Raw genomic sequence first — 54,766 nt, forward strand, 5'->3', positions numbered from 1 at the left:
GGTCGCCAACTCGTTCACCGAGTTCGTCCCCGGCCACACCCACCTGCAGCCGGTCGGCCGGATCGTCTCCGAGGCGATCAAGCAGGCGGGCGGCATCTCGCGCGAGTTCAACACCATCGCGGTCGACGACGGCATCGCGATGGGCCACAACGGCATGCTCTACTCGCTGCCCTCGCGCGACCTGATCGCCGACTCGGTCGAGTACATGGTGAACGCGCACTGCGCGGACGCGCTGATCTGCATCTCCAACTGCGACAAGATCACCCCCGGCATGCTGATGGCCGCGCTGCGCCTGAACATCCCGACGGTCTTCGTCTCCGGCGGCCCGATGGAGGCCGGCAAGGCCACCCTGGTGGACGGCACCGTCCGCAAGCTGGACCTGGTCGACGCGATCTCCCAGGCGGTGAACGAGAACGTCTCCGACGCGGACATCTCGATCATCGAGGAGAACGCCTGCCCGACCTGCGGCTCCTGTTCCGGCATGTTCACCGCCAACTCGATGAACTGCCTGACCGAGGCGATCGGCCTGTCGCTGCCCGGCAACGGCTCGGTGCTGGCCACCCACACCGCCCGCAAGGCGCTGTACGAGCAGGCCGGCCGCACCGTCGTGGACATCACCAAGCGGTACTACCACGGGGACGACGACTCGGTGCTGCCCCGCAACATCGCCACCTACGCCGCGTTCGAGAACGCCATGGCGCTGGACATCGCGATGGGCGGCTCCACCAACACGATCCTGCACCTGCTCGCCGCCGCCCAGGAGGCCGGCGTCGAGTTCGACATGCGGGCCATCGACGCGATCTCCCGCAAGGTGCCGTGCCTGTCCAAGGTCGCCCCGAACGGCAACTACTACATGGAGGACGTGCACCGGGCCGGCGGCATCCCCGCCATCCTCGGCGAGCTGTACCGCGGCGGGTTGCTCAACGAGGAGGTGCACACCGTGCACTCCGACTCGATCGCCGAGTGGCTCAAGACCTGGGACGTGCGCGGCGGTTCGCCCTCCGAGGAAGCCGTCGAGCTGTGGCACGCCGCGCCCGGCTGCGTCCGCTCCGCCGAGGCGTTCAGCCAGTCCGAGCGCTGGGAGACGCTGGACACCGACGACGCCAAGGGCTGCATCCGCAGCGTCGAGCACGCCTACTCGGTCGAGGGCGGCCTGGCCGTGCTGTACGGCAACATCGCCGAGGACGGCTGCGTGGTGAAGACCGCGGGCGTCGACGAGTCGATCTGGCGCTTCCAGGGCACCGCCGTGGTCTGCGAGTCCCAGGACGAGGCGGTGGAGAAGATCCTCGCCAAGCAGGTCAAGGAGGGCGACGTGGTGGTCATCCGCTACGAGGGCCCCAAGGGCGGCCCCGGCATGCAGGAGATGCTCTACCCGACCTCCTTCCTCAAGGGCCGCGGCCTGGGCAAGGCCTGCGCGCTGATCACCGACGGCCGGTTCTCCGGCGGCACCTCGGGCCTGTCGATCGGCCACGTCTCCCCGGAGGCGGCCTCCGGCGGCGCGATCGCCCTGGTCGAGGACGGCGACTCGATCACCATCGACATCCCCGCCCGCACCATCAGCCTGGACGTCTCCTTCGAGGAGCTGCACGAGCGCCGGCTCAAGCTGGAGGCCGCGGGCGGCTACCGGCCGAAGAACCGCGACCGCCAGGTCAGCGCCGCGCTCAAGGCGTACGCGGCGATGGCCACCTCGGCGGACAAGGGCGCCGTCCGGGACGTCTCCAAGCTCGGCTGAGGCGCGTCGCTCCGGGGCAGGCCGCCGGCCGCGGTGATAATCGGACCGTGACCGCGCCCAGTACCGCCCCCGCCCCGGAGCCGATCCGCTTCTTCGGCACCACCTGGGTCGACCGCGGCGCCGCCTACTGGCTGCGCCGCGTCCTGGTGTCGCTCGGCGCGCTGGCCGCCACCCTCACCGGGGCCCTGCTGCTGCGCCTGAGCGTCTCCGGCGTCCGGCTCTCCGACGCCCGGGCCGTCACCCTGCTGCTGATCCTCGCCCTCGGCGTGTGCACCGCGCTGGCCGCCATGCGCACCTGGAAGATCCTCACCGAGGGCCGCGGCGCGCTCAGCGGCTGGATGGCCGAGGAGAAGTCGCTGGGCGGCGTCTGGCTGGTCGGCTTCACCGGCGCCCTCGCCGCCTACTTCTGCCGCAGCCTGGTCGAAGCCCCCGGCGAGGGCCTCAAGCGTGCCGTCTACGACCAGGAGAGCGCCGTCTGGCACCGCCGCCGCGCCGCCCGCGAAGCCCGCGGGGCGACCCGGCGACGGGCCTGACGCTCCGTCAACTGCGGCTGATCGAGCCGCACTCGCCGCTCTCGGTGAGCGGCCGGCTCCAGTCGTACGGGTCGGTGGTCGGCCCGGCGGAGGGCCCGTCGCTCGGCCGGGCGCTCACGGTGGCCCAGTCGGCGTCGAAGGACGGCCGCAGGTAGCCGCCGTGGAAGCCGCACAGGTTGTTGCCGAGATCGCTGTAGGAGTGCGCCACCGAGAGCTTGCCCTTCTTCACCTGGAAGCGGGCCGGGTCGGCGAACCGGAAGTCGAACTTGCGCCGGACGATCTCCCGCTCGACGTCGACCGCGCCCGGCGTGTCCTGCACCCAGCCCACCGGCTTGGCCGCGCCCGTACCGCCGCCGGTCGGCGCCGGCTGCGAGGGCTGCGAGGGCTGCTTCGACGGCGCGGCCTTGCCGACCTCCGGACCCGGCCGCGCCGCGTACACGAAGGTGACGTCGGTGTGCACCAGCAGGCCCTGCTCGCCGTCGCCCTCGAAGCTGATCAGCCCCTGCACCTTGACCTGGTCGGTCACCGGTACCGCCCACGCGGGGTCGAAGCGGCTCAGCCAGTTCGACGGGTCGTGCTCCTCGCTCGGGTGGGCCAGGTCCTCCGCCAGCGCGTCGGCGGTCGAACGGTTCGTCAGATCCAGTGCCGCCTGCGGGTACCCGCCCGCGAGCACCTTCGGATCCATGTTGGCCGCGACCAGGAACTGCTTCACCACGTCCAGGTCCGCGGCGACCTGCTCCGGACCGAACACCCCCACCGCGGTGGCCGCCGGCAGCGCCAGCCCGTCCGGGCCGGACGGCCACGCCTCGGCCGGCGAACCCGCCCACGGGTGCTCCACCGTGGCGGTCTGGGGCGCGACGCTCGGCGGCGCACTGCTCGGTGTCGCCGTCGCCGCGCCGAGGGTCGGCAGCGCGGACGACTTCACGGCGTCGGACTTCGCGAAGTCCGACTTCACCGTCCGCGCGTACGCCACCGCGACCAGCAGCAGCGCCGGTATCAGCAGGAGCAGCAGCGCGTTGCGCAGGCCCCTGCGCCACCTGCGGCCGCCATCCACCCGGCGGGCCCGCCGGCCGAACCACGACCGCCGGATCTCGGCCACCGGCAGGTTCGGCCCGCTGTCCGGCGGCGGCTCGTTCTGCCACCGCGCACTCAACATCCGGGCCCGCCCGGACGCCTCCTTCACCCGCGCGGCCCGGACGAACTCGTCGTCCAACACCAGCCCGGCGAACGGATCGTCGGACTCCCGCCCAGGTCCCGGTTCAGGATCATCAATCGTTGGCACGAGCCGGAAGTATGCCGACCGTCGCCGACACGCCCGACACCGGGGGGCGAAATGCCGGGGGCCGGACCGGCACCGTGCCGACCCGGCCCCCGAACGGCCCGCTCAGCTCCGGCGCGCCGCCTTCACCGAGCCGACCACGCCCGCCACCACCAGCAGCAGCCCGGCCGGCAGCAGGGAGAAGAACAGCGCCCCGAACAGGCCCCAGCTGCCCAGCAGCCACAACGCGACCGTGTTCAGCACCAGCAGCGCCCCGGCGGCCGGCAGCACCGACTGCCACGGGTGCGCGTCGGACCACCGCCGCAGCCGCCGGTCGCCGTCCTTGCGCAGCCGGCCGCCCACCGTGCCGACCAGGAAGAAGAAGAACAGGGCCAGCCCGACCGGGCCCGCCAGGATGTCCATCGACCAGTGCCCGGTCACCACATCCACCACCAGCGCGGCCCCGCCGACCACCGCGCCCACCGCCGTGGCCGTCCGCCACGGCCCGAGGGTCGAGGCCGCGACGGCGACCTGGCGGCTCTCACGTCCAGTCAAGTCTCCGTGTCCCATGTCTCCACGGTGCTCCTCGCGGACGGGCAAATCCAGAGGGCCCGGCCCTGACTTTCCCCCTACGGGCCCCTACTCCCAGACGACGACGTCCAGGGTCAGCACCCCGCCGCTGCCGCCCGGGGTGGCGGTGTTCGACACCACGGTCACCAGCGCGTCGAAGCCGCCCGGGAAGACGCAGAACCGCTTGCCCGCGCCCAGCCCGCCGGCGGAGGGGTCACCGTTGGCGCGCGGCGAGTTCCGGCACGCCTGGTGGCTGGAGTCCGCCCCCGGCGCGAGCAGGGTCACCGAATCGGGGAAGCCCTTGATGCCGAGGTAGTCCTCGCCGTTCGCGTCCTTGCCGCTCCAGGCGAAGTTCTGGGTGGTCCACTCCCCGGTGGTGCGCTGGTGGTCGGGGTCGTGCGCACCCAGGTTGATCGCGTAGCCCTCGGCCAGCGCGTACGTGTAGCGGTAGCCGCCGTCCGCCGCGGTGGCGGTCGGGCTGGGCGGGAGGCCGCCGGCGGCCTGTCCGCCGGTGCCGGTGGTTCCGCCGGTCACGGCTCCGGTGGCTCCGCCCGCCGTGCCGCCGGTCGTGCCTCCCGTGGTCCCGCCGCCCGTGGTGCGCCCGGTGGTGCCGCCGGTGGTGCCCCCCGTAGTGCCTCCGGTCGTGCCTCCCGTGGAACGACGATCTTGGTGAGCTGGACGGCTGCGGTCTGGTTCGTCTGGTTCTTCTCCTCGGACGGGTCGTGCTTCGCCATGTCCACCCCCCCAGGCGGACAGCGCGCGGTGGCCGATTTTCGTCGGGAGTGTTCCAGCCGGGTGCCGCCCCAACCCCCGGGCGGGAGACGGATACCGGGATGTGACGGTTCGTCGGGGAACCGCCGACCGCAGGGTGGACACCTGCGGCGTCGGCGGGGGGATCGGGTGCAAGATGGCGGGCAGGAAACCGCAGCAAGGAGGGCCCGATGGGCAGCATCGCTACCGGACAGAAGATCGCCTTCCTGGGCACCGGCAAGATCGGTGAGGCGCTGCTCTCCGGACTGCTGCGGGCCGGGACGGATCCGGCGGACGTGCTGGTGACCGCGCGGCGAGCGGATCGCGCCACCGAACTCGCCGACCGCTACGGCGTGTTCGCCGTCACCAACGCGGAGGCGGCCAAGCTCGCCGACACCCTGATCCTGGCCGTCAAGCCGCAGGACATGGGCAGCCTGCTGGACGAGCTCGCCCCGCACGTGGCCGCCGACAAGCTGGTGGTCTCCGCCGCGGCGGGCATCCCGACCGGCTGGTTCGAGGAGCGGCTCGCCCCGGGCACCCCGGTGGTCCGGGTGATGCCCAACACGCCGGTGCTGGTGGACGAGGGCATGAGCGTGCTCTCCGGCGGCTCGCACGCCACCGAGGCGCACCTGGCCCGCGCCGAGGCGATCTTCCGCTCGGTCGGCAAGGCGCTGCGCGTCCCGGAGAGCCAGCAGGACGCCGCCACCGCGCTGTCCGGCTCCGGACCGGCGTACTTCTACTTCCTGGTCGAGGCGATGATCGACGCGGGCATCCTGCTCGGCCTGCCCCGGCAGGTCGCGCACGAGCTGATCGTGCAGTCCGCGATCGGCGCCTCGGTGATGCTGCGGGACTCCGGCGAGCACCCGGTCAAGCTCCGCGAGGCGGTCACCTCCCCGGCGGGCACCACCATCGCCGCCATCCGCGAACTGGAGAACCACGGCGTGCGGGCCGCCCTGCTGGGCGCCCTGGAGGCCGCCCGGGACCGCTCCCGCGAGCTCGCCAGCGGCGGCAAGTAGGCTCGGACCGGTGAGCTACGACCTGCTGATCCTGGACAACGACGGCGTGCTGGTGGACAGCGAGCCGATCTCCAACCGGGTGCTCGCCGAGTACCTGACCGAACTCGGCTACCCCACCACCGTCGAGGACTCCTACCGCGACTTCATGGGCTGCGCCGCGCACACCGTCCACGACGTGATCGGCGAACGGTACGGCGCGACGCTGCCCGAGGGCTTCGACGACCTGTTCCACGACCGGGTCTTCGCCGCCTTCGCGACCGAACTCACCCCCGTCCGGGGCGCCGAGCAGCTCCTCAAGCACCTCCAGCAGCACGGCATCCGCTACTGCGTGGCGTCCTCCGCCCACCACTCCTGGATCCGCACCGCGCACCGGCTCACCGGCCTGGACGGCTACTTCACCGACGAACTGCTGTTCAGCGCCCAGGACGTCGGCGTCGGCAAGCCCGCCCCGGACCTGTTCCTGCACGCCGCCCGCACCATGGGCGCCGACCCCGCCCGCTGCCTGGTGCTGGAGGACAGCCGCAACGGCGTCCTGGCCGCCCGCGCCGCGGGCATGGACGTGTACGGCTACGCCGCGCTCACCGACCCGGCCAAGCTGACCGGCGCCGGCGCCACCGGACTGCTCGCCGGACTCGAATCCGCGATCGCACTGCTGCCGAACTGATCCCGTCGCCCCCCTCCCGCCGACGCCGCCGACCGCCTACGCTCTGCCCAACATCTCCGTACCGGCCGGTAGCGTCGGTGGTCAGCGAGGTCCCGATGCAGGTCACGGCAGAGGCCGAACCCAGCCCCCGGCTCCGACAGGCCCGGGCCGCGCTGGCCGTCTCCTTCCTGCTGCAGGGCACCACCTTCGCCCTGCTGGTCACCTGCATCCCCGAACTCCAGCACCGCTACGGCCTCAGCGACTCGCTGCTGCCGCTGTTCCTCGCCGCGGTGCCGATCCTGGCCGGCGTCGGCTCTATCACCTCCGAGAGCCTGGTCAAGCGGACCACCGCCCGCGGCGTGCTGCGGATCGTCCAGCCCGCCGTCTGCGTCTCCCTGGCACTGGCCGGCCTCGGCAGCCAACTGTGGCAACTCGCCATCGCTCTCGGCCTGTTCGGCCTCCTGGTCGGCGCTCTCGACGCCTCGATGAACATGCTCGGCGTCGGCCTGCAGCACCGCTACGGCCGCAGCATCATGATCGGCTTCCACGCCGCGTTCAGCCTCGGCGGCATCGCCGGCGCCGCGATCGCCGGCCTCGGCGCCCACTACGACACCGGCCTGCCGGTGCTGTTCGGCGTCTCCGCGGCGGTGTTGATCCCCGCCGCGATCATCACCGGCCGCTGGTTCGCCGGACCGGCCGAACTCGGCGACGCCGTCCGGGAGGCCGCCGCACTGGCCGCCCGTCGCATCCCCTGGAAGCCGCTGCTCCCGCTGTGCGCCGCGATGGCCTTCGCCTACATCGCCGACGCCTCGGTCTCCAACTACAGCGTCAAGTACCTCACCGACGGGCTCGGCAGCCGCGAGGACCTCGCCAAGCTCTCCTACCTCGGCTACATGGTCGCCATGCTGCTCGGCCGTACCGTCGGCGACCGCGCCGTCCAGCGCTTCGGCGCGATCCCGGTGGTCCGCACCGGCGCGACCGTGGCCGGCGCCGGCTTCCTGGTCGCCGCGCTGGCCCCCGCCCCGTGGGCCGCGATCCTCGGCTTCACCGTCCTCGGCTTCGGCATCTGCGCGATCATCCCGCAGGTCTTCGCCGCCGGCGGCCGGCTCTTCCCCGCCGCGAGCGACGCCGCGGTCGCCCGCCTCAACCTCTTCAACTACGTCGGCTTCCTGGTCGGCTCCCCCCTGGTCGGCACCCTCGCCGACCTCTCCTCCTACCGGCTGGCCTTCTGCGCCCCGATGCTGCTGATCCTCGCGATCCTCCCGCTCGCCCCGCAATTCGCTCCGCGATCGGTGGAGCTGACGAAGGAGGAACGCGAACCCGTGCCCAGCTAGGGGCGCGAGGAACTGCGCGAGCAACCGATCACGCACGGCAAGATCGCGCCGCGGTCCAAGCCGCCGCCCTCGGCGCGATCCCGGCGGTGCCGCTCTCCGCTCCGCGCGGTTCCCCGCACCGCACCCGATAGCGTGTGACCCATGTCGGAAACCACCTGTGGGCTGCACCTGTTCTGGGACGAGGCCGCGACCAGCTACGACTTCGGGCCGGGCCACCCCATGGACCCGACCCGGCTGGCACTGACCATGCGCCTGGTCGAAGCCCTCGGCCTGACCGAGCTGCCCACCGTACGGCTGCGCTCCGCGCCGCCGGCCGGCGACTCCACGCTGCGCCTCGTCCACACCGCCGACTACCTGGCCGCGGTCAAGCAGGCCGCCGCCGACCCGGCCGCCGCCGACCCGGCGTACGGCCTCGGCACCGACGACAACTGGGCCTTCCCCGGCCTGCACTCGGCGTCCGCGCTGATCGCCGGGCAGTCGGTCGCCGCTGCCGAGGCGGTCTGGCGCGGCGAGAGCCCGCACGCAGTCAACTTCGCCGGCGGCCTGCACCACGCGATGCCCGGCCAGGCGTCCGGGTTCTGCGTCTACAACGACCCGGCGCTGGCCATCGCCCGCCTGCTGGAGCTCGGCGCCGAACGGGTCGCCTACCTGGACGTCGACGTCCACCACGGCGACGGCGTCCAGCAGGTGTTCTGGAACGACCCCCGGGTGCTCACCGTCTCCCTGCACGAGAGCCCCAGCACGCTCTTCCCGCAGACCGGCTGGCCCACCGAGACCGGCGGCCCCGACGCCGAGGGCACCGCCGCCAACCTGGCCCTCCCGGCCGGCACCGGCGACGCCGGCTGGCTGCGCGCCTTCCACGCGGTGGTCCCCGAGCTGCTGGCCGCGTTCCGCCCGCAGGTGATCGTCAGCCAGCACGGCGCCGACACCCACGTCGAGGACCCGCTGGCCCACCTCGCGGTCACCGTCGACGCCCAGCGGCTGATCGCCGAGGCGGTCCACGACCTCGCGCACCGGCACGCCGAGGGCCGCTGGGTGGCCACCGGCGGCGGCGGGTACGCGGTGGTCGACGTGGTCCCGCGCAGCTGGACCCACCTGGTGGCCACCGCCGCCGGACACCCCGTCGACCCGCTCACCGAGACGCCCGAGGCGTGGCGCGCCGAGGTCTACCGGCTCACCCGCAGGCCCGCGCCGCCCCGGATGACCGACGGCGCCACCCCGCGCTGGCAGGACTTCGACGGCGGCTACGACCCGGCCGACCGCCTCGACCAGGCCGTGCTGGCCACCCGCCGCGCCGTCCTCCCGCACCACGGACTGATCCCGTGACCGCCCGCGACCGCCTGCGCGCCCACCTGCTGCGCCACCGGCTGGCCGGCCCCGAGGTGCCGACGCCCCGTCAGAACAACCTGCGCCACTACCGGTTGTTCGCCCAGGGCGACCCCAAGGCGCTGATGGGACTCGACCCGGAACACCGCTACGACCAGGACCAGGTGCTGGCGCTGATGGTCGAACGGGTCGGCGTCGACCCCGACCCCGGCTACACCGACGGCCCCGACGGCATCGACCCCGAGCGCACCCTCGACGCCCTCGACCGGCTCGCCGCCCTGCTGCGCCGCACCGCCGACCGCCGCGGCAGTGTGCTGGCCGGCACCGGCCACCCCACCAAGCTGCCCGGCTTCCACGGGGCGCTCACCCGGGCGCTCGCGGCGGCCGGCTGCCCCGTGCTCACCCCCGCGCGGGGAACGCGCTTCCGCGAGCCCACCCCCGACGGCGACCGCGGCCGGGTGCTCGACCTGGTCGGACACGTCCTGGTGGTCCGGGCCCTTGACGGCACCGGGCGGACCGGAAACCCTGGCACCGGCGAACTGGCGCACACCCACTCGCCGTTGCCCGTCCGGCTGGCCCTCACCGCCCTCGCCGACGCCGGCCACCGCCCGCCCGACCTGGTACTGGGCGACCACGGCTGGATCTGCGGAGCAGGCCGGCTCGGCATCCCGGCCGGCGGCCTGGCCGACTGCAACGACGTCGCCCCGTTCGCCGCCGAGGCGGCCGGCACGGTCGAGGTGGTCGTCCCGCTCGACGACGGCTCTGCGCCCGCCTGCTACAGACCACTGAGCGACTACGTACTGCAACAGGCGGATCTCGCACCGTACAACAGCTGAGGGCCCCCCTCTTCCCACCCGTACCACCCATAACTACTCTGGGGATACACGTGTGCCGGTGGAGTCACCGGAGGGGAAGCCGGTGCCTTGCACACGGGTAAGGGTCGGTGAGGGTCATGAGTTCCGGCGAGCGTCCCCTGCAGGATGTCGTCTTCCTGACCGTGGCCGAGGTCGCCTCGGTCATGCGGGTGTCGAAGATGACGGTCTACCGCTTGGTGCACAGCGGCGAGCTTCCGGCCATCAGGGTCGGACGCTCGTTCCGGGTGCCCGAGCAGAAGGTCCACGAGTACCTCCAGGAGTCCTACGTGCGGCTGCAGAGCGCGTAGGCGAAAGCATCAAGGGGCACCGATTACGGCAAACGCGACGTGGACGGTAGGCTAGGCCCTCCGTCAGTCGTATGGACTCCCGTCTCTCACGGGCGCGGGTCCGAGTGAGCGAGGAATGTTCCGTGGGCTCTGTCATCAAGAAGCGTCGCAAGCGTATGGCCAAGAAGAAGCACCGCAAGCTTCTGAAGCGCACTCGCGTGCAGCGTCGCAACAAGAAGTAACACCGCCTGCGGTCGCCTCGCGTCGCCAGGTTTCCGTCCTGCCCGTCCCGGATTGATTTCCCGGGGCGGGCAGTGGCGTTTCCGTCACCGTGACGTCGGCGCGGTACGGTGCATGGCAGGAGCGCAGGGAGCCAGGGAGGTCGCGGCAACGTGGGCAAGGTCGTGCTCGTCACCGGCGTGGCGCGCCGACTCGGCGCGCGGTTCGCCGGACAGATCGCCGAACAGCCCGACGTGGAGCGGGTGGTCGGAGTGGACATCGGCCTGCCGTCGCGGGAACTGCCGCTCGGCGTGCACTTCGCGCCGGTCGACCTGCGCCGCCCCGCGATCGCCCGGGTGATCGCCGAGCACGAGGTCGACACCGTCGTGCACCTGAACGTCACCGCGCTCGGCCAGGGCGGCCGCGCCACGGTGAAGGAGACCAACGTCATCGGCACCATGCAACTGCTCGGGGCCTGCCAGAAGGCACCCGGCCTGCGCCGACTGGTCGTCAAGTCCACCACCGCCGTCTACGGGTCCGCGCCCCGCGACCCCGCCGTCTTCGGTGAGCGGATGCAGCCCAAGGCGCTACCCGACGGCGGCTTCGCCCGGGACGCCGCCGAGGTCGAGGGCTACGTGCGCGGCTTCGCCCGCCGCCGCCCCGACGTCGCGGTCACCGTGCTGCGCTTCGCCAACATCCTCGGCCAGGGCGGCGACACCCCGCTGGCCGCGTACTTCCGCCTGCCGCTGCTGCCCACCGCGCTCGGCCACGACCCGCGGCTCCAGTTCGTCCACGAGGACGACGCCGTCGAGGTCCTGTGCCGGGCCGCGCTCACCGCCACCCCCGGCACCTACAACGTGGCCGGCGAGGGCGTGCTGCTGCTCTCCCAGTGCGCCCGCCGGCTCGGCCGGCCGACCGTCCCGCTGCTGAAGCCCGCGCTCGGCGCGGTCGCCCAGCTGGCCCGCCGGCTGACCGCCCCCGCGGACCGCGCCTTCTCCCCGGAGCAGCTCCAACTGCTCACCCACGGACGGGTGGTGGACACCACCCAGCTGCGCGAGACGTTCGGCTACACCCCCCGGTACACCACCTCCGAGACCTTCGCCGACTTCGCCGCCCACCAGTCACCCGGCCTGCTGCCGCCCGACCGGCTGGCCGCCGCCACCGACCGGCTCGCCGCGTTGCTCGACGACCGCCCCACCGACACCGAGGAGTTGAGGCCGCGATGACAGCCGTCCGGGAGCCCGCCGACCCGGCGGCCAAGGTCATCCCGATCGAGTCCGCGCCCAGCTGGACCGGTCCCGACCCCCGCCCGGCCCTCGCCGACCAACTCGCCGACGCCGTCGGCCACGCCCTCTCCGGCCAACTCGGCGCCACCGCCACCCGGCTGCTCGGCAAGGGCTGGGAACAGCGCGCCGCACACGGCCTCGGCTTCCTGCGCCGCCGCCTCACCGGCGACTACGAGGTCGACGACTTCGGCTTCGACAAGGAGCTCACCGAGGAGGTCTTCCTCTCCCTGCTGCGCCCGCTCGCCGAGAAGTACTTCCGGGTCGAGGTCCGCGGCACCGAGCACATCCCCGCCGAGGGCGGCGTGCTGATCGTCGCCAACCACTCCGGCACCGTCCCGCTCGACGCCCTGATGACCCAGGTCGCCGTGCACGACCACCACCCGGCCCGCCGCCACCTGCGGATGCTCGCCGCCGACCTGGTCTTCGTCCTCCCCGTGGTCAACGAACTGGCCCGCAAGGCCGGGCACACCCTCGCCTGCAACGAGGACGCCCAGGCCCTGCTGGAACGCGGCGAGGTGGTCGGGGTCTGGCCCGAGGGCTTCAAGGGCATCGGCAAGCCCTTCGCCGACCGGTACAAGCTGCAGCGCTTCGGCCGCGGCGGCTTCGTCGCCTCCGCGCTGCGGGCCGGCGTCCCGATCGTCCCCTGCTCCATCGTCGGAGCCGAGGAGACCTACCCCATGATCGGCAACTTCAAGACGCTGGCCCGCCTGCTCGGCCTGCCCTACGTCCCGATCACGCCCACCTTCCCCTGGCTCGGTCCGCTCGGCGCGATCCCCCTCCCCACCAAGTGGACCATCCAGTTCGGCGAGCCCATCCCCACCGACAGCTACCCGAAGGACGCGGCGGACGACCCGATGCTGGTCTTCAACCTGACCGACCAGGTCCGGGAGACCATCCAGCACACGCTGTACAAGCTGCTGGTCCAGCGCCGCTCGGTCTTCTTCTGACCGGACGACAACAGGGGCGCCGGGCGGTGACCCAGCGCCCCTGCCGCGGATGTCAGCCCAGGGTGATCCCCGGCAGCAGCCCCGGAATGAGCGGCGGAATGGTGATCCCCTGCCCGTCCGGCGCGGCCGGCGAGCCCGAGGGGGCCGGGCTGCCCGCCGGGCTGGTGGAGGGCGCGGGCGTGTTGCCGGTCAGCGTCCCGAGGAGGTCGCCGAGGCCGGACTGGGTGGACGTGCTGGGCGACGGCGTGGACCGGGCGGACGGCGCGGTGCCCGGGTTGCGGCCGCTGGTGCCGCCGCTCGCCGGAGCGTTGCCCACCCCCGGGACCTGCTGGCCGGTGCCGGTGCCGCCGGTGCTGGTGCCACCGGTCGAGGACGGTCCGCCGCTGCCCGGCCCGGAGGGCTGCTCCAGGCGCAGGGGCGCGACGTCTTCGCTTATGTCGCTGAAGAGTTGGTCCACCTTGTCGGCCTGGGTGGTGAGCCCGGACGGCAGCTTGGACTGCAGCGCGGACCAGCGCTGGTCCTCCCCGGCGAAGTCGGCGAGCTGCCGCATCGGGGTCAGCGAGCCGTTGGACCGGTAGACGGCCCGCAGCAGGTCGCGCCCGCGCAGCGCCTCGGCGTGCATGTCGTCCAGGGCGCGGCGGACCTGGTCCACCGTGGCGGGGCTGAGCGCGCCGGGCGAGTCGGAGCGGCCGAGCAGGGACTGGGCCTCGTCCAGCCGGGTGGACGCCTGCTGGAGCAGCAGGGCGCCGCGCTCGCTGTCCGAGTCCGCCCAGTCGAGCTGGAGGCCTTCGAGTCCGCGCTTCATGCCGTACAGGGCGTCGCCCGGCAGAGCGTCGGTGGAGGCGGCGGCGGCTCCCGCGAAGGAGCCGACCGCGACGCCGGCGACCAGCCCGCCGATCGCCAGCCGGCGGCCCCAGCGGGTGCGGCGGGCCCGCCGGCCCGGCTGGGCGGGGATCACCGCCGTGGGGGCGCCGCCGGCCCACTGCTGCTCGAACGCGGCCATCAGCTGGGCGCGTTGGACCGTCCGCGTCTCGGCGGCGAGCTCGGGGGCGGGGAGCGCACCGAGCGTGTCGGCCATGGCGAGCAACTCGGTCATGGCGGCGGAGCCGGCCCGGTGCGAGCCGCTGCTCCGGTGATCACTCTGGTGGGCCTCCAGCGCCTCGGCGAAGGACTTCGCCCGCCGGTGCTCCAGCACGTTTGCCGTCACGGGCCACACCTCCCTTCGTCGTTTTCGACACCGTGGCCCGCCGGTTGGTTGTCTCCGCAGGCCGAAACCACACCATCGGGTGACAGTTCCAAGCCCCACTTGACTGCGGGCCCGATGGCGGACTTCACGCTGGCCAACGAGCGGCGTCGGGAGTCGGTTACGCACGACCCCCCTGGCGTATTAAGCAGAGCAGATGACCGGCCCGTCACCCGGACGTGGCAACGCCCGGGCGGGACTGACGGTCCAGGGTCTATCGGATCCACGAGGCGCGGGTCACCGGGCGTCCGGCGGCAGCAGGCGGGCCAGCGTGCGCACCGCCCGGTACTGCAGGGTCTTGATGGCGCCCTCGTTCTTGCCCATGATCCGGGCCGTCTCGGCGACCGAGAGCCCCTGTAGGAACCGGAGCGTGACGCACTCCTGCTGCTGCGGGTTGAGTCGGTGCACCGCGTCCAGCAGGGCGGCGTTGGAGAGCGACTCCAGCACCGACTCCTCCGGGCTGCGCTCGCACTCGTTGGAGTCGAGCATCTCGCCGGTGGTGACCTCCAGCCGGAAGCGGCTGGACTTGAAGTGGTCGGCGACCAGGTTGCGGGCGATGGTGACCAGCCAGGCGCCGAAGTCGCGGCCCTGCCAGGTGAAGGTGCCGATCCGGCGCAGCGCGCGCAGGAAGGTCTCGCTGGTGAGGTCCTCGGCCGTGGCCCGGCTGCCGACCCGGTAGTAGATGTACCGGTAGACGGTGTCCGCGTAGTGGTCGTAGAGCCGGCCGAAGGCCTCGCTCTCGCCGTTCTGGGCCCGCTCGACCAGTTCCACGACCGGGTTCTGCTCGGTGTCGTAGCCGGGTCCGGCGGGCGCGCTGCGGGAGCGGCCGCGGGTGCCGGGGGATGGGACGGTCCGGCTGCGCGGGGTGGCGGCGGTGTTGCCCGCCGCGGTGGAGCGCAGCAGCGGCGCGGGGAAGGCCGGGGCGGTGAACGCGGCGCCGGCCACCGCGGGCTGGGGGACGAGCAGGTCGAAATCGCGGATCGCGGCCCACAGCAGGTCCAGGCGCACACCGCGGCGCAGAGTGGCGGTCGACGGGCGGGAGGTGGCTGGCGCGTCGTTCCGGACGGGTGGGTACACGGGACTCCCAGAGGCAGAACTGTGGACGGATCACCTCCGCCTGTGCGGAGAGCACGCCGCACTGACCACCCGTCACGGGACGCTCGGGTGGCGTGCATCCAGGAGAGAATAACGCTTTGTGCAATGACAGCTACACCGCGTGGTCGAAGTGGTCGGATGAGGTCCACTTCTTGCGCATATTCACCTGTCGCTGACCGGAGTTGTCGCCATCCATCCGGCCCAATGTGACCGATTGTGCACCGGGGGTGACCGGTTGTCCGGCCGGCACCCCGGTTTCCCCGGTACCGGCGCTTCCAACCCCCGACTTTGCCGGGCTGCCGAACGATCAGTTCCAGTCACCACCGGACGGAAGCGAAGTACCGTGCTCCGTACCGCCGTTCGCTCGTTGGTGTGAGCCGGAACCACCCCTGGGGTGGGCGGGCGAACACCGAGTTGACGTCGGGTCAGGACGCCCGGCCGGGCGGGGCGTCAGGCGCGGTGCCGGCGGCGCAGCGAGACGGCCGCGGCGGTGGCGCCGGCCAGCACACCGAGGCCGGCCGCGGCGGGCAGGCCGATCCGAGCGGCCTTGCGTCCGGTGCGGAAGTCGCGCACCCGCCAGCCCATCGCCCGGGCGTGCCGGCGCAGCGCGCCGTCCGGGTTGATCACGTACGGGTGGCCGACCAGGGTGAGCATCGGGATGTCGTTGGCGGAGTCGCTGAACGCGGCGCAGCGGGCCAGGTCCAGCTGCTCGCGGCGGGCCAGCGCCTGGACGGCGGCGGCCTTGGCCGGGCCGTGCAGCATCCCGCCGACCAGCTTGCCGGTGTACTCGCCGTGCCGGATCTCCGAGACGGTGCCCAGCGCGCCGGTCATGCCGAGCCGGCGGGCGATGATCCGGGCCACCTCCTGCGGGGCGGCGGTGACCAGCCAGACCCGCTGGCCGGCGTCCAGGTGCATCTGCACCAGGGCGCGGGTGCCGGGCCAGATCTTCTCGGCCAGCACCGGTTCGAAGATCTCCTCGCAGATCTTCTCCAGGTCGGCGGTGCGCTTGCCGGCGACCAGGCCGAGCGCGCTGTCCCGGGCGTCGGCGATGTGCTCGGGGTTCTCCGAGCCGCGCAGCCGGAACACGGCCTGCTGCCAGGCGAACCGGGCCACGTCGCGGCGGGAGAGGAAGCGGCGGCGGTACAGGCCGACGCCGAGGTAGAAGATCGCGGCGCCGCGCAGGATGGTGTTGTCGCAGTCGAAGAAGGCGGCGGCGCGGGCGTCCCCGGGCACCGGCGTGTGGTCGCCCTCGGGGGCCTTGGGCTTCCCGCCGGCCGGCGGCTCGGACGCGGCGTCGGCGGGCGCGGATCCGGCGTCGGTCCCGGACTCGGCGGCGAGCGCGGACTCGGCGGCGTCGGCCGCGGCCTCGCCCGCCAGGGCGGTCCGTTCGTCGGGGGAACGCCTTGCCTGGGTGAGCCTTCTCAGCGCGGCCATGCAACGAGCATAGTCAGCCGGGCCCCCCGGCCCCGTGACGTCGGGATGCCGCACCGGTGAACGCGGGGCGACCGGCCCACCCCGTACGGGCGGAGCGGGCCGCGGCGGGCGGCACAATGAACCGGTGAGCCTGCTGCGACGTGACACCAAGAAGAAGAACCCCGCCGACTCCACCGTCACCCTGATCGGCAAGCCCGGCTGCCACCTGTGCGACGAGGCCCGGGCCGTGATCGTCAGGGTGACCGGGGAGCTCGGCGCCGCCTTCGAGGAGAAGGACATCCTGCAGGATGCCGAGCTGTACGAGAAGTACTGGGAGCAGATCCCGGTCACCTTGATCGACGGCCGCCAGCACGACTTCTGGCGGGTCGACGAGACCCGGCTGCGCACCGCACTGGGCTGACCCGCCCGGGCCCGTTCTCCGCCCTTGCGTTATCCTCCCGCCCCGCCCCCGGGCCCGGCCCCGAACGCGCAGATCAGCCGCATGATCGCGGGCAGCCCGGCATTCCTTCGTGAGCGTCCGATGAAGATCGGCCTAGGAATTCATCAACTGATCGGCTTACGATCGAGCGCGTTTCCGAGTCCGCCGGGGGCTGATGCAGAGGAGGGCGCGATGGACGGCTACGCCGTCGTCGACGTCGAGGCCACCGGCCGTAGTCCTTGGCGCCATCGGATGGTGGAGGTCGCGGTGGTGCTGCTGGACGACGGGCTGCGGACCGAGGGCGAGTTCGCGACCCTGCTCGACCCCGTGGGCCCGGTCGGGCCGACCCACGTGCACCGGATCACCCAGGACGAGGTGGCCGGCGCGCCGCGGTTCCGGGAGATCGCGCCCAGGCTGCTGGAACTGCTCGCCGGACGGGTGCTGGTCGGCCACCACGTGGCCTGTGACCGGGCCTTCCTGGAGCGGGAGTTCGCCCGGATCGGGGTGGTGCTGCCGACCGTCCCGCAGCTGTGCACCATGCGCCTGGCCCGGCACCGGCTGTCGGACGCCGGGAGCTACGGCCTGGCCGCGTGCGCGGCGGCGGCCGGGCTCGGCTGGTTCCCCGCGCACACCGCGCTCGGCGACGCCCGGGCCACCGCCGGACTGCTGCGGCACTGCCTGCGCGACGAGCCCGCGCCCCGGCGCCCGGAGCAGCCGTCCGCGGCGGAGGTGCCCTGGCCCCGGCTGGCCCCCGCGCGGTCGGGCCGGGCCGCCGGCGGGGTGGCGCTGCGCCGCCGGTCGCTGCCGCACGGGCCGCGTCCGGCGGGGGCCGAGGGCCCGTGGCAGCTCATCGGCGCGCCGGGGGGCGAGTGATGCGTGTCACTGTGCAGGGACAAATCGGACACCATCTTTGTGCACACGTTCACAAACGCATAGCCTGGCGTTCCAAGCCCAGCTTCACCCACAGGAGCACCGTGGCAATCGGCCGACCCTCACCCAGCAGTTCGCAGACGCCCGACCAGGGCGCCGGGCGCCGCCCGTCGCGTGCCCGGGGCATCCCGGAGGCGACGGTGGCCCGCCTCCCGCTCTACCTGCGGGCGCTCACCGCGCTGTCCGAGCGGTCCGTGCCGACCGTCTCCTCCGAGGAGCTCGCGGCCGCGGCCGGCGTCAACTCGGCCAAGCTGCGCAAGGACTTCTCCTACCTCGGCTCCTACGGGACCCGCGGCGTCGGCTACGACGTCGAGTACCTCGTCTACCAGATCTCCCGCGAGCTGGGCCTCACCCAGGACTGGCCGGTCGTCATCGTCGGCATCGGAAACCTCGGGCACGCCCTCGCCAACTACGGCGGCTTCGCCTCCCGCGGGTTCCGGGTGGCCGCGCTGCTGGACGCCGACCCCAACGTGGTCGGCAGCACCGCGGCCGGACTGCCGGTGCGGCACATGGACGAGCTCGAGGAGATCGTGGCCGGCCAGCAGGTCTCGATCGGCGTGATCACCACCCCGCCCGGCGCCGCCCAGCAGGTCTGCGACCGCCTGGTCGAGGCCGGTGTGACCAGCATCCTGAACTTCGCCCCCACCGTGCTGACCGTCCCGGACGGCGTGGACGTGCGCAAGGTCGACCTGTCGATAGAGCTGCAGATCCTCGCCTTCCACGAGCAGCGCAAGGCCGGCGACGAGCCCTCCGCCGGGGACTCGGTGCTCGACCGCGCCCCCGGGCCGGTCCGCGCCGCCGCCGCCAAGCTCCGCCGCGCGGCCGGCGGCGCCAAGTCCGAGCAGGCCAAGGCCACGCCGGCGGCCACCGGAACCGACGGTGAGATGTCCGCGGTGATGCCGGCGTGAGCGCACACATCCGTCACAACGAGGTGGGGGCATGAGTCTTCTGGTAGTCGGCCTGAGCCACCGGACGGCACCGGTCGGGGTCCTGGAGCGCGCCGCGCTCACCGGCGAGACCCCGACCCGGCTGCTGCACGACGCCGCGGCCTCCGCGACCGTCGCCGAGGCGGCACTGGTCAACACCTGCAACCGGATCGAGCTCTACGCCGACGTCGACAAGTTCCACGCGGGCGTCGCCGAACTCTCCCAGCTGCTCGCCGCGCACAGCGGCGTCGACCTGGACGAACTCACCGCCCACCTGTACGTGCACTACGAGGACCGCGCCGTCCACCACCTCTTCTCGGTCGCCTGCGGCCTGGACTCGATGGTGGTCGGCGAGGGCCAGATCCTCGGCCAGCTGCGCGACGCGCTGGCCACCGCGCAGGACGAGCACACCGCCGGACGCGGCCTCAACGAGCTGTTCCAGCAGGCCCTGCGGGTCGGCAAGCGGGCGCACAGCGAGACCGGCATCGACAAGGCCGGCCAGTCGCTGGTCACCTTCGGCCTGGAGCAGGTCGCGGCCGGCGCCGGGCCGATCGCCGGCAAGCGCGCCCTGGTGGTCGGCGCCGGCTCGATGAGCTCGCTGGCCGCCGCCACGCTGGTCCGCTCCGGCGTCACCGACCTGCTGATCGCCAACCGCACCGCGGCCCGCGCCGAGCGGCTGGTGGAGATCCTCGGCGGTGCCGCCCGCACCCTGGACCTCGCCAAGGTCCCGCAGGCGCTCGCCGACGTCGACCTGGTGATCTCCTGCACCGGCGCGGCCGGCACCGTGATCGGCGCCGCCGAGGTGGCCGCCGCCCTGGCCCTGCGCACCGCCGCCGCCCCGCTCGCCTTCCTCGACCTCGCCATGCCCCGCGACGTCGACCACGCCGTGCACGAGCTGCCCGGCGCCCTGCTGGTCGACCTGGAGAGCCTCTCGCACGCGCACGCCGCCACCCCCGGCGCCGGCGACGTGCAGGCGGTCTCCACCATCGTCGCCGACGAGGTCACCGCCTTCGGCCAGGCGCAGCGCGCCGCCCGGATCGCCCCCACCGTGGTCGCCCTGCGCGCCATGGCCTCCGAGGTGGTCAGCGGCGAACTGGCCCGACTCACCTCCCGGCTGCCCGACCTGGACGAGCGCTCCCGCGCGGAGATCTCGCAGACCGTGCGCCGGGTGGTCGACAAGCTGCTGCACGCGCCGACCGTCAAGGTCAAGCAGCTCGCCGCCGAACCCGGCGGCGCCTCCTACGCGGAGGCGCTGCGCGAACTGTTCGACCTCGACCCGGCCGCCGTGCACGCCGTCTCCGGAACCCCCATCGGTGCGCAGGCCGGCTCGTCGATCCCGGCCGGCGGCATCCCCGCCGCCCAGACAGCCCTAGCCCCGCCCGCCGGAGCCTCCAGATGAACACCCCGTCACCCCACCAGCACGACCAGGACGGTCACCTCATGAACGGTCAGGAGACAGTGCCGGCGCTCCGCCTCGGCACCCGTCGCAGCGCCCTCGCCATGGCCCAGTCGGGCATGGTCGCCGAGGAGGTCGCCAAGGTCACCGGCCGCCGGGTCGAACTGGTCGAGATCACCACCTTCGGGGACGTCTCCCGGGAGTCGCTGGCGCAGATCGGCGGCACCGGCGTGTTCGTCTCCGCGCTGCGCGACGCCCTGCTGGACGGCCGGATCGACCTGGCCGTCCACTCGCTGAAGGACCTGCCGACCACCGCCCCCGCCGGGCTGCTGCTGGCCGCCGTCCCCGAGCGCGAGGACGTCCGCGACGCCCTGATCGCCCGCGACGGCCTCTCGCTCGCCGAGCTGGTCGCCAGGAGCGACGGCCGCACCGTGCGGATCGGCACCGGCTCCCCGCGCCGGATGGCCCAGCTCAACGCCTGGGCCCGGGCCCGCGGCGCCGACCTGGAGACCGTCGCGATCCGCGGCAACGTGGACACCCGGATCGGCTACGTCACCGACGGCCGGCTGGACGCCGTGGTGCTCGCCACCGCCGGCCTCAACCGCCTCGGCCGCTCCGCCGAGATCACCGACCACCTCGACACCGTGCTGATGCTGCCCGCCCCCGGGCAGGGCGCGCTGGCCGTCGAGTGCATCGACCCGACCCTCGCCGCCGCCCTCGGCGCGCTCGACCACACCCCCACCCGGGCCGCCGTGGTCGCCGAGCGCGCCCTGCTGGCGACCCTGGAGGCCGGCTGCTCCGCGCCGGTCGCCGCGCTGGCCGCCTGGCACGGCGCGGAACTGCGCCTCGACGCCGTGGTCGGCACCCCCGACGGCGTCGAACTGCTCAAGATGTCCGCAAACGGCCCGCTCGTCCCCGACGACGCCGCCGAGGAGCAGGCCGCGGCCCTGGGCCGCGCCCTCGCCGCCCGGCTGCTCGAAACCGGCGCGGCCGACCTGATGGGGGAGCGCGCCCGATGACCGCCGCCGGATTCCACCCGCCCGCAGGGCGCTGCACCTTCCTCGGCGCCGGACCCGGCGACCCGGGGCTGCTCACCCTGCGCGCCGTCGACGTGCTCGGCACCGCCGACGTCCTGATCGCCGACCCGGTGACCGCCGCCGCGGTGCGCACCCACTGTCCGGCCGCCGTGCAGGTCCTCGACCCGTGCGAGGCCGGCGCACAGATCGCCGCGCTCGCCGCCGACGCGGTGAAGGCCGGCCGCCACCTGGTCCGCACCGTCGACGGCGACCCCGGCCTGGACGGCGCCGCCGCCGACGAGATGCTGCGCTGCGCCCACGCCGGCGTGCCGTTCGAGGTCGTCCCCGGCGTCGCCCAGTCGGTCGGCGTGCCCGCCTACGCGGGCGTGCCGCTGCGCGCCGGCCAGGGCGCGGACGTGCGCTTCGTGGACGGCGACGCGCTGCTGGCCGGCCAGCTGGTCGACCTCGGCGTGCCGGACACCACCCTGGTGGTGCGCACCACCCTGGGCCAGCTGCCGGTGACCGCCAACGCGCTGGTCGCGCACGGCCGCAAGCCGGACGCGGCGCTCTCCGCGACGCTCTCCGGCACCACCACCCGGCAGCGCACCTTCACCTCCACCCTCGCCGCCATCGCCGCCGACCTGAAGGCCGCCCGGGTGCTGCCCTCGCCGGTCTCCGCCCCGGTGGACCCGGCGACGCCGGTGATAGCCGTGGTGGGCGAGCAGGTCGCCCACCGGGCCTCGCACTCGTGGTTCGAGACCAAGCCGCTGTTCGGCTGGAACGTGCTCGTCCCGCGCACCAAGGAGCAGGCGCACGGCCTGTCCGAGCAGCTGCGCTCGTACGGCGCGGTGCCGCAGGAGGTGCCGACCATCGCGGTCGAGCCGCCGCGCACCCCGCAGCAGATGGAGCGGGCGATCAAGGGCCTGGTCACCGGCCGCTACGAGTGGATCGCCTTCACCTCGGTGAACGCGGTCAAAGCGGTCCGGGAGAAGTTCGAGGAGTACGGGCTGGATGCCCGGGCGTTCGCCGGGATCAAGGTCGCCGCGGTCGGCGAGACCACCGCGCAGGCGCTGGTCGACTTCGGCGTGAAGCCCGACCTGGTGCCGTCCGGCGAGCAGTCCGCCGCCGGGCTGCTGGAGGACTGGCCGCCCTACGACCCGGTCTTCGACCCGATCGACCGGGTGCTGCTGCCGCGCGCCGACATCGCCACCGAGACCCTGGTGGCCGGCCTGGTCGAGCTCGGCTGGGAGGTCGACGACGTGACGGCGTACCGGACCGTGCGCGCCTCGCCGCCGCCGGCCGAGACCCGCGAGGCGATCAAGGGCGGCGGCTTCGACGCGGTGCTCTTCACCTCGTCCTCGACCGTCCGCAACCTGGTCGGCATCGCCGGCAAGCCGCACAACGTGACCGTCATCGCCTGCATCGGCCCGGCCACCGCCAAGACGGCGGAGGAGCACGGCCTGCGGGTCGACGTGATGGCCCCGGCCCCCTCGGCCTCCGCGCTGGCCCAGGCGCTCGCCGACTTCGGGGCCGTCCGCCGGGACACCGCCACCGCGGCGGGCGAGCCGGTCTACCGGCCGAGCGAGCGACGCCCCGGCTCGCGCCGCAAGGCGCGCTGACCCTTCGTCAGGGGGAGCCCGCCAGGCTTCCCCTGACGCCTTCGCGACCACAGGGAGCCTTCGAAGTGTCCGCCGAATTCCCCTCCGTCCGACCCCGCCGCCTCCGGGCGACGCCCGCCATGCGCCGGCTGGTCGCCGAGACCCGGCTGCACCCGGCGGAGCTGATCCTGCCGGCGTTCGTCCGGGAGGGGATCACCGAGCCGCGGCCGATCGGCTCGATGCCGGGCGTGGTCCAGCACACCCGTGACACCCTGCGCCGGGCCGCGGTCGAGGCCGCCGAGGCGGGCGTCGGCGGCATCATGCTGTTCGGCGTCCCCGAGGTGCAGGACGCGATCGGCTCCGAGGGCACCAACCCCGACGGCATCCTCCAGGTCGCCATCCGCGACGTGGTCGCCGAGGTCGGCGACGCCCTCGTGGTGATGTCCGACCTGTGCCTGGACGAGTACACCGACCACGGCCACTGCGGCGTGCTCGCCGCGGACGGCTCGGTCGACAACGACGCCACCCTGGAGCGCTACGCCGAGATGGCCGTGGTGCAGGCCGACGCCGGCGTCCACCTGGTCGGCCCGTCCGGCATGATGGACGGTCAGATCGGCGTGGTCCGCCGCGCGCTGGACGCCGCCGGCCACCAGGACACCGGCATCCTCGCCTACACCGCCAAGTACGCCTCCGCGTTCTTCGGCCCGTTCCGGGAGGCGGTCGGCTCCTCGCTGCGGGGCGACCGCAAGAGCTACCAGCAGGACCCGGCCAACGCCCGCGAGTCGCTGCGCGAGCTGGAGCTCGACCTCGCCGAGGGCGCCGACCTGGTGATGGTCAAGCCCGCGATGTCCTACCTCGACATCGTCCGCCAGGTCGCCGACGCCTCGCCGGTGCCGGTCGCCGCCTACCAGGTCTCCGGCGAGTACTCGATGGTCGAGGCCGCCGCCGCCAACGGCTGGGTGGACCGCGAGCGGATCATCCTGGAGACCCTCACCTCGATCCGCCGGGCCGGCGCCGACCAGATCCTCACCTACTGGGCCACCGAGGCCGCCCGGATGGTGCGCTGACCTCCCGTCAGCACGTACGAAGGGCGCGGGAGCCGTCGATCGCTCCCGCGCCCTTCGTCGTTGACGCGACGTCAGTGGATTTCGACGATGCCGCCCTCGCCGCCGCCGGTGGCCTCGTCGGTGGCCCAGAAGTAGCCACCGCCCGCGGTGAAGATGTGCGAGGTCTCGGCGAAGCCCGCCCAGTGGCCGGCCACGAACGGCTCGTCAGCGGTGGCGATGCCCTCCTGGCCGCCGCCGGCGGCGACGTGCGCGTACGCGGGGGCGGCGACACCGGCCAGCGCCACCGCGGCGACCGTGGTGACCAGGGCCTTGCCCAGCTTGCTCTTCATGAGAGGTCCTCTCTGCGTCAGGGGATGTTCCTACGTCAACACAGGGATGCGGCTGGTTCGGCGCTGCACGCGCCCACCGGAGCTCCGATCCACCCGATCGCACCGCAGACGAACGGGTATCCGGGAGCGGCCGGAGACATGGCACCGCCGGGCCCGCGGGGAGAGGCTCCCCCCGGACCCGGCGGCCGGCTTCGAACGGGAGATCAGCCGATCAGGTGGCTGACGCCACCGTCGCCGCTGCCCAGGGTGTTCTGGCCGACGTCGCAGGTCTGCTCCGGGTTGTTGTTCAGGACGTTGGCCTCGACCGGCACCGCGACACCGATGAGGGCCGCAACGGCGATGTTGTGGACCTCCGGCAGGCAGATGTTCGGGTTGTCCAGGGTGTGGAAGTTCGGGCTGTGGGCGCCCGAGGTGCCGGTGGCGTTGGTACCGCCGTTGCCCTGGACCGAGGTGGCGGAGCCGTCCGCGTCGGTGATCGCCATCGCGGGGGAGGCGGTCATGGCGAGACCGGCGGCGGCGACGCCGACGGCGGCGAGAGCCTTCTTGATCATTGGGGTTTCCTTTTCGGATCTGATGGAGTGGAGCGGCGGCCCAACCCGTGGCTCGGGCTGGGCCCGGCCGCCCGGCCGGGGGAGCGGACCGGGCGGCTGTGTCGCGCGGAGCGGGGGCTCCGCGCCGCAGGCGGTGGCGGTGCGTCAGCCGACCAGGTGGGAGACGCCGCCGTCGCCGCTGCCGACGGTGCCCTCGCCGACCACACAGGTCTGCTTGGGCTGGTTGTTGAGGGCATCGACCTCGACCGGGACCGCCACACCGAGGACCGCCACGCCGATGTTGTGGATCTCCGGCAGGCAGATGTTCGGGTTGTCCGCGAAGTGGAAGTTCGGGCTGTGGCTGCCCCAGGTGCCGGTCGCGTTGGTGCCGCCGTTGCCCTGGATGGAGCCGGCCGCGCCGTCCGCGTTGCCGATCGCGACGGCGGGGGTGGACACCGCGGCCAGCGCGGCGGCGGCCAGGCCGGCGGTAGCGAAAGTCTTCTTGAGCATGATGGAGATACCTCTCTGAAATGCCGTTCGAGGGGTGCTGCCCCGTCGTCGTCGGGATCAAAGAATGGCGACTGGGAAAGTTACGGGGTTCCCGGGAAATTCGTCGAGGATCGCCGTTTTCCCCGTGCGCCGGTCGGACTATTACGCCGTTTCGGTTAACTGTCGCAATCCACCCGGGCCGTGGCTCGTTCGCAGGGTGCTTTCCGTACCCCTTTCAACCCCCCGTAACCGAACGAACGGCGAACAGCATGAAGCTCTCCAAGCGGGCGACCGGCGCCCTGCTGCTGGCGGTCGGCGCCGGCGTGGTGGCGGCGCAGGGCGCGGCCCAGGCGGCTCCGAAGACCCCGGCCGACGTGGCCGCGATCGAGAACGGACTGGCCACCCAGGAGGTGCCGTTCACCATCCCGCTGAGCGCGGCCACCGCGCCACTCCCGCTGCTGCCGGACGGCGGCGAGATCCACGGCGGGATCCCCACCTCGCCGCTGATGCCGCCGACCGAGACCGGTCAGAGCCCGTCGCAGCCGATGCCGGACCACGTGCTGCCGGCCATCAACGGCGGCAAGGCGGGCCCGTCGCTGGGCGCCACCCTGCCGCTGCCCGAGGCCGACCACGGTGCGGAGCTCGGCACCCTGGGCCTGGACGCCCCGGCCGCCCCGTTGAACCTGGCCGGCCCGGCGGTGGGGCTGGGCCGACCGGTCTCCTTCGTGCAGGGCGAGAGCGGCCAGCTGACCGACGCCGCGCTGACCCTGGACAAGGTGGACCCGCACCTGGTCACCGGCCCGGTGCAGGCCGTCCCCGGCGCCAGCGCCTCGCTCGGCGGCGAGCAGGACCAGATCTCGGTCACCGACTCGGCGAAGAACCTGGCGGCCACCACCACCGGCACGGTCGGCGGCATCATGGACCAGGCCGGCCCGGTGGAGACGCTCGGCGGCGCGCTGGACCAGACCGCCCTCTGACCCGCCGTCAGCAGGGCGACGGCCCGGGCCCCTCCGGCAGCGGAGCGGGCCCGGGCCGTCGCACGCCCGCTCAGCCCGGCAGCACGCCGAGCAGCGGCCCGGCCACCGGCAGCGAGTCGGGGCCGCCGCCGCCGCTCAGCGGGGCGGTCAGCGGGGCGGTGCCGACCGGGGCCAGGCCGTTGTCGGGCTCGACCGCGACGCCGTTGTTCAGGACGTCCGCGGAGGAGCCGGCCCACGGGTCCAGCCGCAGGTCCTTGACCGGGGCGATCGCGTAGCCGAGCGCGTTGGTGGTGCCGCCCACGGCCTGCTGGGCGTCGGTGTTCTGCAGGTGGGTGGCGGGCAGCGGCAGGCCGCCGGCCGGCGGGGCGGGCGCCGCGTGGGCGGCCTGGGCGGACACGCCGCCGAGCAGCATCGCGGCGCCGAGCGCCGCGACGGCGCCGCTGGTCTTCCGGGACATCGAGCGATCCTTCGGGGTGAGGAGGGTGGTGACGGTGCGTCGGAACGCCGCAGCCCCCCGGCCGTCGGGCCGAGGGGCAGGAGCACGGGGTTACCGGTCGGCCGGGGCCGATCAGCAGTCGTCGTCGTCCATGTGGTGCTCCACGTGCGGCGCGTCCACGTTGGCGCAGGAGTTGCCGAACGCCGGGTTCAGCAGGCCGACCACGTCGATCGAGTTGCCGCAGACGTTGACCGGGACGTGCACCGGCACCTGGATCAGGTTGCCGGAGAGCACGCCGGGGGAGTTGGCGGCGACGCCCTCGGCCGAGGAGGAGGCGTTGGCCAGGCCGGCCGAGCCGAGGACCAGACCGGCGGCGGCGGCGGACAGGACCGCGGCCTTCTTCACGTTCTGCATGGGGGTTGATCTCCTAGATCACACAGGGAGGGGGTGCGCCGCACCGCGGGGTGCGCGGTGCGGCGCGAACACTGCTGCGTCAGGCAGTTCAGCCGACGTTGGCGCAGTGGTTGCCGAACGCCGGGTTCAGCAGACCGATCACGTTGATCGAGTTGCCGCAGACGTTGACCGGGACGTGCACCGGGACCTGGATCAGGTTGCCGGAGAGCACACCCGGGGAGCCGGCGGCGACGCCCTCGGCCTCGGCGGAGGCGTTGGCCAGACCGGCCGAGCCGAGGACCAGGCCGGCGGCGGCGATGGACAGGACCGCGGCCTTCTTGAAGTTGCGCATAGCTGTATTCCTCACGTTCTGCCCGACTGTGGATGGTCGGGTGCCGGGCGATTGGCATCATCGCCCGCCGCTTTCGGGATGGGCCGTGAATGTCACTCCCGCGGCTCAACACCTGCGTGTCGCCCGTGGCTTGGGCGATACCTGCCGCGTTTACGAGTGCGCCGACGATCGCTCACTCACGGCTGCGAGCGGTCGCCCTCGCGGCGCGCCAGGCGGGCCGGGGGCCACGGCCTGGGATCTGCGGAGCCGGCCCGGCTGGGGTACGGCCGTCGGGCCGGCCGGCCGTCAGGAGACGTTGGCGCAGGAGTTGCCGAACGCCGGGTTCAGGAGACCGATCACGTCGACGGTGTTGCCGCAGACGTTGACCGGGACGTGCACCGGCACCTGGATCAGGTTGCCGGAGAGCACGCCGGGGGAGCCGGCCGCCACGCCCTCGGCCGACGCGCCGTGGGCGCCGTGGGCCGAGGCCGCACCGGCGGCACCGAGGAGCAGGGCCGCGGCGGCCGCGGAGCCGAACGCGCCGTAGGCGAGCTTGCGCATGATGCAGTCTCATTTCTTGCGGTGGAGCGGGTTTCGCCAGGAAGAACGAACCAGGGGGCGCGGGGAAACGGGCGGATTCCACCGTCACCCGAATGCGTCGGTTGCGCCGGTCGGGTGATTGTGCGGGAGTCCGCGCAACCGATTGCGAAACGCCTCGTTGGCCCGGTGCACGTCCCGTGTGCTTCCTTGCGGTAGCCCCCGGCGCGGCAATTGGAAGATCTGATTTTTCGAGGAGACTCATATGAGCATCAAGAAGGCCGCCGCCGTCGGCGCCGCCGTCGTGGGTATCGTCGCCGCCGGTGCCGGCTCCGCCATGGCGAGCAGCGAGGCCGAGGGTGTGGCCGCCGGCTCCCCCGGCGTGCTCTCCGGCAACGCGATCCAGGTTCCGGTGCACATCCCGGTCAACGTCTGCGGCAACACCGCCAACCTGATCGGCGCCCTGAACCCGGCGTTCGGCAACTCCTGCGCCAACGTCGGCTGACGCGCGCCGCGGACCGGTCGAGCCGCCTCCCTCACCCTCCTGACGGGTGCGAGCGGCGGCTCGACTGCGTTCCGGGGTCCAACTGCTGCTCGGCGGTGCTGTTCTGACTCTTGTTGTGTTACCTGTCAGTACCTAGCATGTGAGCCTGCCTCATGTTCCACCCCCATGCTCCGCGCCCTCCGGCGTTCGCCGGCGGATCCCCCACCCTCGCAAGGAGACATGAGTGTTCAGGACACCCCGTGCCCGGCGCAGGCCACCCGCCCTGCTCGCCACTGCCGCCCTGCTCGCCGCCCTCGGCCTCGGCTCCGGCCTCGGCGCCGCGACCACCGCCCAGGCGGCGTCCGGCAGTCCGGGCAAGCCCGCCGCGATCGTCGCCCTCGGCGACAGCGCCATCTCCGGCGAGGGCGCCGGCACCGACACCGGCGACGACTACGTCCCCGGCACCGACACCCCCACCAACTACTGCCACCGCTCGACCAGGTCCGAGATCTTCGTGACCCAGCTCCCCGGCGTCACCCCGATCGACCTGGCCTGCTCCGGCGCCCAGACCGGCGACCTGGTCAGCGACCCCGAGCTGGCGAAGATCACCGGCCCCGGCAGCGGCGACTTCGGCGAGGCCAAGCAGGACGTCCAACTCGCGGCCACCGCGGCCCAGTACGACGTCAAGATGGTGGTCGTCACGATCGGCGCCAACGACGACTTCGACTTCGCCGGGATCATGATGAGCTGCCTGGCGCAGTACTTCCCGATCCCGCAGTCCCAGGGCTGCCGGGACACCATCGGCAGCGCCGAGATCACCAAGCGCGCGGCCGGCATCAAGCCCAAGGTGGCGGCGGCGCTGACGAACATCCGCAGCACCATGCGGAAGGCCGGCTACTCCGACGACTCCTACCAGCTGGTCTACCAGTCGTACTTCAACCCGATCACCCCCGACATCCGGCGCAACGACTACGCCGGCAAGGTCGCCGACGGGTGCCCCGCGTTCCCCGAGGACCTCGCCTGGGGCCACAACTGGGTGGTGCCCACCCTCAGCGACGCGCTCCGCGAGGCCGCCTCCACCGTGCCCGGGGTGCGCTACCTCGACCAGCGCCGGGTCGCCTTCGGGCACGAGGTCTGCGCCGAGTGGACCAGCTCGCCGTACGAGTACACCAACGGCGACGTGATCGACCTCTCCGAGAAGACCCGCAACGGCTGCGACAGCCCGATCTCCATCCCGGGCCTGTGCATGAACAACGTCCGCCAGTCCTACCACCTGCGGGTCGCCGGGTACGCCGCCGAGGCCGCCTGCCTGCGCCAGTTCTACCAACAGCCGTCGCAGGCCCAGGCGTTCTGCTCGCTCAACCAGCAGGACGGCACCTCGATCACCCCGCTCACCCCCGGCAAACCGTTCCCCGACACCCCCGAGGAGGGCGCCTGGTACCAGCTCACCAACCAGGCCGACGGCAAGGCCCTCGACCTGTCCGGCGGCGGCACCTACGGCGACTCGACCAACGGCCGCACCGCCCTCACCTATCCGGTGACCGGCGGCCTCAACCAGTCCTTCGTCCTGGAGATCAAGGCCGGCGGCTCCTACGAACTCGACTTCAGCGGCAACCGCGACATGTGCCTCGACGTGGCCGGCGGCTCCACCGCGCCCGGCGCCAAGATCGAGCAGTGGCGCTGCAACGGCGGCGGCAACCAGCACTGGCTCCTCCAGCCCGTCGGCGACGGCACCTACAAGCTCGCCGACTCCCAGGACCCCACCAAGCTCGCCACCGCCTCCCCCCAGACCGACCCCCAGGGCAACACCCTCGTCCAACTCGCCACCGACACCGGCTCCGCCACCCAACACTGGCGCCTGACCAAACTCGGCATCGTCTACCTCCACGGCTGACCCGGGGCGTGACGGAGGGTCACTCGGCTCTCCGTCACATCCGGAGCCGAACGGCGGCCGCCGCGGGCACCGGGTACGGCCGCTCCTCCGGCAGCAGCCGGGCATCCCGGGTCTCGTGCAACTCCCGCGCCAGCGCGGTCAGATCCTCGATCCGCACCAGCCACTCGTCCGCGTACCCGTGCACCAGCGGCCCGCTCAGTCCCAACTGCAACGACCGGTGCGGCAACGGCTGCAGCTGCAGGTCCCGCTCCGGATCCCACTGCGCCCGGGCCGCGCTGCGCCGCAACTCCCGCTGCCACGCCGCCTTCGAGGCGTGCACGCCGCGCTCGTAGCCGCTCAGCACCGCGGCCCCCAGCGCCTCGTCGAACCCCGCCCGGCGCACGGTCACCCCCAGGATCCGCTCCTGGCCTGCGGCGCGCCCCCAGTCGCTCCGGTACATCAGCCACCGGAACGAGGGCTTCACCCAGGTCATCCGTCCGCGCGAGAACGCCTCCGGCCACCGCCCGTCCGCCACCGCGGGCCCCGCGATCTCCGGCCGGAAGGCCTGGTAGACCGTCACCGTCTCCGCGTCGTAGCGCGCCCTGACCTGTCGCTTCGGTGTCTCCTCCATTCCGCCATCCTCACCGCCGCCGCCCGCGCCCGCCTCCGGATTTCCGCTCCACCGAAACCCGCTGGTCCGCCCGAGCCCTGCGGAGCACCACCCCGGCACGGACCTCCTCGCCCAACTGGACCAGGTCGCCCCGCTCGCGCCGGGCGCGCCGTCCGAATAGCTGGAGTTGACGACGGTGATGGTGCCGGCTGCGCCTGGTGCCGCGGGGCGAGCTGCTTCTCCTGGCGCGTCCCCGCGGCATGTTCGACTTCCCAGGGCCTGTCCGGCCTTGATCCGGACGACGATCCGTTCGACCTCGAGTCGTTCGAGAGCGCGACACTGGTCTAGTCCACTCGTTGACAGCGGTGCGGGCGCAGGCGAATAGTGGTGCAGCACACAGCGATTCACCTGGAGGTTTCCGGTGCCCAGCCCGTCCGCGGCCGATTTCGCCGCTGCTGCTCATGCCGCCATCGACCGTGTCAGTGCCGGGCAGGCCGAGGGGGTGGCGCGGGCTGCGGAGCTGATCGTGGCGGCGCTGGCCGCGGACGGCATCGTGCAGGCGTTCGGGACGGGGCACTCCGAGGCGTTGGCGATGGAGGTGGCGGGGCGGGCCGGCGGGCTGGTGCCGAGCAACCGGATCGCGCTGCGGGACGTGGTGCTGTTCGGCGGGAAGCCGGTCGAGGTGCTGGAGGGCCCGGACCTGGAGCGCGGCACCGACTCGGCGGCGCAGCTCTGGGAGCTGACGGACCCGCACCCGGCGGACGTCTTCGTGCTCGCGTCGAACTCGGGCGTCAACGGCTGCGTGGTGGAGCTGGCCCGGCTGGCGAAGGAGAACGGCCACCCGCTGATCGTGATCACCTCGGCCGAGCACACCGCGGGGGTGGAGCCCAAGCACCCCTCGGGCCTGCGGCTGCGCGACTACGCGGACGTGGTGCTGGACAACGGCGCTCCGTACGGCGACGCGGTGCTGCCGATGGCGGGTGGCGGCAAGGCGTGCGGCATCTCCTCGATCACCGCGGCGCTGCTGGCGCAGCAGGTGGTGGCGGAGGCGATCCGGCGGATCGAGGAGTCCGGCGGCGTGCCCCCGGTGTACCTGTCCGCGAACATCCCCGGCGGTGACGAGCACAACCGGAAGCTGGAGGCGCTCTACGCCGGCCGCATCCGTCGCACGGCGTGACGGGCATGACGGCCCCTCAGTCCGCCGACGCCGACCGGCTGGTGATCGGCCTGGACGTCGGCGGCTCCACCACCCGGGTGCTGGTCGCCGACCTGACCGGGCGGGTGCTCGGCACGGCCCGAGGCGGAGGGGGCAACCCGGTCTCCAACGGGACCGAGGCGGCGGCGCGGGAGATCGGCGGGGCCGTCCGCGCGGCGCTGGCCGGCCTGGACCCGACCCGGGTCGAGGCGGGCGTGATCGGCCTGGCGGGCGGGCTGGTGGCCTCGCCGGAACTCTCCGCGCTCTGGCCCGCGACCGGGCTGACGGTCCCTCCGCGGCTGGTCTCGGACGCCGAACTCGCCTACACCGCCGGTACCAGCGAGCCCTCCGGCACGGTGCTGATCAGCGGGACGGGCGCGGTGGCCGCGGACGTCCGCGACCACGAGCTGATCCGCACCGCAGACGGGCACGGCTGGCTGCTCGGCGACCGCGGCTCGGGCTTCTGGCTGGGCCGCGAGGCGGTCTCGGCGACGCTGACCGAGGTGGACCGGCTCCTCCCGGTGGTGCTGGACGCGGACGCCCCACCCGCCCGACTGCCCGGCCTGGCCGGTGCGGTGGCCGAGGCGCTGCTCGGCGAGCGGGGCCTGGGCGTCCACCCGCGGGCGGCGCTGATCACCGCCGCGCACGCCGAACCGCCGGCCCGACTGGCCCGGCTCGCCCCGCTGGTGCTCGACCACGCGGCGGCGGGCGACCCGGTGGCCGCCGCGCTGCTGGAGCGCGCCGCCGACCTGCTGCTGGAGACGCTCGCCCTGATCCGCGAACCGGCCTCCGACCTCCCGATCGTGCTGGCCGGCGGCATCCTCTCCGCCGACACCCCGCTGACGCCCCGGCTGCGCACCCGCCTCGCCGCACGGTGGCCCGACGCCCCGCTCACCCACGCCCGCAACGGCGCGGGCGCGGCCGCCTGGCTGGCCGCCCGCACCCTGGGTCACGGCACGGAGAAGCTGCACGCCGAACTGACGGCGTGACGCCACCCGGCGGACCTGTACGCGGCACCGGCGCCGCGCCGCGGCGTGGAGGAGCCGCCGGTCATCGCCCAGGGGGTGACCCCGGGATGGGGCGACCTCCGGCGGGCGCGGTCGCCGGTGCGGCCGGGGGCGCCCGGCGTGCGTCCGGGGGTGCGCCCCGGCGTGCGCACGGACCGGCCGTGGCCGGCCGGGAGGGCGATCTCGGCCCACACCCACTTGCCGCCGCGTTTGCGCACCACGCCGTGGGCGAGGGCGAGTTCGCCGATCAGCAGCATGCCGCGGCCGGCCTCCTCGTCCTCGCCCGGGTGGCGGCGGTGCGGCAGGGCGGGGGAGCGGTCGTAGACCTCGATCACCGCGCGGCCGCGCAGCGGGTCGGCGTGCACGCCGACGGTGACGGTGGGGCCGGCGGCGTGCCGGACGGCGTTGCCGAGGAGTTCGGAGGTGACCAGGTCGAGGGTGAGGCGGGTGTCCTCGTCGAGGCGGGTGCCGGCGGCGGTGATCAGGTCGCGGACCCGGCGGCGTCCGGCGGCGACGGTGGCGGGCTCGCGGGGCAGGGAGAACCATCGGCGGTGCACGGACATGGCGGGCTCCTCACGCGGACCGCCCGGTGAGCGGGTCCGTCCCGGTGGATCGGTTGATCGAGTGGCCGATATGAGGATGTGTCAGATACCCACCTCTCTAGACAAGCTGAATTCTCTAGAGATGTCAATGCGCTCCCGGGCCCCGCGCGCGTAGGATGTCTAGAGAGGGGAAGGGAGCCGCTCTGATGACCAGTCACCCACGCGCCACGCAGCCCAAGTACCAGCGGATCGCCGAGGACCTCAGGCGCGAGATCGACTCCGGCCGCTACCGCCCGGGCGACCGGCTTCCCGGCGAGAACGACCTGATGGCCCGTTACGGCGTGGCCCGGATGACGGCCCGCCAGGCGCTGGGAGTGCTGCAGGGCGAGGGGATCGCGGAGGCCCGCAAGGGCGTCGGCGTGTTCGTCCGGGAGTTCCGGCCGATACGGCGGCGCGGCATCCAGCGGCTCTCCGACCGTACCTGGGGCAGCGGCGCGTCGGTCTGGTCGGCGGACATAGCGTCCCGGGAGCTGACGGTCGACCAGCTCACCGTCGCCGAACGCGAGGCGCCCGAGCCGATCGCCGCCGTGCTCGGCCTCAAGCCCGGCGAGGGCGCCTGCGTCCGCAGTCGCCGCTTCGTGCTGGACGGCAAGCCGGTGCTGCTCGCCGAGTCCTACCTCCCCGCCGCGCTGGTCGCCGGCAGCCGGATCACCGCCCCCGACACCGGCCCCGGCGGCACCTACGCCCGGCTCGCCGAACTCGGCTGCAAGCCCGTCCACTTCCAGGAGCACATCCGGGCCCGGATGCCCTCCGCCGACGAGGCCGAGCGCCTCGCACTCCTGCCCGGCACCCCGGTCTTCCTGGTCCACCGCACCGCCTTCGCCGAGGACGGCCAGGCCGTGGAGGTCAACGAGATGGTGCTCGACTCGGCGTCCTACGTGCTCGAGTACGACTTCGACGCCTGAGCCCCGGGCGGGTCGGGACGCGGGCAGCTCGTCCACAGCCTGTGGACGAGCGACACACCGGGACCTCACCGGTTCGGCGCAGCCCGCCGGGCTCGGGCGCGGCCCGGCGACGGAGGGTGGGGAGCGGGTCTGCCCGCGAGCGGCGCGGTGCGGCCCGCGACCAGGGAGGCCACGGTGACCCGCTCCGACCAGGACCTGCTGGACTACTCCGACCGCACCGACTTCGAGGACGCCGACCGCGGCCTGCTCGCCCGTCCGACCGGCGACACCATCACCACCGCCGAGGGCGCCGTCGCCTGGGACTTCCGTGCGACCGACTTCCTGGCCGGCGAGTGCCCGGACACCGTCCACCCCAGCCTCTGGCGGCAGTCCCAACTCACCTCGCGCGCCGGACTGTTCGAGGTCACCGAGGGCGTCTACCAGATCCGCGGCTTCGACCTCTCCAACATGACCCTGATCGAGGGCGAGCGCGGCGTGGTGGTGGTCGACCCGCTGGTGTCCGCAGAGTGCGCCGCGGCCGGCCTGGCCCTCTACCGCTCGGTGCGCGGCGAGCGCCCGGTGACGGCGGTGCTGGTCACCCACTCGCACGCCGACCACTTCGGCGGCATCCTCGGCGTGCTCGACCAGGGAGCGGACGTCCCGATCGTCGCGCCGGCCGGCTTCATGGAGCACGCGGTCGCCGAGAACGTCTACGCCGGCACCGCGATGCTCCGGCGCGGCAACTACTACTCCGGCGGCGACCTGCCGCCCGGTCCCACCGGGCTGGTCGGCATGGGCCTCGGCCACGCCGCCTCGCACGGCAACCCGAGCCTGCTGCCCGCCACCCTGGACGTCACCCGCACCGGGCAGGAGGAGCGCCTGGACGGGGTGCTGTTCCGCTTCCAGCTCACCCCGGACACCGAGGCCCCGTCCGAGCTCAACTTCTTCCTGCCCGAACGCCGGGCCCTGTGCATGGCCGAGAACGCCACCCACAACCTGCACAACATCCTGACCCTGCGCGGCGCCCTGGTCCGCGACACCCGGATCTGGTCGCGCTACCTCACCGAGGCGATCGACCTGTTCGCCGGGGACGCCGACGTGGTCTTCGCCTCCCACCACTGGCCGACCTGGGGCACCGAGCGGCTCATCCGCTTCCTGTCCGAACAGCGCGACCTCTACGGCTACCTGCACGACCAGACGCTGCGCCTGCTCAACCAGGGGTACACCGGCCCGGAGATCGCCGAGCTGATCGAACTCCCCCCGGCCCTCGCCTCCGCCTGGCACGCCCGCGGCTACTACGGCTCGGTCAGCCACAACGTGAAGGCGATCTACCAGCGCTACATGGGCTGGTACGACGGCAACCCGGCCTCGCTCTGGGAGCACCCGCCGACCGAGTCCGCCACCCGCTACGTCGACTGCATGGGCGGGCTGGACGCGGTCCTCGCCAAGGCCCGGGAGTACCTGGACGGCGACGACGCCCGGTTCGCCGCGCAGCTGCTCAAGCACGCGGTGTTCGCCGCCCCGGACAACGCCGAGGCCAAGGAGCTGCTGGCGCGGACCTTCGAGCGGCTCGGCTACGGCGCGGAGTGCGCGACCTGGCGCAACTGCTACCTGATGGGCGCTCAGGAACTCCGCCAGGGCCGCAAGGCGCTGGCGTTCGGCGCGAGCAGCATGGCCGGCGCGCTCTCCGTCGACCAGGTCTTCGACGCGCTAGCGATCCGGGTCGACGGGCCCAAGGCATGGGACCTGGACTTCACCGTGGTGTGGCGCTTCACCAACCTGCACGCCACCCACCGGATGACGCTGCGCAACGGCGTCCTGGTGCACGCCCCCGTCACCGGCGACCCGGGCCCGGCCGATCTGACCGTCACGCTCGCCGTGCAGCACCTGATCCCGGTGCTCGGTGGCGCCGTCCTCGACAGCCCGCTGCTGGTCGGCGACTCCACCGTGCTGGATCGCCTGCGCGGCGTCCTGGACGACTCCGACCCGGCGTTCGCGATCGTCACGCCCTGATCCGCGGGCCGTGCGCCGCGTGGGCCGGTCCGGCGGATCGCGCCGGACCGGCCCACGGGCGGTGGTCAGCTCTCGTGCTCGGCCACGATCACGGCCCGCGCCAGCGCGTGGAAGCCGAGCGTCCCGCTGATCGCCGCCGCCGAGGTGTCCGCGGGCAGGCCCAGCTGCTCGACGCCCAGCGCGTGCACCGTGAAGACGTACCGGTGCGGGCCGTGCCCGGGCGGCGGCGCGGCGCCGCCGAAGTCGTGGGTGCCGTAGTCGTTGCGGCCGTGCACCGCGCCGACGGGCAGCCCCGGGAAGACACCGCTGCCCGCGCCGGCCGCCAACTCCGTGGTCTCCACCGGCAGATCGAACAGCAGCCAGTGCCACCACCCGGACCCGGTCGGCGCATCCGGATCGAAGCAGGTCACCGCGAAGCTCCGGGTCTCCGCGGGAAAGCCCTCCCAACTCAACTGCGGCGACAGGTTCCCGCCCTCGTACACCTGCGCCGGCGCCAGCCGCCCGCCGTCCGGGACGTCGGTGCTGCGGAGCGTGAACTGCGGTACGGGGCGCAGGAACTGATGTGGCAGAGGCGGCCTGGTGGGCGCGGACATGGGTGTCTCCCCCGAGGAAGGTGGTGGGTGTGCCTGCGGACGTTAGCACCGCTCCCCGCCCCGGCGCGCGGCAATGTTCGTCCACAGCCTGTGGACGGCGTCGGTCGCTCAGCCGAGGACGACGGGGTAGCGGCGCTCGGTGACGGTCCGGGCGTGCGGGGAGAGGGCGATGGTGAAGCCGGCGCGGTCGGCGGCCTCGCGGAGGTCGGGGAGCGGGAGGGAGCCCTGGCGTTCGACGGTGAGCCGGGGGCGACCGGAGGAGGCGGGGGCGGTGTAGTGGAAGGCCAGCACGGTGGTGGACATCGGCCGGTGGCGGGGGTGGGCGCGGCGGGCGGCGGGTTCGTCCTGGTGGGGGAGGAAGACCATCTCCGGGTGGGAGTCGAACTCGGCGCGCAGCGGGGCCAGTTGCCAGTGGGCGGGCTCCTCCGCGGTGCCGGTCATCCGGCGTGAGCGGTTGGCCGAGGTGATCGCCAGGAAGTCGCCGCCGGTCGCGGCCAGCGCTTCGGCGAGGAAGCCGTTGGACGGGCAGGCGTAGCCCGGGGCGATCAGCTGGACGGTGCGCACGCCGTCCTGAACGGTCGTCAGGTGGTCGGGCAGACCGGTGGCGGCGGGCCCGCGCAGGCCGAACGGGCCGATGCCGTACAGCAGATCGGCCAGCGAGAGCAACTGCTGCCGGGTGACGCCGTCCGGCAACCGGGTCCAGTCGAAGAGCGCGGCGATCCGCGAGGGCGGGGCGGTGATGCTGCCCACCTGGTCCTCGGGACGGCCCTTCAGTCGGTTCATCGCCCGGACCGCGGGGCCGTCGGGGCGGCAGCTCAACGCGTAGAAGTTGCCGAACCCGTGGGCCACCACCCGTCCGGCGACCACCGCCGCCACCGCATCGCGCACCGCATGCGTGTCACCCAGCACCGTCGTACTCCCTCACCCTCGCCGCCCCGCGGAACTCCCGACAACGGGTGCAACGCCCGGGGGCGCACGGAGTCACCGCCCGGCGCGAAGGGGATCGCGCGCCGATCAGCGGGCGTTGATCGTTCGTTGATCGCCGTCGGGCAGGCTGGGGCCACACCGATCGACCCCGGGGGATCCATGTCGAAGATCATCGTCGCCGCCACACCCGTGACGGGCCACACCCATCCGCTGCTGCGGATCGCCACGCACCTGGCCGAGCAGGGCCACGAGGTGGCGTTCCTCGGCGGCGCGAGGTACCGCGCGGCGGCGGAGGAGTGCGGGCTGGCGTTCGCGCCCCTGCCGGCCGAAGCCGACTACGACGACCGGGACTTCGCGGCCTCCTTCCCCGAACGCGCGGCCGTCCCGGCCGGACCGGCCCAGCTGCTGTGGGACGTGATGCACGTCTTCGGCGACCCGCTGCCGGCCCAGCACCGGGCGCTGCGCGCGCTGCTCGCCGAGTTCCCGGCCGTCGCGGTGCTGCACGACAGCCTGTTCCTCGGCGCGGTGGCACTGGCGATGGCCCACCCGCGGGCCGAACGCCCGGCGGTGCTCGCGGTCGGCATCTCCCCGCTCGCGTTGGTCAGCAAGGACACCGCGCCGCCGCTGCTCGGCCTGCTCCCGCCCGTCGACGAGCAGCAGCGCGCCGAGTACGCCGCACTCGGACGGGAGTCGGCGCGGCGGATGCGGCCCGCGATGGAGTACGTCAACGCGCGGTTCGCCGAGACCGGCCTCCAGGTACCGGAGGGGACCCACCTGTTCGGGCGCGTCGAGTCCGTCGACGCGCTGCTCCAACTCACCGTCCCCGCCTTCGAGTACCCGCGCAGCGACCTGCCCGCGAACGTCGCCTTCGTCGGCCCGCTGCCGATCCCCGCCGCGCCGGGCGGCCTGCGACCCGACTGGTGGCCGCGGCTGGCCGAGGCCCGCGAGGCCGGCCGCCGGGTGGTCGTGGTCACCCAGGGCACCATCGCCAACGCCGACCCGCAGGCGCTGCTCGCGCCCGCCGTCCGCGCGCTGGCGGACCGTCAGGACCTACTGGTGATCGTCGCCACCGGCCGGGTGGACGGCCCCGACCTGCTCCGCGGCGCGCTGCCCGCGGTGCCCGCCAACACCGTGCTCGCCGGCTTCGTCCCGTTCGACGCGCTGCTGCCGCACGCGGACGCCCTGGTCACCAACGGGGGCTACGGCGGGGTGCAGGCCGCGCTCGGGCACGCGGTCCCGGTGGTGGTGGCCGGCGACAGCGAGGACAAGCCCGAGGTCGCCGCCCGCGTCGAGTGGACCGGCACCGGCGTCAACCTGCGCACCGGACGCCCGACGGAGCGTCAACTCGCCACCGCCGTCGACACGGTGCTCACCGACCCGGAGCTCCGCGACCGCGCGGCGGCGCTGGCCAAGGAGTTCGCCGGCTACGACGCGCTGCGCCGGATCACCGAGCTGCTGCCCCGCGTCGCGGCTCCCCGGCGGTAGCCGCCGCGGGGCCGCCCGGCTGCGGCGGGAGCGACAGGCTGCCGTAGCGCTGCATGCGCTGCCAGCGCAGCCGCGTCCCGGCCAGCGCGGTGCAGACGGACTGGATGACGACCAGGTACATCAGCTGCCGGTAGACCACCTGCTGGAGCGGCAGGGTCCACAGCGGGCCCAGCCGCTCGCCGTCCAGGCGGAAGGCGTAGGCCCCCATCGCCACCTGCATCAGCAGGAAGGCGAGCCACAGGCCGATGATCCGGACCGGGTCCAGGAAGACCAGGCCGTACACCGCGAAGACGTCCACCACCGGGGCGAGCAGCGGCAGCAGGACCTGGAACATCAGCAGGTAGAGCAGGCCGCGGCGGCCGAGCTTGCCGGCCTGGCCGCGCTGGCCGAGCGCGCCGCGGTGCTTCCACATCGCCTGCAGGGTGCCGTAGCACCAGCGGTAGCGCTGGCGCCACAGGGCGCCGAGGGTCGCGGGCGCCTCGGTCCAGGCCCTGGCGCGCTCCTCGTAGACGACCCGCCAACCCGCCCGGCACAGCGCCATGGTGAGGTCGGTGTCCTCGGCCAGCGTCTCCTCGGCGACGCCGCCGATCCGCAGCAGGGCGGACCGGCGGAAGGCGCCGACCGCGCCGGGCACGGTGGGCATGCACTGGGCGAGGTCGAACAGCCGGCGGTCGAGGTTGAAGCCGACCACGTACTCGATGTGCTGCCAACGCCCCAGCAGCCCGCCGCGGTTGACGACCTTGGCATTGCCCGAGACGGCGCCGACCCGGCGGTCGGCGAACGGCTGGACGAGCATCCGGACCGCGTCGGGTTCGAAGACGGTGTCGCCGTCGACCATCACCACCAGCTCGGCGCGGGCGTGCCGCAGGCCGTTGTTGAGGGCGGCGGGCTTGCCCGCGTTGGCCTGCCGGACCACCCGGACGCACGGCAGCCGGAGCGACTCCACCAGGTCGGCGGTCCCGTCGGTGGAGCCGTCGTCGACCACGATCACCTCGACCGGATGGTCGGAGGCGAGCAGCGAGCGGACCGCAGCCTCGATGCCCGCGCTCTCGTTGAACGCCGGGACGATGACCGAGACCGGATCGGTGACCGGCGGCCCCCAACCCCGGCGGCGCAGCCGCTTGTGGCGCCGCGCGGCGACGATCAGCGCGAGGGCGCGCAGCGCCCCGATCGCACCCGCCGCCCAGAGCAGCCAGCCCAGCAGGTCGAGCACCCGGGAGCTGGCGGCGAGGACGGCGATCAGGGCGAGCCCCTGCCAGTGCTCGGCGGTGCTCGCCGGACGGACCGGGTCGGTCAGGCCGACGGCCGCCGAGACCGTCGCGAAGTGCCAGCCAGCGTCCGTGAGTTGCGGCAGCAGCCGGTCGAGGGCGGCGACCGTCTGCGCGCGGTCGCCACCCGCGTCGTGCATCAGCAGGATGCGGCCGTCGTGGTCCTTCGGGGTGGCGTTCGCGACGATCGCGTCGACACCGGGGCGGCGCCAGTCCTCGCTGTCCTGGTCGGTCAGCACGGTGAGGTACCCGGCCCGGCCGGCCTGCCGGACGGCGTCCCAACCCGCGTCGGTGAGTGCGTCGTTCTCGGACGAGTACGGCGGGCGGAACAGCGAACTGGTCACTCCGGCGGCGCCCGCCAGGGTCAGCTGCGACTCGCGCAGCTCCAGGGTGCGCCGCCAGGGGGAGGCGGTGGACAGGTCGGCGTGGGTGAAGGTGTGGATGCCGATCTGGTGGCCCTCGGCGACGATCCGGCGGGCCAGTTCGGGCTCGGCGGCGACCTGGGTGCCGACGGTGAAGAAGGTGGCGTGCACGCCGTGGCGCCGCAGCACGTCGAGGATCCGCGGCGTCCAGACCGGGTCCGGGCCGTCGTCGAAGGTCAGGGCGATCGTCCCCGCCGCGGGACGCGCGGTGCGGGCGCCGTCGGCGGAGATCACCGGGCCGCCGGTGCGCACCTGCGCGGGAACGGTCGCGTTGCCGCCCCGGTCCGGCACGGCGCCGTCGGCCGCGCTGCCGTACATGTGCCGGGTGTAGCCCTGCAGCAGCAACGCGGCGGCGAGGGTGAGGACCAGCGTGCTGAGCAGCAGCCAGTGGGTGCGCAGGGGGACTTGGCGCACGACCCCGCGGCGGCCGCGCCGCCGGGGGGCGCGGCGGTCGCGGCGTCGGGAGGTGGGGGTGGTCACGGCGGGGCCCTCCGGGGCTGGGGTCGGTGCTGCGGGGGGACCGTCAGGGGGTCTTGGTCGGCCGGTGGCTGGGCGGCGCGGTGGGCTTGCCGTGGCCGGGTGCCGCGGTGGCCGTCGGCGGCGGTGTCGTCGTCGGGACGGCGGTGGTGCCGGAGGCGGCCGGCGTCGGCTCGCCGCTGCCGTGCGCGGCGGTGGCGGTGGGCCTGGCGGCCGGGCCGACCGCCGCCGACCGGCCCGGGGCAGGCCCACCGGTGGTGACCGCGGGGGCGGACGCGGAGGCCTCGGGCACCGGGGCGGTGGAGACGGCGTGCGCGGGCCCCTGCGGCAGGAACGGCGCGCTGATGCTGGGCCCGCCGAGCATCGAGCTCACCAGCAGCGCGAGGTAGCCGACCGCCGGCACGGCGAGCAGTCGGCCGACGCGGCGCACGCGCCGCTGGCGCTGGCCGCTGCCGTCGACGAACACCGGGGGCGGCGCCACGGCCGGGTCGCGGTCGGCGCTGAGGCTGGTGTCGATCACTGGTGTGCTCCGGGTGGAGACGGGCGCAGCGCGCCGTCGCGGCGCGAGGTCCTCGAAGCGTCCGCGGCGAGGCCCCGCCGGAGGGGTCGGCCAGTACCCCTTCCAGCAGGCTCAGCGCTGCGGCCCGCCGGGGTGTCACACCCAGGCCGCGACTTCCCCGGCCGGACGCCGGCGGCCCCCGCCGGGTCGGACCGGCCCGGCGCGGGCGGAGTACGGTGGAACAGCCGGGGCAGCCCGAGCTGCCGCTCCCCAGGGGTCGGCGCACACGCAGCGGGCCGGGTCTGTGCCGGTGGACAGGTGGCGAGCCATGTCGGACAGCACCGCATCGCCCCAGCGCGGGCTCCTGCCCGACCGGTTCGAGCAAGCGGCGAAGCCCGGGACGATGCTGTTGCGGCTGAAGACCACGCAGTCACGCGAGGGCACGCTCGACGGCGCGTGGTGGCCGCGTTCCCGCGACGTCGCCGCGGAGCTGCCCGGCCTGGTCAGAGCCCTGACGGAACACCTCGGCCCGGTCGCGAGCATCGGTCTCGACGCTGACGCCTGGGACGACATCCCGCCCCGGCTGGTCGTCGACGGGCGGCCGGTGCACATCGACCGGTACCCGGTCGGCGACGACACCGTGATCATCACCCGGGGCGACCGCGATCACTTCAGCCTGCTCGTCGTCCCGCCGCAGGCAAGCCAGGAGGCGGCGCTGGCCGCGATGGCACGTGCCGTCCTGGCCGGCGGAACCGACTCGGCGCAACAGATCCTGGTCACCACCGGGATCGGTTCCGCGCCACCGGCGGACGCGACCTGAGACCAGGTCACACGGGTCGGGCACCCCGGGCAGACAGGAAAGGCGGGACGAGGAGATGTCCGTCTACGTGAAGCTCTCAGCCGAGGCCCGGGCGCCGGCGGAGCCGTCGAAGGGGCCGTTGGACCTGCAGTTCGAGGACGGCGCGGACGACGGCGTCACCTTCGAGTACGACCTCCACCCGAGCGGCGCGCTGCGCATCCTGCGGGTCTTCGAGGACACCCCGCACCGGATCGAGACGTGCTTCGGCCGCGGAGCCTGGCTGCAGGTCGCCGGTACCTACCTGCGAAGCGGCTCCGAGTACTGACGGCGATCCGCCGCCGAGCCAGGGGTCGGACGGACCGTCAGCGGCGGTGGGCCGGGTCCGTGTCGGCGGGCCCGGGCGGGAAGGACGGGTCGCACCAACGGGCGGAGCCCCAGGTCGAGGCCGAGGGGTCGCGGACCGGCCAGGCGATTCCGCGCCGGTCGGGCGCGCCGGCGCTCGCCCCAACGGCGAGCAGCTCGCTCGCGGTCCGGGTGTTCGCGGGATCGGCGGCCTCGGCCATCAGCCGGGCGGCCTCGACGGCACCCGTCCGCGGCGGGACGACCAGCAGGGTCAGCCGGTGGGGAAGGTGCGTGCGGACCGAGATCGTGTGCTGGTCCTGCACGGTGGTGAGCCGGCCCGCGTGGACGGTGTGGTTCGCGTGGACGGTGTGGCCGGCGACGGGGATGCGGCGGGGGACGGCGGACCACTGGGCGGGGTTCACGGTGATCCGGGCGACCCGGCCCCATCGCTTGCCCAGTTCGGCGGCCAGGGAAGGGAGTTCGAGCGGAAGGTCGCACGATCGGGGCCACCAGGCTCCGTCCAGCGCACCGGACCGGGTGCCGTCCGGTGCCAGGGAGAGCCGCAGCCGACACTCAGGGGCGGCAGGCGTCGTCGCCCGGTCGATCACAGTCATGGTCAACGACCTGTCTCCGAACCCGACCGCAACCGGGTCCGGGATCGCCGTACGCCGGAGACGACGCCAGTGTCCGGTGCCGGCATGCGAAGCGCCTTCGGTGAGGTCCAGGCTACTCTCGGCCGGGCTCGCAAACCCGGCAGGGCATTCAGCGGTCCGCGGATCGGCCGCCGCGCCGGAACCGGACGGCGGCGAGCGCCAGCGCGACGATCAGTACGGCGATACCGATGAACAGCAGGTAGGTCAGACCGTCGGCGGCGACACCCACCAGTCCGAGCACGATCGCCACGATGACGAGGAACAGCACCAGTGCCATCGTCGGCCTCCCTCCACCCCTCCCTTCCATCGTGACACCGCCGCCGCCCGACGTCCCCGGTCGCTGTCCGCCCGCCCGCCTCGTACGGTCGTGGTCGAGGCAGGACCGTCGTCCCAGGAGGCCACGATGCGGCGCTACCGGTGGATTCTGGAGACCCAGGACGACGACGGCCGCTGGTCCCGGCAGGACGAGACGCAGGTGTCGAACCCGCTGGACTACGACGGTCCGCCGCAGCGCGCGGCCAACCACCTCCGGGACGTCTTCGTCCGCACCCTCTCCCGACCCGCGCCCGGCCCCCGCGCCGTCAGGGTCCGCCTCTGGGAAGGGACCGGTGCCGACGGCGAGCCGCAGGCCGAGACCGAGTGGTCACGCGAACGCGAATGACCTGGACCCGGCACGGCGTTGATCGCGCCGAAGGTCAGGGCCAGACCAGGCAGTACAGCTGGTGGCCGGCGTCGTGCAGGCGGTTCGCGAAGTCCTGCCACTCGTGGAGCATCTGGTAGATGACGAAGGCGTCGCGCGGGCCCCGGCGGTCGGGGACGGTGGACCAGATGAAGGCGGCGGCGCCGAGCTCGGTCTCGTCGGCCTTGCGGAGGGGCTCGACGACGGTGTGCGGGAGCTGGACGACGGCGTAGTCCGGGTGCAGCACGACCAGTTCGAGCGGCGGCACCTGGTGCAGCGCGACGCCCTGGATGCCGGTGAGGACCATCGCGCTCATGGTCTCCGGCTTGATCTTGGTGGAGAGGTGCCCGTTGAGGGAGCCGCTGGTCTCCATCAGGTCGCCGAGCCGTCCCAGGGCTCCGAGTTCGCCGGCCTCCAGGCCGAGGCCGCCGGGACCGAGGGCGGTGGGGACTCTGGCGGCGGTGGCCCGGTCGGGTGCGCCGAAGTACTTGTAGGTGACCCCCACTCTGCCCTCGCCCCTCCTTCCCCTGCCCGTTCCCGTACCCCCGCCGGCTTCGCCGGGCCTGCGGGAGCGACCCGCGGCCTCGTCGAAACCGTCCTGCGTCTCGGACACTCGGACCATCCTCACCGGAATTCGCCGGAATCGACAGACCCCCCGCATGTCCGGTGCCCTCCGAACATGCCCCTTACCCGTCTGCTGTCGTGCTACACGAGCCGACCTCCACCGACCTTACCTTCGACACAGCCAGTGAGGGGAGCAGCACACGGATCATCGTTCCAGATGATCGGGCCCGAGATGCAATAAGCAAGGACACGATTTGAGAGCATGTCCGGGTAAGCCACCCCGCGGACCCTCCGGATGAGCGAGCAGATGAGCTACCCGTACGAAGCCCCCCAGTCCCAGTCGCTGTTCGAGCGCGCCTTGGCGGTCACCCCCGGCGGCGTCAACTCTCCGGTGCGGGCCTTCCGCGCGGTCGGCGGCACGCCCCGTTTCATGGTGTCCGGCACCGGCCCCTACCTGACCGACGCCGACGGCCGCGAGTACGTCGACCTGGTCTGTTCCTGGGGCCCGATGCTGCTCGGGCACGCCCACCCGGCGGTGATCGAGGCGGTGCAGCAGGCGGTCGCCCGCGGCACCTCGTTCGGCACGCCCGGCCAGGGCGAGGTCGAGCTGGGCGAGGAGATCGTCGACCGGATTGCCCCGGTCGAGCAGGTCCGGCTGGTCTCCTCCGGTACCGAGGCCACCATGTCGGCGATCCGGCTGGCCCGCGGCTTCACCGGCCGCGCCAAGGTGGTGAAGTTCGCCGGCTGTTACCACGGTCACGTGGACGCGCTGCTCGTCGCGGCCGGCTCCGGCGTCGCCACCTTCGGCCTGCCGGACACCCCGGGCGTCACCGGTGCGCAGGCCGGCGACACCATCGTGCTCCCCTACAACGACCTGGACGCGGTGCGCGCCGCCTTCGCCGCGAACCCCGGCGAGATCGCCTGCGTGATCACCGAGGCCTCGCCCGGCAACATGGGCGTGGTCCCGCCGCTGCCCGGCTTCAACCGCGGCCTGTCCGAACTCTGCCGCGAGAACGGCGCGTTGTTCATCTCCGACGAGGTGATGACCGGCTTCCGGGTGTCCCGGTCCGGCTGGTACGGCCTGGAGGCCGCGCACGAGGGCTGGGCTCCGGACCTGCTCACCTTCGGCAAGGTGATGGGCGGCGGCTTCCCCGCCGCGGCCTTCGGCGGCCGCGCCGACGTGATGGCCCACCTCGCCCCGGCCGGCCCGGTCTACCAGGCCGGCACGCTGTCCGGTAACCCGGTGGCCACCGCCGCGGGCCTGGCCCAGCTGCGGCACTGCACCGACGAGGTGTACGCCACCGTCGACCGGGTCGCCGCCGAGGTCTCCGGCCTGGTGACCGAGGCGCTCACCAAGGAGGGCGTGGCGCACCGGCTGCAGACCGCGGGCAGCATGTTCTCGGTGTTCTTCACCGACCAGGCCGTCACCAACTACGACGAGGCGCGCACCCAGCAGGCGTTCCGCTTCAACGGCTTCTTCCACTCGATGCTCAGCCAGGGCGTCTACCTGCCGCCGTCGGCCTTCGAGTCCTGGTTCGTCTCGGCCGCGCACGACGAGCGCGCGGTCGAGCGGATCGCCGCCGCCCTGCCCGCCGCCGCCCGCGCCGCCGCCGAGGCCACCGAGGAGTCCAAGTGAGCGAGCAGGGCCAGGACAAGGACATCACCGTCGTCCACCTGATGCGGCACGGCGAGGTGCACAACCCGGAGGGCATCCTGTACGGGCGCCTGCCGGGCTATCACCTCTCCGAGCTGGGGCGGCAGATGGCGGACCGGGTGGCCGAGCACCTCGCCGACCGGGACATCACCCACGTGGTGGCCTCCCCGCTGGAGCGCGCCCAGGAGACCGCCGAGCCGATCGCCAAGGTGCACGGCCTGGAGGTGGCCGCCGACCCGCGGCTGCTGGAGGCGGAGAACATCTTCGAGGGCAAGACCTTCGGCGTCGGCGACGGCTCGCTGCGCAACCCCGCGTACTGGCGGTACCTCACCAACCCGTTCAAGCCGTCCTGGGGCGAGCCGTACATCGACCAGGCGGTGCGGATGATGCGCGGCCTGGCCGCCGCCCGGGACGCCGCGCGCGGGCACGAGGCGGTGGTGGTCAGCCACCAGCTGCCGATCTGGACCGTCCGCTCGTTCGCCGAGCGCCGCCGGCTGTGGCACGACCCGCGCCGCCGGCAGTGCTCGCTGGCCTCGCTGACCAGCTTCACCTACGAGGGTGACCGGATCGTCTCGATCGGCTACCGCGAGCCGGCCCGGGACCTGCTGCCGGCCCACCTGATCGGCAAGGGGAAGAAGGGCGACAAGCCGGTCGGCAAGAGCTTCGGGGCGTAGCTCACACCGGGCCGCCGCGGGTAAGCGCCGGGCGCGGTGAAATGTCCGGAATAAGACGATCATAAGCGGAGAAGCCGCAGGTCACGGGGGGTCCGGTCGACAAGGCCGGACCCCCCGGAAACGGCCTGGAGAGCCATGCGAAACTTTTCACATGTCTCGGACGTCCAGCCGTCGTATCGCCCTCGCCGCCACGCTCCTCGCGGCCCTCGCCCTCGCCGGGTGCTCCAGTTCGGGGTCCGTGAGCGGCGACGGTTCGACGGGTTTCGTCACCGGCAAGGGCGGCATCGACACCGCCGCCACCGGCAAGCGCGCCGCCGCCCCGGACGTCACCGGGACCGGGCTGGACGGCACCGGCTCGCTCAAGCTCTCCGACTACCGCGGCAAGGTGGTCGTGCTCAACATCTGGGGCTCCTGGTGCAGCCCCTGCCGGGCCGAGGCCAAGGGCCTGCAGGAGGTCTCGCAGAAGTACGCCGACCAGGACGTGCAGTTCCTCGGCATCAACACCCGCGACACCGACCCGGCCAACGCGGTCGCCTTCGAGCGGAACTTCGGCGTGACCTACCCGAGCATCTACGACCCGGACGGCACCCAGATCCTCAAGTTCCCCAAGGGCAGCCTCAACCCGCAGTCCATCCCGACCACCATCGTGGTCGACCGGGACGGCAGGCTCGCCGCCCGGGCCATGCACGCACTCTCCGCCGAGGATCTGGAGACGATGCTGAAGCCGGTCCTCGCGGAGTCCAAGTGACCGCCACGGCCGTCCAGTTGGCCGCCGCCGTCGGATACAACGAGACCGTCGGCAGCGGCGCCCTGCTGCTCGCGCTGCCGATCGCGCTGGCCGCCGGACTGGTCTCCTTCTTCTCGCCCTGCGTCCTCCCGCTGGTCCCGGGCTACCTCAGCTACGTCACCGGATTCTCCGCCGCCGACCTGGCCGACGCCCGCGGCTCCCGGCGCGGCCGGATGCTGCTCGGCTCGGCGCTGTTCATCCTCGGCTTCGGCGCGGTCTTCGTCTCCGAGGGCGCCCTGTTCGGCTCCTTCGGGCAGACCCTGCTGGCCCACCGGCGCACCATCTCGGTCGTGATGGGCGTCTTCACGGTGCTGATGGGCCTGGCCTTCATGGGCCTGCTGCCCGGCTTCACCATGCGCGAGCTCCGCACCCACCGCCGCCCGGCGGTCGGCCTGGTCGGCGCCCCGCTGCTCGGCCTGGTGTTCGGCGTCGGCTGGACCCCGTGCATCGGACCGACCATGGCGGCGATCAACTCACTCTCCATCAACCAGGCCAGTGCCGCGCGTGGCGCACTGCTGATGGCCGTCTACTGCCTGGGCCTCGGCGTACCGTTCATCCTGGCCGCCCTGGCCTTCCGCAAGGCGCTGGGCGCCTTCGGCTGGATCAAGCAGCACTACCAGTGGGTGATGCGGATCGGCGGCGGCATGCTCGTCGCGGTCGGCCTGCTGCTGGTGACCGGGGCCTGGGACTCGATGGTCAACCAGCTCCAGTACCTCACCGAAGACTTCTCGATCGGAATCTGACCCGTGAGCGACACCAAGACCACCCCGCAGGCGCCCGACGACGCCGCCGAGGCGGAACGGCTCAGCACGGCGCCCGAGGAGACGGACGCCCCGGTCGGCATAGGCGTGTTCGGCTGGCTGCGCTGGACCTGGCGCCAGCTCACCTCGATGCGGGTCGCGCTGATCCTGCTCTTCCTGCTCTCGCTGGCGGCCATCCCCGGCTCGCTGATCCCGCAGAACGGCCCCAACCAGCTCAAGGTCATCGACTGGAAGAACGCCCACAAGGGCATCACGCCGTTCTTCGAGAAGATCCAACTCTTCGACGTCTACAGCTCGGTGTGGTTCTCCGCGATCTACATCCTGCTGTTCGTCTCGCTGGCCGGCTGCATCGTCCCGCGCACCTGGCAGTTCGTCGGCGTGCTGCGCGCCCAGCCCCCGACCGCGCCCCGCAACCTGGCCCGGATGCCGGTCTACGCCGCCTGGCACACCGACGCCGACGCGGAGACGGTCAACGCCGCCGCCCACCGCCTGCTGAAGAAGCGCGGCTTCCGGGCCGCCGCCGACACCGGCTCGGTCGCCGCCGAGAAGGGCTACCTGCGCGAGGTCGGCAACCTGCTCTTCCACTTCGCGCTGTTCGCCCTGCTGATCGGCTTCGGCTGGGCCAGCCTGGCCAGCGGCCAGGGCGGCAAGCTGGTGCTGGAGGGCCAGGGCTACTCCAACACCACCACCCAGCTCGACGACTTCTCCGGCTCCGCCTTCTACGGCGTGGACGACCTCGACCCGTTCGGCTTCAAGCTGGACGGCTTCACCGCCCGCTACCAGACCAGCGGCGACCAGGCCGGCAGCGCCCGCGAGTTCACCGCGCACATCCGGTACTGGACCGGCGAGGACGCCAGCAAGCTGAAGAACGCCGAGATCCAGGTCAACCACCCGCTGGAGATCGGCGGTTCCAAGGTCTTCCTGATCGGCCACGGCTACGCCCCGGTGGTCACCGTCCGGAACGCGAAGAACGAGATCGTCTACCGCGGCCCGACGCCGTTCCTGCCGCGCGACGCCAACCTCACCTCGCCCGGCGTGATCAAGGTCAACGACTACGGGGCCGACGCCAACGGCACCAAGACCCAACTCGCCTTCCAGGGCTTCTTCCTGCCGACCGCGCCGCCGGACTTCGAGAAGACCGGTCCGATCTCGCTGTTCCCCGGCGCCGCCGACCCGATGCTGGTGATCACCGCCTACGCCGGCGACCTGCGCACCGACAGCGGCCTGCCGCAGAACGTGTACCAGCTCGACACCAAGGCGATGACCCAGCTCCAGGTCAACGGCGAACCCGCCAAGGCCCGGCTCAGGGTCGGCCAGGGCTGGGAGCTGCCGAACGGCTACGGCACCGTCACCTTCGACGGCTACCAGCAGTGGGCCAGCTTCACCGTGTCCCACCGCCCCGGCAACGCCGTCGCCCTGATCGGCGCGATCGCCGCGATCCTCGGCCTGGCCGGCTCGCTCTTCGTCCAGCGCCGCCGGATCTGGGTCCGCGCCACCGCCACCCCCGACGGCCGGACCCTGGTCGAGGTGGCCGGCCTGGCCCGCAGCGAGTCCGCCCGGACCGCCGAGGAACTCGCCGAACTCGCCGTCGACCTGCAGGACGACGCCCCGGCCACCGAGGAACCACCGGCCGACCCCGACGCCCTGCCGACCGTCCCCGACCAACCGACCGCAGCCGACTCCCCGGCCGCCGTCGCCCCCGCCGATCCGGAAACCAAGGAGTAGACGGTGCTGCTCGCGCAGGTCAACACCCAGTTGGCCGATACCTCCAACAAGCTGATCTACTCGGCGATGGCCGTCTACACCCTGGCCATGTTCGCCCAGATGTTCGAGTGGACCTTCGGCTCCAAGGGCGGCGTCGCCGTCCGCTCCGCGCAGCAGGCCACCCTCGCCGAGACGGTCAGCGACTCCGCCGACGCGGCCAAGGGCGTCCGCAAGGTCACCGTCACGGTGGCCGCTGCGAACGGTGGCACCACCACCCTGACCCGCACCGCCCTCGCCGACGCCGGGGCCACCACGGTCACCAGCGGCCGCGGCGACGGCGGCCCCACCGACGGCCCCGGCCCGGCCGGCACCAACGAGAAGGCCGACACGGCCGGCCGGATCGCGGTCTCGCTCACCGTCCTCGGCCTGCTGCTGCACGTCGGCGGCGTGCTCACCCGCGGCCTGTCGGTGATGCGCTGGCCGTGGGGCAACATGTACGAGTTCTCCTGCGCCTTCGCCATGATGATGGTCGGCGCCTACGTCGTCCTGCTGGCCACCCGGAAGAACGTCCGCTGGCTCGGCCTGCCCGTGGTGATCGCCGCGCTGCTCATCCTCGGCATCGCCGTCAGCGTCCTCTACACCGACTCCGAGCAGCTCGTCCCCGCCCTGCACTCCTACTGGCTGGGCATCCACGTCTCCACCGCCACCATCTGCGGCGGCGCCTTCTTCGCCGCGTTCGTCGCCACCGCCGCGTACCTGCTCAAGGACCGCTACGAGCACCGCGTCGCCGCCGGACTCACCGTCCGCGCCGCCAACCTGATGGAGCGCCTGCCCGCCGCCGGCACCCTGGACAAGCTCTCCTACCGGATCAACGCGCTGATCTTCCCGCTCTGGACCTTCACCATCATCGCGGGCGCGATCTGGGCCGAGGCCGCCTGGGGCAAGTACTGGGAGTGGGACCCCAAGGAGACCTGGTCCTTCATCACCTGGGTCGTCTACGCCGCCTACCTGCACGCCCGGGCCACCGCCGGCTGGCGCGGCCGCAAGGCCGCCTACCTGGCGCTGCTCGCCTTCGCCTGCTGGCTGTTCAACTTCTACGGCGTCAACATCTTCATCACCGGCAAGCACTCGTACGCCGGCATCTGACGCCACGTCACTCACACGTCTGCGAGGAGGGCAGCACAATGGAGTGCGACGAAGTCATCATGACCGTCCGAATCACCGCCGCCGAGCGAACCCTGCTGCGACGGCTCGCCCAGGGCCACCACAGCGACGTCTCCGAGGTCGTCGCCGACGGGCTGCTGGACGTCTTGCCCACTCTCCACTGCACGGCCGACGACTACCGCCTGCTCGCCGCCATCACCGACCCCGCGCCCTGCGCGCTCACGGTCTGGCTCCCCACCGAACTCGCGGACCTGCTCAACCTCGCCACCGCGCGGATCGCCCACAACACCGGCGTCCGCCTCGGCTCCTCCTGCATCATGCTCGGCGCCGCGGTCCGCCTCTGGCTCGCCCAGGACCCCCAACGCCTCGCCGCCAACCTGACCACCATGCACGCAGGCCGGCCTGCGGCCTTGGCTGCGGCTTAACCAGGCACGTCTTTAAAGGGGCTCGGGGAACGGCGAGGCGAGTGCCTGGCGGTCTCAACCTGGCTGAAGGTCTTCAAGACCCCCAGCCAAGCTCAGACCGTCCGACACTCGCCTCGCAGTTCCGCCCCCAGCCCCAAGGGGGGCCGGGAGGTACCCCCAGAGCCCCTGAAAAACTACGCCGCTTGCTGCCAGCTGACCGGCGAGAAGTACGCCGGGCGGCGCTCCAGGCGGGACCAGGTGGCGATGGGCTCCGCGGCCTGGACGGCGGTGGCCGCGGCGGCGGCAGCCTGCCTCGCGGCGAGGACGGCGGTCAGGGCGGCCAGTTCCTCGGTGGTCAGCGAGCCGCGGACGATGCGGACGAGTGGTTCGCTCATGGTTCCCGTTCTCCCCCAGTCTGAAGTCTGAATGGTTTCGGCGCGCTTGAGGCTGCGTTACATCGGCGGGTTGCCGTGCTTGCGGCTCGGCAGGTCGGCGTGCTTGGTGCGCAGCATGGCCAGCGAGGAGGCGAGGACGGCGCGGGTCTCGGCGGGGTCGATGACGTCGTCGACGAGGCCGCGTTCGGCCGCGTAGTACGGGTGCATCAGTTCCGTCTTGTATTCCTTGATCTTCTGGGCGCGCATCGACTCGGGGTCGTCGGCCCCGTTGATGTCGCGGCGGAAGATGACGTTGGCGGCGCCCTCGGCGCCCATCACGGCGATCTCGTTGGTGGGCCAGGCGAACGACAGGTCCGCGCCGATCGACCGGGAGTCCATCACGATGTATGCGCCGCCGTAGGCCTTGCGCAGGATCAGCTGGATGCGCGGGACGGTGGCGTTGCAGTAGGCGTACAGCAGCTTCGCGCCGTGCCGGATGATGCCGTCGTGCTCCTGGTCGACGCCGGGCAGGAAGCCGGGGACGTCGAGCATGGTGACCAGCGGGATGTTGAAGGCGTCGCACATCTGCACGAAGCGCGCGGACTTCTCGCTGGCGTTGATGTCGAGGACGCCGGCCAGCGACTGCGGCTGGTTGGCGATGATGCCGACCACGTGGCCGTCGACCCGGGCGAGGGCGCAGATCACGTTGGTGGCCCAGCGCTCGTGCACCTCGAGGTACTCGCCGTGGTCGACGATCTCCTCGATCACCTTGCGCATGTCGTAGGGCCGGTTGCCGTCGGCGGGCACCAGGTCCAGCAGGGAGTCGTTGCGGCGCTCGACCGGGTCGTCGTTGGGGACGGACGGCGGCATCTCGCGGTTGTTCTGCGGGAGCAGCGAGAGCAGGTAGCGGACCTCTTCGATGCAGGACTGCTCGTCGTCGTAGACGAAGTGCGAGACGCCCGACACCGAGGAGTGGACGTCCGCGCCGCCGAGGCCGTTCTGCGAGATCTTCTCGCCGGTCACGGCCTGGACGACGTCCGGGCCGGTGATGAACATCTGCGAGGTCTCGCGGACCATGAAGACGAAGTCGGTCAGCGCGGGGGAGTACGCCGCGCCGCCGGCGCACGGGCCGAGCATCACGGAGATCTGCGGGATCACACCGGAGGCGCGGGTGTTGCGCTGGAAGATGCCGCCGTAGCCGGCCAGGGCGGTGACGCCCTCCTGGATGCGGGCGCCGGCGCCGTCGTTGAGCGACACCAGCGGGGCGCCGGCCGCGATGGCCATGTCCATGATCTTGTGGATCTTCTGCGCGTGGGCCTCGCCCAGCGCGCCGCCGAAGATCCGGAAGTCGTGCGCGTAGGTGAAGACGGTGCGGCCGTGCACGGTGCCCCAGCCGACGATGACGCCGTCGGTGTGCGGCTTCTTCGCCTCCAGGCCGAAGCCCTGGGCGCGGTGCCGGCGCAGCGGCTCGACCTCGTGGAAGGAGCCCTCGTCGAGCAGCAGCTCGATGCGCTCGCGGGCGGTCAGCTTGCCCTTGGCGTGCTGTGCCTCGGTGGCCTTCTCGCTGGGGCCGCGGCGGACCTGCTCGCGCAGTTCGTGCAGCTCCGCCACCCGACTGCGGGCGTCGGCCGGGGTCTCGCCGCCGACCGGCGCATCGTGCAGGACCGTCATTTCGAACCACTCCAAGGTCGCGTAAGGCTGCGAACACCTCTCCTGCTACGACACTACGAGTCCCGGCCGTCCCGTTTCGGCGTCGGTTCCGTACAAGGTCGGAAGCCGTTCGCTGTACAGGCCCCACAGAAGGGGGCGCACGGGGCTACTCGTGGGTCGCCGGAGGCGGGTGCCGGACGGTGGGGGTCGCGGGCACCCCTGGAGGGGTCGATTTGGCAGGTCAGCGCCATGAGCGGGGCGTCGGAGCGGGCGTCGCCGGGCCCGCGCCGCGGGTGGGCGCACGGGGGCCGGCGGCGA

At 73.1% G+C, this 54,766-nt stretch carries 60 protein-coding genes; 36 read left to right on the top strand and 24 right to left on the bottom strand.

Going from position 1 to position 54,766, the window contains the following annotated elements:
• Both ilvD and ACWD4U_RS17610 read left to right on the top strand, forming a co-directional pair.
• Positions 1 to 1,732: dihydroxy-acid dehydratase (ilvD, locus tag ACWD4U_RS17605; protein WP_449787220.1), on the top strand; the 1,732-nt coding region annotated here is incomplete at its 5' end.
• 47 nt (positions 1,733 to 1,779) lie between these two features.
• Positions 1,780 to 2,265 carry a hypothetical protein gene (locus ACWD4U_RS17610; RefSeq protein ID WP_363451336.1) on the top strand — a complete coding sequence of 162 codons (486 nt, stop codon included), beginning with the start codon at positions 1,780 to 1,782 and terminating at the stop codon, positions 2,263 to 2,265.
• A 7-nt stretch (positions 2,266 to 2,272) separates the two neighbouring features.
• On the opposite strand, the gene ACWD4U_RS17615 is transcribed toward ACWD4U_RS17610, so the two are convergent.
• The 3 genes from ACWD4U_RS17615 to ACWD4U_RS17625 all read right to left on the bottom strand — a co-directional run bounded on the left by ACWD4U_RS17615 (position 2,273) and on the right by ACWD4U_RS17625 (position 4,627).
• On the bottom strand, positions 2,273 to 3,547 hold the full coding sequence (locus ACWD4U_RS17615) for an SCO2583/SCO2584 N-terminal domain-containing protein (protein ID WP_449787221.1): 1,275 nt from the start codon (positions 3,545 to 3,547) through the stop codon (positions 2,273 to 2,275).
• 102 nt (positions 3,548 to 3,649) lie between these two features.
• Positions 3,650 to 4,078 (bottom strand): hypothetical protein, encoded by a 429-nt coding sequence (locus ACWD4U_RS17620; protein ID WP_363451333.1) that lies wholly within the window; start codon positions 4,076 to 4,078, stop codon positions 3,650 to 3,652.
• An 84-nt stretch (positions 4,079 to 4,162) separates the two neighbouring features.
• Positions 4,163 to 4,627, bottom strand: coding sequence for a hypothetical protein (locus ACWD4U_RS17625; RefSeq protein ID WP_363451331.1), 465 nt, complete (start codon positions 4,625 to 4,627; stop codon positions 4,163 to 4,165).
• A 407-nt stretch (positions 4,628 to 5,034) separates the two neighbouring features.
• On the opposite strand from ACWD4U_RS17625, the gene proC reads away from it, so the two are divergent.
• The 9 genes from proC to ACWD4U_RS17670 all read left to right on the top strand — a co-directional run bounded on the left by proC (position 5,035) and on the right by ACWD4U_RS17670 (position 12,755).
• Complete coding sequence (proC, locus tag ACWD4U_RS17630; protein WP_363451329.1) at positions 5,035 to 5,859, top strand: pyrroline-5-carboxylate reductase; 825 nt, start codon at positions 5,035 to 5,037, stop codon at positions 5,857 to 5,859.
• Positions 5,860 to 5,869: 10 nt separating this feature from the next.
• Positions 5,870 to 6,523: an HAD family hydrolase gene (locus ACWD4U_RS17635; RefSeq protein ID WP_363451327.1), complete on the top strand. Its 654-nt coding sequence runs from the start codon at positions 5,870 to 5,872 to the stop codon at positions 6,521 to 6,523.
• Between the two features lie 95 nt (positions 6,524 to 6,618).
• Entirely contained in the window at positions 6,619 to 7,836 is a 1,218-nt protein-coding gene (locus ACWD4U_RS17640; protein ID WP_363451325.1) for an MFS transporter, read from the top strand.
• Positions 7,837 to 7,977: 141 nt separating this feature from the next.
• A complete protein-coding gene (locus ACWD4U_RS17645; protein ID WP_363451323.1) occupies positions 7,978 to 9,162 on the top strand; it encodes an acetoin utilization protein AcuC in 1,185 nt (394 codons plus the stop codon).
• Positions 9,159 to 9,998, top strand: coding sequence for a phosphatase (locus tag ACWD4U_RS17650; protein WP_363451321.1), 840 nt, complete (start codon positions 9,159 to 9,161; stop codon positions 9,996 to 9,998). Before ACWD4U_RS17645 ends, ACWD4U_RS17650 begins: the two co-directional genes overlap by 4 nt.
• A gap of 116 nt (positions 9,999 to 10,114) precedes the next feature.
• Complete coding sequence (locus ACWD4U_RS17655; RefSeq protein WP_099900174.1) at positions 10,115 to 10,324, top strand: helix-turn-helix domain-containing protein; 210 nt, start codon at positions 10,115 to 10,117, stop codon at positions 10,322 to 10,324.
• Positions 10,325 to 10,395: 71 nt separating this feature from the next.
• Complete coding sequence (locus ACWD4U_RS17660) at positions 10,396 to 10,545, top strand: 30S ribosomal protein bS22 (protein WP_425338519.1); 150 nt, start codon at positions 10,396 to 10,398, stop codon at positions 10,543 to 10,545.
• Positions 10,546 to 10,695: 150 nt separating this feature from the next.
• Entirely contained in the window at positions 10,696 to 11,748 is a 1,053-nt protein-coding gene (locus ACWD4U_RS17665; protein ID WP_363451319.1) for an NAD-dependent epimerase/dehydratase family protein, read from the top strand.
• Complete coding sequence (locus ACWD4U_RS17670; RefSeq protein ID WP_363451317.1) at positions 11,745 to 12,755, top strand: lysophospholipid acyltransferase family protein; 1,011 nt, start codon at positions 11,745 to 11,747, stop codon at positions 12,753 to 12,755. The genes ACWD4U_RS17665 and ACWD4U_RS17670 overlap by 4 nt, the downstream gene beginning before the upstream one ends.
• 52 nt (positions 12,756 to 12,807) lie before the next feature.
• On the opposite strand, the gene ACWD4U_RS17675 is transcribed toward ACWD4U_RS17670, so the two are convergent.
• The 3 genes from ACWD4U_RS17675 to ACWD4U_RS17685 form a co-directional block, all read right to left on the bottom strand.
• Positions 12,808 to 13,962 (bottom strand): DUF5667 domain-containing protein, encoded by a 1,155-nt coding sequence (locus ACWD4U_RS17675; protein WP_363451315.1) that lies wholly within the window; start codon positions 13,960 to 13,962, stop codon positions 12,808 to 12,810.
• 273 nt (positions 13,963 to 14,235) lie between these two features.
• The gene (locus tag ACWD4U_RS17680; RefSeq protein ID WP_449787222.1) at positions 14,236 to 15,075 is read right to left on the bottom strand and encodes an ECF subfamily RNA polymerase sigma factor, BldN family; all 840 of its coding nucleotides are present in this window, start codon (positions 15,073 to 15,075) and stop codon (positions 14,236 to 14,238) included.
• Positions 15,076 to 15,543: 468 nt separating this feature from the next.
• Positions 15,544 to 16,527 carry an HAD family hydrolase gene (locus ACWD4U_RS17685; RefSeq protein WP_363451313.1) on the bottom strand — a complete coding sequence of 328 codons (984 nt, stop codon included), beginning with the start codon at positions 16,525 to 16,527 and terminating at the stop codon, positions 15,544 to 15,546.
• A 124-nt stretch (positions 16,528 to 16,651) separates the two neighbouring features.
• Between ACWD4U_RS17685 and ACWD4U_RS17690 the strand changes: the two genes are divergently transcribed.
• From ACWD4U_RS17690 to hemB, 7 genes are all read left to right on the top strand, one after another.
• Positions 16,652 to 16,927 (top strand): glutaredoxin family protein, encoded by a 276-nt coding sequence (locus ACWD4U_RS17690; protein WP_363451311.1) that lies wholly within the window; start codon positions 16,652 to 16,654, stop codon positions 16,925 to 16,927.
• 210 nt (positions 16,928 to 17,137) lie between these two features.
• Complete coding sequence (locus tag ACWD4U_RS17695; RefSeq protein WP_363451309.1) at positions 17,138 to 17,818, top strand: 3'-5' exonuclease; 681 nt, start codon at positions 17,138 to 17,140, stop codon at positions 17,816 to 17,818.
• A gap of 107 nt (positions 17,819 to 17,925) precedes the next feature.
• Positions 17,926 to 18,783: a redox-sensing transcriptional repressor Rex gene (locus ACWD4U_RS17700; protein WP_363451428.1), complete on the top strand. Its 858-nt coding sequence runs from the start codon at positions 17,926 to 17,928 to the stop codon at positions 18,781 to 18,783.
• Between the two features lie 31 nt (positions 18,784 to 18,814).
• Positions 18,815 to 20,200: a glutamyl-tRNA reductase gene (locus ACWD4U_RS17705; protein WP_363451307.1), complete on the top strand. Its 1,386-nt coding sequence runs from the start codon at positions 18,815 to 18,817 to the stop codon at positions 20,198 to 20,200.
• Between the two features lie 41 nt (positions 20,201 to 20,241).
• Entirely contained in the window at positions 20,242 to 21,216 is a 975-nt protein-coding gene (gene hemC, locus ACWD4U_RS17710) for a hydroxymethylbilane synthase (RefSeq protein ID WP_363451426.1), read from the top strand.
• A complete protein-coding gene (locus tag ACWD4U_RS17715; protein WP_363451305.1) occupies positions 21,213 to 22,832 on the top strand; it encodes a bifunctional uroporphyrinogen-III C-methyltransferase/uroporphyrinogen-III synthase in 1,620 nt (539 codons plus the stop codon). The genes hemC and ACWD4U_RS17715 overlap by 4 nt, the downstream gene beginning before the upstream one ends.
• A 65-nt stretch (positions 22,833 to 22,897) precedes the next feature.
• On the top strand, positions 22,898 to 23,878 hold the full coding sequence (gene hemB / locus ACWD4U_RS17720; RefSeq protein ID WP_363451303.1) for a porphobilinogen synthase: 981 nt from the start codon (positions 22,898 to 22,900) through the stop codon (positions 23,876 to 23,878).
• Positions 23,879 to 23,949: 71 nt separating this feature from the next.
• On the opposite strand, the gene ACWD4U_RS17725 is transcribed toward hemB, so the two are convergent.
• The 3 genes from ACWD4U_RS17725 to ACWD4U_RS17735 form a co-directional block, all read right to left on the bottom strand.
• A complete protein-coding gene (locus tag ACWD4U_RS17725; protein WP_363451301.1) occupies positions 23,950 to 24,207 on the bottom strand; it encodes a hypothetical protein in 258 nt (85 codons plus the stop codon).
• Between the two features lie 203 nt (positions 24,208 to 24,410).
• Positions 24,411 to 24,758 (bottom strand): rodlet layer protein, encoded by a 348-nt coding sequence (locus tag ACWD4U_RS17730; protein ID WP_363451299.1) that lies wholly within the window; start codon positions 24,756 to 24,758, stop codon positions 24,411 to 24,413.
• 144 nt (positions 24,759 to 24,902) lie between these two features.
• The gene (locus ACWD4U_RS17735; RefSeq protein WP_363451297.1) at positions 24,903 to 25,247 is read right to left on the bottom strand and encodes a rodlet layer protein; all 345 of its coding nucleotides are present in this window, start codon (positions 25,245 to 25,247) and stop codon (positions 24,903 to 24,905) included.
• A gap of 248 nt (positions 25,248 to 25,495) precedes the next feature.
• Between ACWD4U_RS17735 and ACWD4U_RS17740 the strand changes: the two genes are divergently transcribed.
• Positions 25,496 to 26,203 (top strand): hypothetical protein, encoded by a 708-nt coding sequence (locus tag ACWD4U_RS17740; RefSeq protein ID WP_363451295.1) that lies wholly within the window; start codon positions 25,496 to 25,498, stop codon positions 26,201 to 26,203.
• 70 nt (positions 26,204 to 26,273) lie between these two features.
• On the opposite strand, the gene ACWD4U_RS17745 is transcribed toward ACWD4U_RS17740, so the two are convergent.
• The 4 genes from ACWD4U_RS17745 to ACWD4U_RS17760 all read right to left on the bottom strand — a co-directional run bounded on the left by ACWD4U_RS17745 (position 26,274) and on the right by ACWD4U_RS17760 (position 27,924).
• Positions 26,274 to 26,660: a hypothetical protein gene (locus ACWD4U_RS17745; protein ID WP_363451293.1), complete on the bottom strand. Its 387-nt coding sequence runs from the start codon at positions 26,658 to 26,660 to the stop codon at positions 26,274 to 26,276.
• Between the two features lie 111 nt (positions 26,661 to 26,771).
• Positions 26,772 to 27,053 (bottom strand): chaplin, encoded by a 282-nt coding sequence (locus ACWD4U_RS17750; RefSeq protein WP_363451291.1) that lies wholly within the window; start codon positions 27,051 to 27,053, stop codon positions 26,772 to 26,774.
• Between the two features lie 88 nt (positions 27,054 to 27,141).
• A complete protein-coding gene (locus ACWD4U_RS17755) occupies positions 27,142 to 27,384 on the bottom strand; it encodes a chaplin (protein ID WP_363451289.1) in 243 nt (80 codons plus the stop codon).
• A gap of 285 nt (positions 27,385 to 27,669) precedes the next feature.
• On the bottom strand, positions 27,670 to 27,924 hold the full coding sequence (locus ACWD4U_RS17760) for a chaplin (RefSeq protein WP_363451287.1): 255 nt from the start codon (positions 27,922 to 27,924) through the stop codon (positions 27,670 to 27,672).
• A gap of 241 nt (positions 27,925 to 28,165) precedes the next feature.
• Here ACWD4U_RS17760 and ACWD4U_RS17765 point away from each other — a divergent pair, with 241 nt between their 5' ends.
• Complete coding sequence (locus ACWD4U_RS17765; RefSeq protein ID WP_363451285.1) at positions 28,166 to 28,405, top strand: chaplin; 240 nt, start codon at positions 28,166 to 28,168, stop codon at positions 28,403 to 28,405.
• 223 nt (positions 28,406 to 28,628) lie between these two features.
• Complete coding sequence (locus tag ACWD4U_RS17770) at positions 28,629 to 30,278, top strand: RICIN domain-containing protein (protein ID WP_363451283.1); 1,650 nt, start codon at positions 28,629 to 28,631, stop codon at positions 30,276 to 30,278.
• A gap of 34 nt (positions 30,279 to 30,312) precedes the next feature.
• Here ACWD4U_RS17770 and ACWD4U_RS17775 read toward each other — a convergent pair whose 3' ends face one another.
• Entirely contained in the window at positions 30,313 to 30,888 is a 576-nt protein-coding gene (locus tag ACWD4U_RS17775) for a DUF4291 domain-containing protein (RefSeq protein WP_363451281.1), read from the bottom strand.
• A gap of 400 nt (positions 30,889 to 31,288) precedes the next feature.
• Between ACWD4U_RS17775 and ACWD4U_RS17780 the strand changes: the two genes are divergently transcribed.
• Positions 31,289 to 32,044 (top strand): SIS domain-containing protein, encoded by a 756-nt coding sequence (locus ACWD4U_RS17780; RefSeq protein WP_363451279.1) that lies wholly within the window; start codon positions 31,289 to 31,291, stop codon positions 32,042 to 32,044.
• Between the two features lie 5 nt (positions 32,045 to 32,049).
• Positions 32,050 to 33,051, top strand: coding sequence for an N-acetylglucosamine kinase (locus ACWD4U_RS17785; RefSeq protein ID WP_363451277.1), 1,002 nt, complete (start codon positions 32,050 to 32,052; stop codon positions 33,049 to 33,051).
• On the opposite strand, the gene ACWD4U_RS17790 is transcribed toward ACWD4U_RS17785, so the two are convergent.
• Positions 33,012 to 33,632, bottom strand: coding sequence for an ATP-binding protein (locus tag ACWD4U_RS17790; protein WP_363451275.1), 621 nt, complete (start codon positions 33,630 to 33,632; stop codon positions 33,012 to 33,014). The genes ACWD4U_RS17785 and ACWD4U_RS17790 overlap by 40 nt on opposite strands.
• A 185-nt stretch (positions 33,633 to 33,817) precedes the next feature.
• Here ACWD4U_RS17790 and ACWD4U_RS17795 point away from each other — a divergent pair, with 185 nt between their 5' ends.
• Together ACWD4U_RS17795 and ACWD4U_RS17800 are read left to right on the top strand one after the other, a co-directional pair.
• Positions 33,818 to 34,576, top strand: coding sequence for a GntR family transcriptional regulator (locus ACWD4U_RS17795; protein ID WP_363451272.1), 759 nt, complete (start codon positions 33,818 to 33,820; stop codon positions 34,574 to 34,576).
• A 174-nt stretch (positions 34,577 to 34,750) separates the two neighbouring features.
• Positions 34,751 to 36,568, top strand: a complete 1,818-nt coding sequence (locus ACWD4U_RS17800) for an alkyl/aryl-sulfatase (RefSeq protein WP_363451270.1) — start codon at positions 34,751 to 34,753, stop codon at positions 36,566 to 36,568.
• Positions 36,569 to 36,633: 65 nt separating this feature from the next.
• Here the strand turns inward: ACWD4U_RS17800 and ACWD4U_RS17805 are convergent, their stop codons facing one another.
• Together ACWD4U_RS17805 and ACWD4U_RS17810 are read right to left on the bottom strand one after the other, a co-directional pair.
• Positions 36,634 to 37,161 carry a YbhB/YbcL family Raf kinase inhibitor-like protein gene (locus tag ACWD4U_RS17805; protein WP_363451268.1) on the bottom strand — a complete coding sequence of 176 codons (528 nt, stop codon included), beginning with the start codon at positions 37,159 to 37,161 and terminating at the stop codon, positions 36,634 to 36,636.
• 108 nt (positions 37,162 to 37,269) lie between these two features.
• Positions 37,270 to 38,070: a hypothetical protein gene (locus ACWD4U_RS17810; RefSeq protein WP_363451266.1), complete on the bottom strand. Its 801-nt coding sequence runs from the start codon at positions 38,068 to 38,070 to the stop codon at positions 37,270 to 37,272.
• Between the two features lie 177 nt (positions 38,071 to 38,247).
• Here ACWD4U_RS17810 and ACWD4U_RS17815 point away from each other — a divergent pair, with 177 nt between their 5' ends.
• Complete coding sequence (locus tag ACWD4U_RS17815; protein ID WP_363451264.1) at positions 38,248 to 39,573, top strand: nucleotide disphospho-sugar-binding domain-containing protein; 1,326 nt, start codon at positions 38,248 to 38,250, stop codon at positions 39,571 to 39,573.
• Here ACWD4U_RS17815 and ACWD4U_RS17820 read toward each other — a convergent pair.
• Positions 39,533 to 41,743 carry a bifunctional polysaccharide deacetylase/glycosyltransferase family 2 protein gene (locus tag ACWD4U_RS17820; RefSeq protein WP_363451262.1) on the bottom strand — a complete coding sequence of 737 codons (2,211 nt, stop codon included), beginning with the start codon at positions 41,741 to 41,743 and terminating at the stop codon, positions 39,533 to 39,535. The two genes, ACWD4U_RS17815 and ACWD4U_RS17820, sit on opposite strands and share 41 nt — an antisense overlap.
• Positions 41,744 to 41,786: 43 nt before the next feature.
• Entirely contained in the window at positions 41,787 to 42,260 is a 474-nt protein-coding gene (locus tag ACWD4U_RS17825; RefSeq protein WP_363451260.1) for a hypothetical protein, read from the bottom strand.
• Between the two features lie 307 nt (positions 42,261 to 42,567).
• On the opposite strand from ACWD4U_RS17825, the gene ACWD4U_RS17830 reads away from it, so the two are divergent.
• Entirely contained in the window at positions 42,568 to 43,059 is a 492-nt protein-coding gene (locus ACWD4U_RS17830; RefSeq protein ID WP_363451259.1) for a DUF5994 family protein, read from the top strand.
• A 67-nt stretch (positions 43,060 to 43,126) separates the two neighbouring features.
• Positions 43,127 to 43,363 (top strand): hypothetical protein, encoded by a 237-nt coding sequence (locus ACWD4U_RS17835; RefSeq protein WP_449787223.1) that lies wholly within the window; start codon positions 43,127 to 43,129, stop codon positions 43,361 to 43,363.
• 37 nt (positions 43,364 to 43,400) lie between these two features.
• On the opposite strand, the gene ACWD4U_RS17840 is transcribed toward ACWD4U_RS17835, so the two are convergent.
• Positions 43,401 to 43,994 carry a DUF5994 family protein gene (locus tag ACWD4U_RS17840; RefSeq protein WP_363451256.1) on the bottom strand — a complete coding sequence of 198 codons (594 nt, stop codon included), beginning with the start codon at positions 43,992 to 43,994 and terminating at the stop codon, positions 43,401 to 43,403.
• Positions 43,995 to 44,142: 148 nt separating this feature from the next.
• Entirely contained in the window at positions 44,143 to 44,310 is a 168-nt protein-coding gene (locus ACWD4U_RS17845; RefSeq protein ID WP_363451254.1) for a hypothetical protein, read from the bottom strand.
• A gap of 126 nt (positions 44,311 to 44,436) precedes the next feature.
• On the opposite strand from ACWD4U_RS17845, the gene ACWD4U_RS17850 reads away from it, so the two are divergent.
• The gene (locus ACWD4U_RS17850; protein ID WP_363451252.1) at positions 44,437 to 44,694 is read left to right on the top strand and encodes a hypothetical protein; all 258 of its coding nucleotides are present in this window, start codon (positions 44,437 to 44,439) and stop codon (positions 44,692 to 44,694) included.
• A gap of 34 nt (positions 44,695 to 44,728) precedes the next feature.
• Here ACWD4U_RS17850 and ACWD4U_RS17855 read toward each other — a convergent pair whose 3' ends face one another.
• A complete protein-coding gene (locus ACWD4U_RS17855) occupies positions 44,729 to 45,217 on the bottom strand; it encodes a hypothetical protein (protein ID WP_363451249.1) in 489 nt (162 codons plus the stop codon).
• A gap of 354 nt (positions 45,218 to 45,571) precedes the next feature.
• Here ACWD4U_RS17855 and hemL point away from each other — a divergent pair, with 354 nt between their 5' ends.
• From hemL to ACWD4U_RS17890, 7 genes are all read left to right on the top strand, one after another.
• Positions 45,572 to 46,912 (top strand): glutamate-1-semialdehyde 2,1-aminomutase, encoded by a 1,341-nt coding sequence (hemL, locus tag ACWD4U_RS17860; protein ID WP_363451247.1) that lies wholly within the window; start codon positions 45,572 to 45,574, stop codon positions 46,910 to 46,912.
• Positions 46,913 to 46,953: 41 nt separating this feature from the next.
• Complete coding sequence (locus ACWD4U_RS17865; RefSeq protein ID WP_363451424.1) at positions 46,954 to 47,604, top strand: histidine phosphatase family protein; 651 nt, start codon at positions 46,954 to 46,956, stop codon at positions 47,602 to 47,604.
• Between the two features lie 151 nt (positions 47,605 to 47,755).
• On the top strand, positions 47,756 to 48,352 hold the full coding sequence (locus ACWD4U_RS17870) for a TlpA family protein disulfide reductase (protein WP_363451245.1): 597 nt from the start codon (positions 47,756 to 47,758) through the stop codon (positions 48,350 to 48,352).
• On the top strand, positions 48,349 to 49,134 hold the full coding sequence (locus tag ACWD4U_RS17875) for a cytochrome c biogenesis CcdA family protein (RefSeq protein WP_363451243.1): 786 nt from the start codon (positions 48,349 to 48,351) through the stop codon (positions 49,132 to 49,134). Before ACWD4U_RS17870 ends, ACWD4U_RS17875 begins: the two co-directional genes overlap by 4 nt.
• Before the next feature lie 3 nt (positions 49,135 to 49,137).
• On the top strand, positions 49,138 to 50,877 hold the full coding sequence (gene resB, locus ACWD4U_RS17880; RefSeq protein ID WP_363451241.1) for a cytochrome c biogenesis protein ResB: 1,740 nt from the start codon (positions 49,138 to 49,140) through the stop codon (positions 50,875 to 50,877).
• 3 nt (positions 50,878 to 50,880) lie between these two features.
• Entirely contained in the window at positions 50,881 to 52,002 is a 1,122-nt protein-coding gene (gene ccsB, locus ACWD4U_RS17885; protein ID WP_363451239.1) for a c-type cytochrome biogenesis protein CcsB, read from the top strand.
• Positions 52,003 to 52,061: 59 nt separating this feature from the next.
• Positions 52,062 to 52,445, top strand: a complete 384-nt coding sequence (locus ACWD4U_RS17890) for a hypothetical protein (RefSeq protein WP_363451237.1) — start codon at positions 52,062 to 52,064, stop codon at positions 52,443 to 52,445.
• Positions 52,446 to 52,618: 173 nt separating this feature from the next.
• Here ACWD4U_RS17890 and ACWD4U_RS17895 read toward each other — a convergent pair whose 3' ends face one another.
• Positions 52,619 to 52,819 carry an acyl-CoA carboxylase epsilon subunit gene (locus ACWD4U_RS17895; protein WP_363451235.1) on the bottom strand — a complete coding sequence of 67 codons (201 nt, stop codon included), beginning with the start codon at positions 52,817 to 52,819 and terminating at the stop codon, positions 52,619 to 52,621.
• Between the two features lie 57 nt (positions 52,820 to 52,876).
• Positions 52,877 to 54,469, bottom strand: coding sequence for an acyl-CoA carboxylase subunit beta (locus ACWD4U_RS17900; RefSeq protein ID WP_363451233.1), 1,593 nt, complete (start codon positions 54,467 to 54,469; stop codon positions 52,877 to 52,879).
• Between the last annotated feature and the right edge of the window lie 297 nt (positions 54,470 to 54,766).

Source organism: Kitasatospora sp. NPDC002522, assembly GCF_053595195.1.

Coding starts and splice junctions, on each gene's coding strand:
- ACWD4U_RS17840 (WP_363451256.1), bottom strand. CDS start 43,994: ATGACTGTGATCGACCGGGCGACGACGCCTGCCGCCCCTGAGTGTCGG.
- ACWD4U_RS17765 (WP_363451285.1), top strand. CDS start 28,166: ATGAGCATCAAGAAGGCCGCCGCCGTCGGCGCCGCCGTCGTGGGTATC.
- ACWD4U_RS17900 (WP_363451233.1), bottom strand. CDS start 54,469: ATGACGGTCCTGCACGATGCGCCGGTCGGCGGCGAGACCCCGGCCGAC.
- ACWD4U_RS17695 (WP_363451309.1), top strand. CDS start 17,138: ATGGACGGCTACGCCGTCGTCGACGTCGAGGCCACCGGCCGTAGTCCT.
- hemC (WP_363451426.1), top strand. CDS start 20,242: ATGAACGGTCAGGAGACAGTGCCGGCGCTCCGCCTCGGCACCCGTCGC.
- ACWD4U_RS17745 (WP_363451293.1), bottom strand. CDS start 26,660: ATGTCCCGGAAGACCAGCGGCGCCGTCGCGGCGCTCGGCGCCGCGATG.
- hemL (WP_363451247.1), top strand. CDS start 45,572: ATGAGCGAGCAGATGAGCTACCCGTACGAAGCCCCCCAGTCCCAGTCG.
- ACWD4U_RS17760 (WP_363451287.1), bottom strand. CDS start 27,924: ATGCGCAAGCTCGCCTACGGCGCGTTCGGCTCCGCGGCCGCCGCGGCC.
- ACWD4U_RS17845 (WP_363451254.1), bottom strand. CDS start 44,310: ATGGCACTGGTGCTGTTCCTCGTCATCGTGGCGATCGTGCTCGGACTG.
- ACWD4U_RS17755 (WP_363451289.1), bottom strand. CDS start 27,384: ATGCGCAACTTCAAGAAGGCCGCGGTCCTGTCCATCGCCGCCGCCGGC.
- ACWD4U_RS17850 (WP_363451252.1), top strand. CDS start 44,437: ATGCGGCGCTACCGGTGGATTCTGGAGACCCAGGACGACGACGGCCGC.
- ACWD4U_RS17740 (WP_363451295.1), top strand. CDS start 25,496: ATGAAGCTCTCCAAGCGGGCGACCGGCGCCCTGCTGCTGGCGGTCGGC.
- ACWD4U_RS17795 (WP_363451272.1), top strand. CDS start 33,818: ATGACCAGTCACCCACGCGCCACGCAGCCCAAGTACCAGCGGATCGCC.
- proC (WP_363451329.1), top strand. CDS start 5,035: ATGGGCAGCATCGCTACCGGACAGAAGATCGCCTTCCTGGGCACCGGC.
- ACWD4U_RS17715 (WP_363451305.1), top strand. CDS start 21,213: ATGACCGCCGCCGGATTCCACCCGCCCGCAGGGCGCTGCACCTTCCTC.
- ACWD4U_RS17685 (WP_363451313.1), bottom strand. CDS start 16,527: ATGGCCGCGCTGAGAAGGCTCACCCAGGCAAGGCGTTCCCCCGACGAA.
- ACWD4U_RS17895 (WP_363451235.1), bottom strand. CDS start 52,819: ATGAGCGAACCACTCGTCCGCATCGTCCGCGGCTCGCTGACCACCGAG.
- ACWD4U_RS17815 (WP_363451264.1), top strand. CDS start 38,248: ATGTCGAAGATCATCGTCGCCGCCACACCCGTGACGGGCCACACCCAT.
- ACWD4U_RS17725 (WP_363451301.1), bottom strand. CDS start 24,207: ATGAAGAGCAAGCTGGGCAAGGCCCTGGTCACCACGGTCGCCGCGGTG.
- ACWD4U_RS17730 (WP_363451299.1), bottom strand. CDS start 24,758: ATGATCAAGAAGGCTCTCGCCGCCGTCGGCGTCGCCGCCGCCGGTCTC.
- ACWD4U_RS17655 (WP_099900174.1), top strand. CDS start 10,115: ATGAGTTCCGGCGAGCGTCCCCTGCAGGATGTCGTCTTCCTGACCGTG.
- ACWD4U_RS17705 (WP_363451307.1), top strand. CDS start 18,815: ATGAGTCTTCTGGTAGTCGGCCTGAGCCACCGGACGGCACCGGTCGGG.
- ACWD4U_RS17735 (WP_363451297.1), bottom strand. CDS start 25,247: ATGCTCAAGAAGACTTTCGCTACCGCCGGCCTGGCCGCCGCCGCGCTG.
- ACWD4U_RS17645 (WP_363451323.1), top strand. CDS start 7,978: ATGTCGGAAACCACCTGTGGGCTGCACCTGTTCTGGGACGAGGCCGCG.
- ACWD4U_RS17670 (WP_363451317.1), top strand. CDS start 11,745: ATGACAGCCGTCCGGGAGCCCGCCGACCCGGCGGCCAAGGTCATCCCG.
- ACWD4U_RS17785 (WP_363451277.1), top strand. CDS start 32,050: ATGACGGCCCCTCAGTCCGCCGACGCCGACCGGCTGGTGATCGGCCTG.
- ACWD4U_RS17805 (WP_363451268.1), bottom strand. CDS start 37,161: ATGTCCGCGCCCACCAGGCCGCCTCTGCCACATCAGTTCCTGCGCCCC.
- ACWD4U_RS17890 (WP_363451237.1), top strand. CDS start 52,062: ATGACCGTCCGAATCACCGCCGCCGAGCGAACCCTGCTGCGACGGCTC.
- ACWD4U_RS17750 (WP_363451291.1), bottom strand. CDS start 27,053: ATGCAGAACGTGAAGAAGGCCGCGGTCCTGTCCGCCGCCGCCGCCGGT.
- ACWD4U_RS17830 (WP_363451259.1), top strand. CDS start 42,568: ATGTCGGACAGCACCGCATCGCCCCAGCGCGGGCTCCTGCCCGACCGG.
- ACWD4U_RS17790 (WP_363451275.1), bottom strand. CDS start 33,632: ATGTCCGTGCACCGCCGATGGTTCTCCCTGCCCCGCGAGCCCGCCACC.
- ACWD4U_RS17775 (WP_363451281.1), bottom strand. CDS start 30,888: ATGGAGGAGACACCGAAGCGACAGGTCAGGGCGCGCTACGACGCGGAG.
- ACWD4U_RS17870 (WP_363451245.1), top strand. CDS start 47,756: ATGTCTCGGACGTCCAGCCGTCGTATCGCCCTCGCCGCCACGCTCCTC.
- ACWD4U_RS17865 (WP_363451424.1), top strand. CDS start 46,954: ATGCGGCACGGCGAGGTGCACAACCCGGAGGGCATCCTGTACGGGCGC.
- ACWD4U_RS17640 (WP_363451325.1), top strand. CDS start 6,619: ATGCAGGTCACGGCAGAGGCCGAACCCAGCCCCCGGCTCCGACAGGCC.
- ACWD4U_RS17660 (WP_425338519.1), top strand. CDS start 10,396: ATGGACTCCCGTCTCTCACGGGCGCGGGTCCGAGTGAGCGAGGAATGT.